We start from the raw sequence: 57,671 nt of genomic DNA, 5'->3' as shown, positions 1-57,671 counted from the left end.
ATAGTTCAGTTTCCGGGTTGTCAGGCTGGGTGCGCAGCGGCAAATGACATTCAAAACTAACGCCAGCTGAAGTGGTATGAAATTCCAGTTCACCACCATGGGCGCGGGCAATAGCACGGCACAGCGCCAGGCCGATTCCCGCACCACCTGCACCACCGGGCTTGTGTTGATCGCCGCGCTGAAAAACGTCAAATATCTGCTCGTAATCCGCCGCTGCAATGCCAGTTCCCTGATCGCGCACGGCTAATACCAGATAGGACTTGTCGAGATGAACCGACACAGTAATTGGCGATTCGGGCGGGCTGTATTTGAATGCGTTATCGATCAGGTTTTCCAGTAGTTGCGACAGCAACAGGGAATCTCCCCACAACAACGGTAAATCCGGCTCAAGCGTTACACACAACCGCTGCTGGGGATCATGGCTGCGCATCCGGCGCATAACGCTGCCGACAATTTCTTCCGCCGACTCCCAGTCCCCCTGAATTTTGCCAGCAATAGCATCGAGGCGCGCCAGCTGCAGAATATTGCTGGTCAGGCGGCGCAGGCGATCTGCCTCGTCCACTATGCTGCGTGCCAGTTGCTGACGCTGGCCATCAGACAATCGCTCGCCCTGCTGATCAAGAGAAGAAGCGGCCCCCATAATCGTCGCGAGCGGGGTGCGGTAATCGTGGGAGATAGCGGCAAGTAAGGTGCTACGCAAGGTTTGCGCCTGGGCTTGATCGCGCGCCTGCCGTTCCTGTTGCTGGATGTACTGGCGCTCCAGAGCAGCCCCCATTTGATCGCACAACGCCTGAGCTTGAATAAGTTCGGGAAACTCTTCGGCGCTGGTGATACCGGCAATCATCGCCGCACCCGAGGTTATACCGCGGCCGCGCAATGGTAGATAAATCGCGTCTAATTCCTGATAGCGGCCAGTACCAGGCCCCAACGCCTGACCGCTACGCAAACAATGCCAGAGCGCTTCTTCCTGTTCAGGATTAACACTGCCGATACAGCGCAAAAAAGCAGGGTTATTAGTGGATGGAAGCTGCCCTTCAAGCGCAGCCAGCACTACCGGCTGGTTGCTGGACAAGTGTTTCAAGGCTAACTGCAAATCGTTCAACAGCAGCTCCGGTTCGCTGGCATCGCGCAGCTTGTCACCCCAAACACGCAACTCTTCCGCCGCTTGGGCGTAAGCCCGGGCACGGCGCGACTGTTCACGCAAAAACACCATCAAACCCGCAATGATAATGTTCACCAGCATCATGGCTACCAGTAATACCGTGTGCTGGTGCAAATCAATTGCAAAGGTGCCGCGCGGTGGGACGAAGGTCCAATTGAACGCAAACAGCGCCGCCACGCTCGCGAGCAGAGTCACGCTCAGCGGCAGCCAAAGCGCAGCCAGTGCCGAGGTCAGCACCAGAATCAGACTGAGATTAACAGGATCAAAATGGGTATCGAAAAACAACAGCAGGCACCAGCCCAGCAACCAAATTGCCAGGCCGATGATGTATCGCAGAACTTGTTGTGAAGAGACAAATGCATTCATAGGCGAGAGCTTAGCAGCATCGCCATTAGGAACACGTAAGGATTACTGCGGTAAATAGTTACAAAACCGCCACGACCGCCTTGGCCACATAATCCATTTTTTCGGTGGTTAAACCGGCCACGCTGATGCGGCTGTTATCGGTCATGTAAATGCTGTAATCGTTTTTGAGTTTATGTACCTGCTCAACATTCAAACCCAAAAATGAAAACATGCCGCGCTCCTGGGCGATAAAACTGAAGTCACGGCTTTGTTGTAGCGCGTTAAGTGATTGCACCAAGTGCACACGCAAACCGGCGATACGCTCGCGCATTTGCGTGAGTTCGCTGTGCCAGAGCTGGGTGAGTTCGTCGCTGTGCAAAATAATATCCACGATGGTCGCGCCGTGCGCTGGCGGCATGGAGTAAATGGCGCGCGCCACGTTCAGAATTTGGCTAAAACCGGCATCGGCTTGTTGCGGGTTGGCAAACACCAAGCTCAGCGCCGCCGCACGCTCGCGGTACAAACCAAAATTTTTGGAGAAAGAAGTAGCCACAATCATTTCCGGTACACGGGTGGCGAGCATGCGCAGGCCGTAGGCGTCTTCTTCAAGGCCTTCACCGAAGCCTTGGTAGGCCATATCCACAAACGGAATAATGCCGCGCTCAACCAACACCTCGGCCACTTGATCCCACTGGGCGCGGGTTAAATCGGCGCCGCTAGGGTTGTGGCAACAGGCGTGCAGCAAGACCAAATCGCCGCGCGGAATTTGTTTGAGGGTGTCCAGCATCGCGCTGAAATTAATGCTGTGGTTGGCGTAATCGTAATAGGGATATTCGCGCAGCTTGAGGCCGGCACTGCCCAGCAGGGGTACATGGTTGGCCCAGGTTGGCGTACTTACCCAGAGGTTAGCGCCGGGTTTGGCGCGCTGGATTAACTCTGCCGCAACACGCAGTGCGCCACAGCCGCCGGGCGCCTGCACAGTGCGCACACGTCCTGCCTCTACCGCTGGGTGGCCACTGCCAAATACCAAACGGGTAGAGACTTCATTCGCGCCCGGCACACCCGCAGGTGGGGTATAGGCTTTGGTGGTGTCCCGCGCGATACGCAATTTTTCTGCCTCGGCCACGGCGCGCATAATCGGCGTTTGGCCTGCATCGTTTTTGTATACACCTACACCCAAATCTACCTTATTGGGGTTGGTGTCTTTGGCATAGGCGATGCTCAACCCCAAAATCGGGTCATTGGGTAGTAAAGGCAGGACTTCAAACATGGCAGGCTCCGGATTCGCAGGGTCACAGATAGACGGAATTTCGGGGCGCGATTATACGCCCGCACACCGCCCGCGCCAGTAAAATCCCCGCTGGTTTGTGGTAAGTTGCTCGCCCCGTATTAAAGAGACAGCATCATGGCATTGGCTTGGCAAATCGCCCCCCTCGACCACTCTGGCAGCGACGCCATTCAACACCGCATCGACCAAAAAACCAAACCCCTTGGCGCCCTGGGCCAGCTGGAAGCGCTGGCGCTGCAAATTGCGCTGGTGCAACAGCAGCCGCGTTTGAGTATTGAACGGCCATTGATGTTGGTATTTGCTGGCGATCACGGTATAGCCGATGAAGGCGTGAGCATTGCGCCCAGCAGTGTCACCCAACAGATGGTGCTGAATTTTTTAACCGGCGGCGCGGCGATTAATTGTTTTTGCCGCAGCAATCACTTGCCGCTTAAAGTCATAGATGCCGGTATTAAATACGAAATAAAACCCGCACCTTCCGCATTAATTGTGCAACGTATTGCGGCCGGCACGCGCAATTTTGCCCATGAACCCGCCATGACGCTGGCACAGGCTGAACAAGCTTTGTTACTAGGCCAACAACTGGCGCAACACGAAATTGCTGCCGGCTCCAATCTATTGGCCTTTGGTGAAATGGGCATAGGCAACAGCAGTTCAGCGTCCGCAATTTTAGCGGCCCTAAGCGGTGCCGAAGTGGCCCAGTGTGTGGGCAAGGGCACGGGCATAAGCGATGCACAGCTCGCCAAAAAAATCGCGCTGGTTAGCCAGGGTGTTGCGCGCCTTCAGGATAAATCGCCCTTAACCCTGCTCGCCGAATTGGGCGGCTTTGAAATTGCACAAATTTGCGGCGCCATGCTCGCCACTGCGCAAGCCAAAAAATTAATTCTGGTGGATGGTTTTATCGTGAGCGCCGCTGCCTTGCTCGCCACCCACTTTAACCCTAATGCACGCGACTACATGATTTTTGCGCACCAATCCGAAGAGGCGGGGCATCAATTATTGTTGCGATTATTAAACGCTAATCCCCTGCTGGATTTGGGTTTACGTTTAGGCGAAGGCACAGGCGCCGCGCTTGCCTTACCACTGATTCACGCTGCGGTGAGTTTTTACAACCAGATGGCAACCTTTGAAAGCGCGGGCGTGAAGGTTTAATTTTTTGCACCCAGCAGCTCAAATAACAATTCAATCTTCCCAGAGGATGAGCAGATTGCCCTGCAAGACTGTCGGAGACAGGGATGTCGACGACAAGCCTACATGGATGTATTCACAGCGTGTCTTGCAGGGCAATCTGCTCGTCCGACACACGATGTGTTTTTATGAAGCAACAACTCAATTTATTTTTTCTCGCGCTGGGCTTTTTCAGCCGCATTCCCATGCCTGCGTGGGTTGAATACTCGCCGGAATTGCTCAATCGCTCCAGCCGTTATTACACCTTGGTGGGCTGGCTCCTGGGTGCCTTGGTCGCTTTGGTTTTTTTAGCCGCAAGCTACTTTTTTTCTACCAACACCAGTATTTGGTTGGCGATGGTTTTTAGTTTGTTACTCACCGGCGCATTTCACGAAGACGGTTTAGCCGACACAGCCGATGGTTTTGGCGGCGCCTTTGCGCGCGAAAAAAAATTACAGATTATGAAAGACAGCCGCATAGGCAGTTACGGCGCAGCGGCATTAATCATGGCGCTACTGGGCAAATATGTTCTACTGGCAGACAGCAGCGCGATTGCGCTGAGTTTGTTAGTCGCCTACCCCCTCTCTCGCACCCTTGCTGCGAGTTTAATTTTTACCATGCCTTACGTGGCCGATGAGGACAGCAGCAAAAGCAAGCCGCTGGCCAACAACCAATCCAAAATGGATTTTTTTATCTTAATCCTCACCGCGCTGCCGGTTTTTTTACTCTTGCACTGGCAGGCGGCCATAATGCTGGCAGCGGCTTTAGTATTATTGCGTCAGCTGTTACAAGCTTATTTTTTGAAACAAATTGGTGGTTACACGGGCGATTGTTTAGGTGCGGCACAACAAATTGCTGAACTCAGTATTTATGCAGCACTGCTATTAATTGCCACCGCTATGCCGAATTACCTGCAAGGATTTTTATTGTGATCAGTTTGATTCTGGGCGGTGCGCGCTCGGGCAAATCCCGCTACGCCGAGCAACTCGCCAGCCGCTCACAACTGCCGGTACTTTACATTGCCACCGCCACCGCGCTGGATGCAGAAATGGCCGCGCGTATTGCACACCATCAACAGCAGCGCCCCAGTGAATGGCAGCTCTGTGAATGCCCCCTGCAACTAGCGGAAACCCTTGCGCAGGAAAGTAAAAAAAATCAGTGCATTTTGGTGGACTGCTTAACCCTGTGGCTCAACAACCAATTATTTGCGCAGCCCCAGCAGGATTTTGCGCAACTGTTTAATCAATTACTTGAGTCACTGCAAGGAGCAAGCGCCGAGATTATTTTTGTCGCTAATGAAGTGGGCTTGGGCGTTATTCCGCTGGGCGAGATTAGCCGCCAGTTTGTAGATGAAGCCGGCCGCTTGAACCAGCAATTGGCAAAAGTCGCCAACAGCGTGGTATTTATCGCCGCTGGCTTGCCACTTTATTTAAAAGGCGATACCAGAAGCTTAACGGGAGAGCAAACGTGAGCCATGCCACTACGCGGATAATCAGCTTGATTCGCCACGGCAAAGTCGCGGGAGCGCCGGCCCTATATGGCCGCACCGATATTGCACTGAGTACCCAAGGCGAGCAGGATTTAATGCGTACACTCAGCAAACTGCATGAGCACACTGCCATCACCCAAGTGATTAGCTCACCTAAAATTCGCTGCGCCAAAGTGGCGGGGGAATTTTCGCGCGAGCATAAAATCCCACTGGCGTTTGACGCTGGTCTACAGGAAATGGATTTTGGCATTTGGGATGGTGTGCCCTTTGATGCACTGGGCGATGAATGGAACAACATCGAACAATTTTGGCACAACCCGGCCAGCGCCCATGCGCCCCAGGGCGAAACCCTGCAGGATTTTGCCAGCCGCGTGATTCACAGCTGGGAAAATTTTTTGAACCATAAAAATACGCAGCACAACACCGGACACAGTGCGATTATTTGTCACGGTGGTGTTATTCGTATTCTTATCGCCCATGTGCTGCAGTTGGATTGGCGCAACCCGGCACTGTTTAAACAACTACAGATTGATTACGCCAGTTGCACACGTTTGAGCATCGCCAACTATGATCAAGCGCAGCCGCAAATCCACTCGATTGGTTTGCAACATTATTAAACCACAGCAGTTTTATACCGGGGTTTATTTCCCCATCCAGATGTAACGGATATTTTTGTGAACGCAACAGACGATCAAATTCAGCAACCTCTTCCCGATCACAACCAGAGTTTGGTTGCACGCACGCTGCACGAGTGGAAACAGCTGGCACTGATGGGAGCACCGATTTTAATTGCGCAGCTTGCGCAAATGGCCAACGGGGTGATTGATACCGTGATGGCCGGCCATGCCAGCGCGGAGGATTTAGCCGGCGTAGGTATAGGCACCAGTTTGTGGGTGCCCGTTCTGTTATTTTTTGCTGGTGTGTTGGGCGCTATGCAGCCAACCATTTCCGGGCACCGGGGCGCGCAGGAATTTGACAAGATCATGCCAGCGACCTGGCAGGGCATTTATATTTCCCTGGGTGCAATGGTGTTGATGATTGGGCTGCTGGTAAACATGCAACCCTTACTTAACATTCTGCAGTTAGATGAAAAAACCAACTATATTGCCGTGGGCTATTTGGAAAGTTTTGCCTGGGGTGTGCCTGCGCTGCTGTTGCTCACCGCGCTGCGCGGTTTAACCGATGGACTGGGGCACACCGGTGTGATTATGGCGTTTTCGCTACTGAGCACTCTGCTCAATTTACCGCTCAATTACATGTTTATTTACGGGGCAGATTTACACTTTATTCAAATTCCCGCGCTCGGGGGAATCGGCTGCGGCTGGGCGACCAGCATTGCTAACTGGTGTGCAACACTTGCGTTATTAATCTATTTAAATCGCAGTAAAACCTTTGCCGCGTTTCATTTATTAAGCGGTTGGGCCGCACCGCAAATCGCCATTATTAAACGCTTGTTAAAACTGGGGTTGCCCATTGGTTTTACCAGTTTTATCGAAGTGAGTATGTTTTGCATGATCGCCCTGTTTCTGGCGCCCTTGGGCGCAACTACTGTGGCGGCACATCAAATTGTTTTAAATTTGGTGTCGGTGTTTTTTATGCTGCCGCTCAGTTTGGGCATAGCCATTACCCTGCGAGTCAGTTTTTTGGTGGGCGCTAACGATCATAGCGAAGCGCGTTTATTGGCGCGCAGCGCGCTTCTATTAGCCTTGGGCGTCGGCTGTACCAACGCGAGTATTTTATTTTTGGGGCGCGATTGGTTTGCCAGTTTGTATACGTCTGACCTAGCGGTGCAAAAAATTGCGGCTGATTTATTTTTGTTGGGCGCGTTATTCCAAATTGCCGATGTAATCCAAGTCACCATGATTAATGTGCAGCGCGGCTACAAGGACACCAAAATTCCCATGCTGATTATGCTACTCGCCTTCTGGGGTATTTGTTTACCGCTGGGCTACGCACTGACGTTTAAGGATTGGTTAACCGCCGAGCCTATGGGCGCCAGCGGTTTTTGGACGGCGCTGATAGTAGGTTTGGTGTGCGCCGCCATTTTGCTCACGCGCCGCGTTTTTTATTTTGCACCGCGCCATGATTAATCCGGTAGCGACGCAATCATCGCGGCCAGCTGCGCGACCGAATCCACCAGCAAATCCGGCTTAATGCCGGATTGCGCAAAATAAGCCTCGCGGAACTTTCCCGTCTTTACCAAACAGCCCGCCATGCCTAATTGCTGCGCGCCACCAACATCAGTGTCAACATCGTCACCCACCATCAAGGTTTGAGTTGCGGGTATCGAGGCGGAATCCAGAATCAATTGAAAAAAATCGCGATTGGGTTTGCCCATAATCAGCGCTTGTTTATTACACACATATTCAAGGCCGGCGACGAAAAAACCTATATCGGCCTTGAGACCATCGCCGGTTTGCCAGAAACGGCCTTTGTGTAATGCGATTAACTCGGCGCCGCCATGAATCACCTTAAATAAACGATTGATCAGCGCCAAATCCCAACGCTCGCCGATATCCCCCAAGACCACATAATCCGGTTGGGTTTCATCTTGCTCAAAATCATTAAAGTCGGGCTTGATGGCATCGGCCACCAGCGGCCAAATGCGCAGCTTTTTTCCCGTTTGCTGCTGCAACTTTTGCAACGCCAGACGCGCCGCTACAGGCGCACTGATCAACTCGTCATCGCCCAGCGCAAAACCCATAACACGTAATTGATGAATCAATTGCTGTTGGGATTTGGTGGTAGTGTTAGTGAGAAAACGCAACTGCATACCCTGTGCGCGCAAGGCTGCAAGGCAATCGATGGCACCAAGAACAGGAGTATCATCCACATACAAAGTGCCATCCAGATCCAGCAAAATTAACCGGGGTTTAGTCAACATATAACGCACTCCTTGATGTTGAATAAACAAACTATAGCGCGATTTTCTGCGCTAAATATATCGCCGCCCGCCCTGCCTCAATGCAACTTTTTAAATACGGCCTGCAGTACTTCCTGTGACAGTTCGGGGTCATCCAGTGCGCGCGCAATCACTTGCGCGCCCACCAAGGCTGCGAGAGTGGCAAGTGCCTGCTCGCGTTTTGCGTTTTCACTGGCGATGGGCTCGCTTTTCGCCGGCAATATTTTGATGAGCGCTGCAAACAATCGATTAAAACTTTGGGTAAACGCACGTTTGATAACAGGCGATTGCCGCGCCGCATCGGCCCCCAATGCCGCCATCAAACAGCCGCGCCCGGGATTGTCGCGATGTTCGCGGGACAAATAGTTGGCGATGTAGCGCTGGTAGTCTGTGCTTGCGTTTTTCGCTGCACCTTTATTATCCGCTGCTTCATTCGCATCAAACCAAACACTATGTTGCGCGAGAAGCTCATCCACGGTTCGCTCGCAGGTCTGGGCGATTAGATCTTCCTTGGAAGAAAAATGGCCGTAAAAACCGCCGTGGGTTAAGCCCGCGCTTTTCATTAAATCGGCAATACCTATACCGTCGTAACCTTTCTCGCGAAATAAACGGGTGGCGGTCGCAAGAATTTTTTCGCGGTTTTCGGCAGCTTGTTCTCTGCTGACTCTCATATGGCTCCTCTCAGGCTTAAGCCAACTAGGTATTAATTCTGATTGACAGTATACATGACGACCATCATATAATTTATAAATGATAACCATAATGTAAATGAGATAGAGGATCCGCCATGAGCCAGTCAACCCGCATCGTCATTACCGGAATGGGTATAACCTCACCACTGGGCTGCGGGATTGAAACCGTATGGCAGCGGCTACTCGCAGGTAAATCCGGGATACGCCGCCTGCCAGATGAGCTGGTCGGCGACTTGCCCACCAAAGTGGGTGGTGTGGTTCCCGGTATTGATGAAGATACCGAGGCGGGTTTGAACCCGGATGCCGTTGTCAGCCCCAAAGACCAACGCAAAATGGATAGGTTTATTTTATTGGCCTTGGCCGCAACCGAAGAAGCCTTGCAACAGGCGCAGTGGCAACCGGCCACCAGCGAACAGCAAGCGCGCACTGCAACGATTATCGCCTCGGGTGTCGGTGGTTTTCCGGCAATTGCCGAGGCAGTGCGCACCGCCGATGCGCGCGGTACACGCAAATTGTCGCCTTTCACCATTCCCTCGTTTTTGGTCAACCTGGCTGCAGGGCATGTATCGATTAAATACGGATTCAAAGGGCCATTAGGCGCACCAGTGACTGCCTGCGCGGCCGGTGTGCAGGCAATTGGCGATGCCGCCCGTATGATCCGCGCAGGCGAAGCGGATGTGGCGATTTGTGGCGGTGCCGAAGCCTGTATTCACACAGTCAGCCTGGGCGGTTTTGCGGCCGCGCGGGCCTTATCGACCGGCTTTAATGATGAGCCGACCCGCGCATCGCGCCCGTTTGATCGCGACCGGGATGGTTTTGTGATGGGCGAAGGCGCAGGCATTTTAGTGATCGAATCACTTGAACACGCGCTGGCACGCGGAGCACAACCCATCGCTGAAATTGTGGGTTATGGCACCAGTGCCGATGCCTATCACCTGACCTCTGGGCCGGAGGATGGCGATGGCGCCAAACGCGCGATGGAAATGGCCATCCGGCAGGCGGGCATAACACCCGCACAAGTCCAGCACCTCAATGCGCACGCAACCTCAACACCCGTGGGCGACAAAGGCGAGCTAGCCGCCATCAAACGCGTATTTACACTGGCGACTGGTAGCACAGAAGGAATCGCGGTGACTTCCACCAAATCCGCCACCGGCCATTTACTGGGTGCCGCGGGCGGCATTGAAACCATTTTTACCGCGCTGGCTCTGCGCGACCAAATGATCCCGCCCACCTTGAATCTCGAATGTAAGGACGATGCCGCACAGGGTATAGATATAGTTCATGGCAGTGCCCGCGCCGCAGCACTTGATTACGCCATCTCCAACGGCTTTGGGTTTGGCGGCGTCAATGCCAGCATTTTGTTGAAACGCTGGCTGTGAGCCATAGGCACCAAGGCGTATACTGCCCGCTCTTTTTTACTGCAATTGTTGGGGAATCCGCATGTCGAAGTTTTGGAGTCGGGTGGTGCGCGAACTGGAGCCTTATGTGCCCGGTGAGCAGCCGCAAATAGATGGTCTGATCAAGTTGAACACTAACGAGAGCCCCTATCCGCCCTCACCGAAAGTGCTCGATGTGATCAACCACGACTCCATCGACCGTCTGCGGCTCTACCCCGACCCCAATTCCAAAAAATTAAAAAACACCATCGCCGGTTATTACGGTGTCAGTGCGGAACAGGTGTTTGTTGGCAACGGTTCGGATGAAGTTCTGGCACTGTTATTCATGGCTTTTTTCCAGCAAGACAAACCGCTGTTGTTCCCGGACATTAGCTACAGCTTCTACCCGGTCTACTGCCAGTTATTTGGTATTGATTACCACACCATCGCCCTGCGCGATGACTACACCATTAATTTTGCCGACTATGCCCAAGCCAACGGCGGCATTATTTTTCCTAACCCTAATGCACCTACCGCGATTGGCAAACCACTCGCGGAAATAGAGGCGCTGTTGCAGCAAAACACCGAATCGGTGGTAGTTGTGGACGAAGCCTATGTGGATTTTGGTGCGGAAACAGCAATCAAATTAGTCGATAAATATCCCAATTTATTGGTGGTGCAAACCCTGTCCAAATCCCGCTCACTGGCGGGTATGCGCGTAGGTTTGGCGGTGGGCCATAAGGATTTAATCGACGCACTGGATCGCGTGAAAAATTCATTTAACTCTTACCCGCTCGACCGCATCGCTGAAGCAGCGGCAGTGGTGGCATTTGAGGATGAAGATTACTTTGCACGTTGCCGCGACCAGATTATTGCCACGCGCGACTGGACAACCGCTGAATTGCAGAAGCTGGGTTTTAAGGTGCTGCCATCACAGGCTAATTTTGTGTTTGCTGAACCCCAGGGCAAAAACGCCGCAGAGCTGGCGCAGTATTTACGCGATCAGAAAATTTTAGTGCGCTACTTTAACAAGCCGCGCATCAATCAATTTCTGCGCATCACCATAGGCACCGATGAACAAATGCACGCCTTGATTACAGCCTTAAAAAACGCTTTATAAACGCAGCGAGTTTTTCTGGCGAACACAAAAACAAAGCCCGGCAATCGCCGGGCTTGTTGTTAAATAACGACTCGTCAGGATGGTTCGGAAATTTGCGTTTTCTTGATGACAAAATAGCGATCCATGCCAGTCCATTCGAGCAGCTGCGCAACTTCTTTGTTGCAGTTACACAAGCTGATGGCTTCGCGGCTGGAGCCTTTTCGCTCTTTGAATAGCAACAACATGCCCAGGCCCGTCAAACTCAGCGCCGGCGCATCACTTAAATTAAATTCGTATTCTTCGATATTGCTGTCTGCAATACCTTCCAATAATCGAGCCCACTCTTTGCGCAAATCATTGTCTATCGCGCCGTGAATATTCACCCGTACACCGCGACCGTTATTGATGGAAACCCAATCCAGACAGGCGCTGTCGGAAAAGGTAATCGCACTGGAACTGGGCTTTTTGGCAGGTGTTTTGGCAGCGAGCGGTTTGGATGTAAGGCCTTTGCTAACACCTCCCGACTTTATTGGCACCTGCGTGGTTTTAGGTGGCAGTGAAACAGAGGCACTGGCGGTGGGTTTGAGAGTTTTAGGAATTGAGCGATCTGCCCAGCCTTCGGGCACTACATCCTCCCAACTGCTGGGAGCGACCCCGTCACCAACCACATCATCGATTACTTTTCCGCTCAAACGCTTGGCGCGCGCCTGCTCATCTTCGGCGCGAACCACTTTACGCTCTCCAACGAAAGGAACTTGATGACGCATGGTGACTCCGGTTCAAGGGGGGAACCACCCCATTAGTGAATTATCAATAACCCAATTTTAGTCCAGCAAACGGCAAATGCGAGTTAAAGCGCCGCATGCGCACCGCCTTGGTCATGCACACAACCTTTAGTTAAAAGTGTTTTTGAGCAACTCTTATGAAAACACAGTATTGGCACATTTTTCATCAAATTAACAATAATAGGCGCCAGACCTGGGAAGATTTGAAACACTTTGACGTCAAAATAAACCTATGCATTTTTTATTTGCGCATATGCTTTACAGCTGAGGTTTATTTATCATAAAAAAGGATGTGTTTAGGCGCTTTTGTTGTAAAGTGCTGATTCAGGTTAAAAATTTGGGAAGTTCAGGCCCCGGAAGAGTGGCCAAAAAGTTAATTTTTAGTGATAGAGCGCCCGCCTTAAAAACGCGGCGAGATGTGAGAACACTAAATTGCGAAACGAAAGCCCAAATTGAGCGAATATGCCGAATAGCGAATCTACCCAGCAGAAATCCACTGCTGTCGAGTTGATTAAAAAGTTCCAGCAACTTTTTACCAACCTCAACCACAAACAAATTGCCGAGCGCCTGGTTAAATTGGTTATTGCCAAACACACCATCCAGCGCGTTGCCCTGCTTATTGTCCGCGACGGCCAGGTCTATGTAGAGGCTATTGCCAATCGCGCGGGCGGCCACACTTCTATCAATGTTATTGCCACCGCCCTGAGCCGGATCAAAAACCTGCCCTCCGCGTTTATCCAGCAAACCTTTGAGTCAGGCCAATCGCTCGCCATGAGCCGCAGTATGCTGAACGGCCTGCTGGGCAAAACCATTCCCGTAGACACTCACGCTTGTGTTCTGCAGCCCATCTGCGAAAACCAGAAAACCATCGCCGTGTTTTACATGGAATCACAGGGCGATTTGCAAGAGCTGCAAACCACGGTGCGCCAGTTGGATACCGTTTGGACGTTTAGCTCGCTGTTAGTACGCCAGATGATTGATATGTGGCAACACGAGGAACAAGCCGAACGTTTTCATTTGGCACAACAGGCACTCTGGGCGAGCGAGACTTATTTGAACGCCATCCTGAATCACTCACCGGCACTGATTTCGGTGAAGGATCTGGACGGTAATGTGGTGATGGCCAGCGAACACTACAAACAAATGGCCAACGTGGACGACAGCGGTTTTGTGGGTAAAAACGTGTTTGATGTTTACCCCAAGGACGTTGCCCAGTCCATGTGGGAAATCGACTTGGCGGCCAAAAAGACCCAGCAAACCTACGAGGTTGAGCTGGACTTGATGCACAAAGACGGCACCCAGCATACCTACCTGCTGGTAAAGTTTCCGCTGCGCGACAAAGAGCAAAAAGCCTTTGGGGTGTGCACCATCGGCACCGACATTTCCGAGCGTAAACTGGCCGAAACGGCGCTGCGCGAGCAGCAATCGCGCCTGAACTACATGGCGTTCCACGACTCATTAACTTCCCTGCCCAACCGCTCGCTGTTTTACGACCGCATTTACCACGGCCTTGCCCGCGCTCGCCGCGCCAACTCCCGCGTGGCACTCATGCTGTTGGATATCGACCGTTTCAAAAACATCAACGACAGCCTGGGCCACGATGCCGGCGATATTTTGCTCAAAGCCATAGCCACGCGCCTCAACGAAGGTGTGCGCGATATGGATACAGTCGCGCGCCTGGGCGGCGATGAATTTGTGGTGGTGCTGGAAGGCATTCACGATATAGACGATGTGGTGTTTGTGGCCAACAAGCTGCTGAGCACCCTGTCGCGCCCCATTGAGATAAGCGGCCACAGTATTTCCACGACGGTCAGTATCGGCGTCAGCATTTTCCCCGAAGATGGCGCAGACACCGACGAACTGCTCAAGCATGCCGATATCGCCATGTACAAGGCCAAAGAAGCTGGCAAAAACAATTGCCAGTTTTATACCAAAGGCATGAATGCCACAGCGGTCAACTATCTGTTACTGGAAAACGATTTGCGCCGCGCCGTTGAGCAACAACAGCTAACGCTCTATTACCAACCGCAAGTTGACCTTAAAACCGGCGAGATGACCGGCGTAGAAGCGCTGGTGCGCTGGCAGCACCCGGAGCGCGGAGTGGTATCGCCAGCACATTTTATCCCGCTGGCCGAAGAGACAGGTTTGATTGTGCCGATTGGCGAATGGGTGCTGCGCGAGGCCTGTCGCCAGCAGCGCATCTGGCTGGACGCCGGCAAATACGTGGGCAAAATGGCCGTGAACCTCTCACCGCGCCAGTTCCGGCAGAAGAACTTTCCCGGAAAAGTCGAGGCAATACTGAACGAAGTCGGGCTGGACGCCAAACACCTGGAATTGGAAATCACCGAAAGCTGCGCCATGGAACATGCGGGCGAAACCATTAACCAGCTGAACCAACTCAATAACATGGGCATGTACCTGGCGATTGATGACTTTGGCACCGGTTATTCTTCCCTTGCCTATCTACAGCGCTTCCCGGTGCAAAAACTGAAAATCGACCGCAGTTTCATTCATGACATTCACGAAGACGCTAACGATGCAGCCATCGCCAAATCCATTATTGGTTTGGCGCACAACATGCAGATGCGGGTAATTGCGGAGGGTGTGGAAAACGAGGGTCAGGCGGACTGGTTACGCACCCACGGCTGCGATCAGGCGCAGGGTTTTTTCTATGCCAAACCTATGACCGCCAAACAACTGGAAAGCCACTTCCGCAATGGCCGTTTTTATTTTGATGGCACAGTTGTGCGCCTGGAAAAACACCTGCGCGAACAGCATCTCAAAGTGGGCGCCTAAGCGCCCCTTCGCCTGCGTTATTAGCCTTTGCCGCGGGTTTTGTTGGCATTGGGGCGAGCATTTTCCTCTACAAAAGCGACTATAGCGTCGGCAATATCCTTACTGGTCGCACCTTCAATCCCCTCCAAACCGGGCGATGAATTCACCTCCATCACCAGAGGGCCGCGCGCCGAACGCAGTAAATCTACACCGGCCACCTGCAGGCCCATAGTCTGCGCTGCTTTGATGGCGGTGCGTCGCTCCGTGGGTGTGAGTTTGGCGAGCTTGGCTGAGCCGCCGCGATGCAGGTTGGAGCGGAACTCGCCCTCGGCCGCGGTGCGCTCCATGGCGGCAACCACTTTGTCGCCAATCACAAAACAGCGCAGGTCGCTGCCATTAGCTTCTTTGATAAATTCCTGCACCAAAAACTCGGCGCGCAATTCGCGGAAGGCTTCGATCACACTTTCGGCGGCTTTTTGGGTTTCTGCCAAAACTATGCCCCGGCCTTGGGTGCCTTCGCAGAGTTTCAATACCAGCGGTGTACCACCGACCAGTTTGATCAGCTCTTTGGCATCGTGCACGTTGTAGGCGAAACTGGTTTTGGGCAAGCCTATGCCCTTACGCGAGAGCAGCTGCAAGGCGCGCAACTTGTCGCGCGAGCGCCCCAGTGCGATGGATTCGGTCAGGCAGTAAACGCCCATCATTTCAAACTGGCGAATCACCGCCAGACCATAGTGGGTAACCGAGGCGCCAATGCGCGGGATCACTGCATCAAAATCCTCCAGCTGCTCGCCCATGTACCAAATGGCGGGGCTGTCAGAGGCGATGTCGATGTAGCATTTTAAAATGTCGATAACACGCACCTCATGGCCGCGTTTGGTGCAAGCTTCCACCAAGCGACGCGTTGAATAAAGGCGACGATTGCGCGACAAAATTGCGATTTTCATAGGAATCCTGAGGGATGTTTATCAATAAGAAAAAGGCACTCTGGCGAGTAGTGCCCTAGAGTGCCGGAGTCAGCGGCTGGTCTTTGCTGCCGCCGAGTAAAAAGGATTTGCTGCTATCCACCCAAAAACCCTGTTTGAGTGCACTGCGCCCCAGCAGCATGCGGAAGCGCATATTCTCCCGGTCGGTCAGCGTTACTTCGATGGGCAGCTCCAGGCCATTGATGCGCAGACAGGTTTCAATCACTACCCGCGCCTCGGTATGGCCACCCGAGTCAGTGACCGGGCGTACATCTTTTACTGGCGCCTCGCACTCAATGCAGGTGAGGCTGTCATGCTGCAAGGGGTGAAGGCCAAAGCGCACCCAGGGTTTGCCATCCTTCTCAAAAGGCGTCACATAATAGGCGTGTAAAGCGCTGGTACGTGCGCCGGTATCTACTTTGGCTTTGATCGCGGGAATACCTAAATCAGGCAGCCCCACCCACTCGCGCCAACCAATCACTTCCACTTGTTTTTTTGCCACGCCTGCAAACCCTCAACTCAAAAAGTTAGCGCTTGTTACGCCGGGAACCGGCGCGCTTTTTACCCCAGTTTGACCCCAAGGTAAAAAGAAAAATCTTTTTAGCGCGCCAAGATTTTTCTTTTGTTTTTTAATAGGCTATGGTAAATAGCGCGGGTCAAAATTCCCACGCCGGGAACGACGCTAAACCTTCTCTCTGTCAATGTTGGAGTAGTCTTATGTCAGTTGATGTAGAGTCACCGGATACCGATCTGATTAATGATGTTAGCATCGAAACCGATGATGAAGAGGCAACGCCAAAACTGACTGGCAAAGAAGCCAGCCAGCACACCTTGGAAATGCGCCGCAAAATTGAAGATCGCCTGGAGCGCCGTCGCATTAAGGATCAGCTCGGATACGACGATATTTCAGACCTGGATTTTTAAGCTATCCCTTATCCAGTCATACAACCGCCGATTTATCGGCGGTTTGTTTTTATAGCGCGCTTATTTATCACCAGCTGTTATCACTGCCCCTTATCACTGCGAGTGTTTTCCAAGCGAATATTGTCCAGGTAAACCACCGCTGGCTGCACCAGACCCGCCGCAAAAATTCCCAGGTTGCAAATAGCATCCATCGTCATGGTTCGCCCCTTTGGTCTATTGCTGATATCCGCAACCGGAAAGCGCAACTCATTCCAACCGGGTTGCAACACCAATGCCTGGTTAAAGCGATCATGGTAACTGTGGGTTCCGCGATCATGGATCATATCGGATAAACGCAGCACCAGACGCAGCGGTTCGGCGCTTGGGTTAAAGGCATCCAGGGCAAAATTCCCATAGGCCGACCAGTCGCCATAACAACTGCGGAGACGAATACCCGAGTATCCACCGGGCGCCAATTCCAGCCGCAGCGAATAAGCTCCCTGACTTACATTTTCACGCTGAAATTGCGCATCGACCCGCGCCGGATTAAAAAATAGTTGTTGTCGCTCGGCCCGGCTTTCAAAACTATTTATCTGCGGAAATGCGCGGCGCAAATCCAGCTCTGCCCAAGCCGCATCGACAATCAACCACAGCGCCGGGGCGATAAATAAAACGCTGAGCACTCGCCCGCCACGCACCAGACGCCGCGCTGCATCTGACGTGGGGTGCTGGCCCCAAAATAACCCCAACCACACACCGGCAAGGTTATTAACAATGTCACTCCAGCTTGCATGGCGCCCCACAAAATGTTGCACCACTTCAATCGCACCGCCCAGCAGCAGCGCCACTAAACTCACCAACAGCCAGTGATGCAAGCGCGGCAAGGGTACAAACCACTGCACCACAATTAACAGCAGCGCGTAGAACAATACATGGCCAAAATTCCACGCATTTTTTAACAGCTGCGATGACACCCAATCTGGCCCGCCAATAAAAAAAAGCGGCACCGCCATCAGCAACAACAGAACAAACACCACAACCAGCCATCGCGCTGTCGCCGGTGAAAAATAAACATGCAACATAGCGCGTTATATCAACCTGTTAAAAAAGAGAATGGCCCATACCATTAAATTGTTTGGCAAGGTTAGTCGCATAGTTATCGGTCATGCCGCTAATAAAATCGATCACCGACATCAATGCCAAATATTGATAGTTGCCGGATTTTCCACTGACATTCGGATGGAAATTATTTTCACCAATCAACGCCATGACGCGATTGTCTTTGTAAGTCATTTGCGTTGGATCGCCGAGTGATGCATAGACTGCAGAGCAAACCGTATTGAGCAGCGTACCAATTACGGCATAGGCACCAATCTCCAATTCCACCCGACGCGAGTGATTAAAAATTTTGCGTTTGGCTAAATCTTTGGCGGCTTGCACCGCATCGCGCACCTTGGGATCGCACAGGGAAATTAAATCGCCCTGCACTTCGCCGCGCAAAAATGCATCCTGGTGCTGAATAAATGCGGCGGTGCCGGCATTGATAAACGCATCAATCACCTTGCCGCGCACCAATGCCGGTTTGCGACCATCGTTCACTTTTTTCAGCAACCGCTCCAAATCACTTAACTGAGGCGAGTCGGCAATTACCGGGTGCAGCAACTCATAAATTTCTGCCCAGTTGAGAATGCCCATTTCCAAGCCGTCTTCCAGATCAATAATGCCGTAACAAAAATCGTCGGCGGCTTCCATTAAATACACCAGCGGATGACGGCAATACCAATCACTGCCCAATTCAATCAAACCGGTTTTTTGTGCGATCTCGTGAAAGTGCTCAAGCTCGGATTGAAAAATACCGTATTTGGCATCTTTCGGGCGCTGGCCCAGTACCGTTGGAGTGGAAGTCCAGGGGTATTTAATCGAGGAGGCAAGCGTTGCGTAGGTCAAGCGCATACCATCGTGGAATTGGTGATACTCCGATGTCGTTAATACACGCAAACCTTGGGCATTACCTTCAAATACGCGAATATCATCCTGCTCGGAAGGCGATAAATGTTTTAAAAATTCGGCGCCTTCTTTTTGAAACCAGTTGCGAATTGCATCCTCACCGGTGTGACCAAAGGGCGGGTTGCCAATATCGTGCGCAAGGCAAGTCGCTTGCACTATATCGCCAATATCAGTCGGCCAAATATGCGCAGGCAAATCACCCTTATCTTTTAACGCCTGCCCCACACGAATACCCAGTGTGCGCCCCACACAAGCCACTTCCAAACTGTGTGTCATGCGGTTGTGAATATGATCGTTAGTCGCCATAGGGTGCACTTGGGTTTTGCGCGCAAGGCGACGAAACGCACCGGAAAAAATAATTTTGTCATGATCCGAGTGAAACGGCGAACGCCCCTCCTCGTGTTTTGCTGCACGCTGGCCCAAACGGTCTGCGCACAACAATTGGTTCCAATTCATGGTCATACATAAATCCCTAACAATGTTTAAGACATCCAGTTTTTCTGGATGTCTTGTTTATCACGCAATGAATAAACCCACTCTTTGCCGTCTTTGTTTTTATCAAAAAGATTTAGCTCGACCAAACCATTTAAAACAGTGGCGGCGGTGTTATAAGAGCAGTGTAATTTTTCTTCTACATATCGTGCTGTAAAAATAGTATTCGGGCTGTTTTTGGCAACTTGAAAAACAATTCGCTGTTTTCCACTGAGCCTTCCATAAACACCGCTGTTAAATAACCATGTATCAAATGATTCAATATTTTCAACGGTTTTTTGGCAGTGACTTTTGAACGCAGCAACCGCACGCATAATCACCGAACATTGATAATCAATGAAATAGGTCATATCCATCTCATCCGTTTCGGTATACAAGTAGGATTTCCCATATTGGGTAGTCGCTTCTTTTAACAAATTACTAATCGATATGTAGCGAAAGGCACCATAATCTTTTTTAAACATAAACCAGTAAAATAACGCCCGCGCAACTCTGCCATTACCGTCATTAAACGGATGTTCGTATCCTATCGAAAAGTGAATGCAAATCGCTTTTACCAAGGAGTGAATATAGCTTTGGCTTTCAATATCATCGTGATCGGTATTCACCCAATTACACAAAGATTGTAAGCGCTCATCAAGCCCAGCAGCTGGTGGCGGTTGATGAACTATATTTCCATCCTTATCCTCGACCACCACATTATCCGTCAGGCGAAAAGTTCCCGGTGTGTATTTCTCATCATCTATACCACCAACACCAATGGCATGAAGCTCTTTTATTAAATCAGTCGTGAGCGGAAGCAGTCGTTTATCCCACACAAATTTCATCATTTTAAAATTGCCAATAATCATGCGTTCATCCATGCTGCGTGGCTCACGCTTACGCTTGATCATCTCCTTTGCAACCAAGGTTGTTGTAGCCGCACCTTCTAGCTGGCTACTACTGATCGCCTCGTCTTCAATTAAATCCTCTAACATGTAAGCGATATTCTGCCCTTCACCTACTTTTTTGTTAGCCCACTCTAATGCGGCGGTGGTAGTAGATTGATCGACTATCGTTTTGGTTTTTTGAATAAGGGAAGTCTCAACATACTTACTTATATTTTCTTCGCCAAAATTAATAAGAAACTGCTGCGCTGACTTACGCGCTTTTTTTGTTAAGGCCCATGCTAAATCTGGATTTATACCTTTGGGGATGCGATATCGGAATTCATCGTAATGGAGATACCTTCCTTTAACGTCTACAACTTGCCAAAAGCTCAGGTAATCGAGTATTTCGGCTTCAAAATGCTCACAAACGTATGCCCACAGCTCCTCAGGAAATTTACTGTTATCAGGCGGCCGCTTAATCATCTCAATACATCTCAAAAAATCAAAATATTGAGATGAAATATAGAGCAGATCACCTCATATCTCAATATTTTTGAATTTTGAGATGAAATGAGATGTGAAAATCAGCGCCAAACCGCACCAACTTGGCTCCCGCTTAAAATTTTTGCGCACAACTTCAGCGCATAAAACCCTTCTTCAAAATCGACCTGACGTGTGCCTGCTTCAAATTCTCCAGGTTATTTAACTCATTGAATTATATGAATTTTATCTTCACTCAAAGGAAGCATTCGGGGTGTGATTTTCAATTGGCATAGTTTCTGCTGAATACAAACTTGTATCCAAGATTGTATTTAAGATGTAACTGCGGGAACGATAATGATGCAAACAACAGGTTGGACAATTAGTGAATGGCTGAATGCCTACCGCAGCCAAAATATGGCCGCACCAACGGCACTTCAGGCATTGCGCGCGCAGCTTGATAAGGATGATGCTGCGTGGATTTACCTCGCCTCTGCCGCTGAAATTGACGCGCAGTTGGATGCCTTGGCTGCACAGAGTGACGCCATCAACCTCCCGCTTTACGGTGTGCCTTTTGCGGTGAAGGACAACATCGACGTCGCCGGCATGCCTACCACGGCGGCCTGCCCTGCTTTTAGTTACATCGCCACAACCGATGCCACCTGTGTAGCGCGCTTGAAAAAAGCGGGCGCGATTGTGCTGGGCAAAACCAATCTGGATCAATTCGCCACCGGCTTGGTAGGCACGCGCTCGCCCTACGGCGCAGTGCCTAATGCATTTAATGCGGATTATGTCTCCGGCGGTTCCAGTTCCGGTTCGGCCACTACGGTGGCACGCGGTTTGGTGCCGTTTAGTTTGGGAACCGACACCGCCGGTTCAGGCCGTGTGCCCGCCGGCTTTAACAATATTGTCGGATTAAAACCCACCAAAGGCCGTTTCAGCACCAGCGGTGTTGTGCCTGCGTGCCGCAGTTTGGATTGCGTTTCTATTTTTTCACTCACTGTCGATGATGCAGAAACCGTGGCCTCGGTGATGGAAGGTTTTGATAGCGCTGATGGTTACTCGCGCACCGCACCTGCGAGCGCGACTTATTTTTCTGCCACACCGCGCTTTGGTATTCCTGCATCTCCCAATTGGTTTGATGATGAACAAGCCAAAGCGGCGTGGGAAAACACACTGCAAAAAATACGCGCACTGAATGTGGAATTAATTGAAATAGATTTCACACCCATGTTTGCACTCGCACAACTTTTGTATGGCGGCCCTTGGGTTGCTGAGCGCCATGCCGCGATTGGCGATTTTATGCAACACCACGCGCAGGACATGAACGAAGTGGTGCGCAGTATTATTGAAAAAGCTAAGGGTTTTTCCGCAACCGATGTGTTTAAAGCCGAATACAGGCGCGCTGACCTTGCCCGTCTGATTCAAACCCAAATAAAAAATGTGGATGCGCTGTTAGTGCCCACATCACCACGTCACCCGAAAATGACCGAGGTCAATGCCGATCCGATTGGGGTTAACAGTCAACTCGGCACTTACACCAATTTTGTCAACCTCGCCGATCTTTCTGCGCTCGCTTTGCCTGCGGTGATGCGTGCTGATGGTTTGCCGTTTGGCATCACCTTAATTGCACCCGCATGGCAAGACGCTGCGCTCGCTGCGTTTGGAAAAAAATGGCACGCCGCCACTGAATTGCCCTTGGGCGCCATGAAAAAAATCCAGCCGCAATTTACTTCAGAAAAAAATATCCCCGCCGGTTATGTGCGTCTCGCCGTAGTGGGCGCGCACCTCACCGGTATGCCACTGAATGTGCAATTACAAGAACGCAATGCCCTGTTTGTTGAAAGCACATTCACTGCAAAAAATTATCGCTTGTTTGCTCTACCCAATACCACACCACCCAAGCCGGGGCTAATCCGTACCGACAGCGAAGGGGCCGAAATTATTGTGGAGCTGTGGGATGTACCGGTGCAGCACTTTGGCAGTTTTGTTGCGCTCATTCCTGCTCCACTCGGCATAGGCACACTCACGCTGAACGATGGCCGCGAAGTGAAAGGTTTTATTTGTGAAGGTGCTGCCGTGCAAGGCGCAACGGAAATCACCCACTTGGGTGGATGGCGGGCTTACATCAAGTCGTTACAAAAGTAGTCAAGTGAATATTGCGTAGGTTGGGGTGAGGAACGAACCCCAACATGACCATGCAAAATTGAACGGGAATAACTCGACGAAGTTTCAATACCAAATTTAAAAAGCTCATGTTGGGGTTCGCAAGCTCACCCCAACCTACAAAAGAGAATTACAGCCGGAGAAGAAACATGTTAAAGACCGTACTGATTGCTAACCGCGGAGAAATTGCGGTACGTATCGCCAAAACGCTGAAAAAAATGGGCATTGAATCGGTTGCTGTTTACTCCGATGCCGACCGCAATTCAGCACACGTCACTGCCTGTGATAAAGCCATTTGTTTAGGCGGCAATACCGCGGCAGAAAGTTATTTAAAAGCGGATTTAATTCTCGCGGCAGCAAAGGAAACAGGCGCCCAGGCGATTATTCCCGGTTACGGTTTTCTCTCTGAAAACGCAAAATTTTGTGAAGCCTGCGAAGCGGAAGGCATAGCCTTTTGCGGCCCTACACCTGCACAAATCCGCGAATTCGGTTTAAAACACACTTCGCGTGAACTCGCTGAAAAAGCCGGTGTACCACTCACGCCCGGCACCGGGTTGTTAGCGTCGGTAGAAGAAGCGACTGCGGCAGCAGCAAAATTAGGTTACCCGGTGATGTTAAAAAGCACCGCCGGTGGCGGTGGTATAGGCCTAACCCGCTGCAACAGCGAAGCAGAATTAATTTCCGCCTATGAAAGTGTAAAACGCTTGGGGCAAAACTTTTTTAGCGATAGTGGTGTATTCCTTGAACGTTTTGTGGATAACGCCCGTCACGTAGAAGTACAAATTTTTGGTGATGGCAAGGGCAATGTATTGGCACTGGGCGAACGCGATTGTTCACTGCAGCGCCGCAACCAAAAAGTAGTAGAAGAAACCCCCGCACCTAATTTACCCGCAGCAACACGCGAAAAATTATTAGCCGCCTCTGTCAGCCTTGGCAAAATGGTGAACTACCGCTCCGCCGGCACCATTGAATATATTTACGACGCCGCGCGCGACGAATTTTATTTTCTGGAAGTAAATACCCGCTTGCAGGTGGAACACCCGATTACCGAAGCCTGCACCGGTGTGGATTTAGTGGAGTGGATGATTCTCACCGCTGCGGGCACTCCACCGGCGTTGGATATTGAAATAAATCCGCAAGGTGCGGCGATTGAAGTGCGTTTGTACGCTGAAGATCCGGTGCGCGATTTCCAACCATCGCCCGGTGTGTTGACAGATGTGCATTTCTCGCCCAATGCACGCATCGATACCTGGGTTTCTACCGGCACTGAAGTATCGCCCTACTACGATCCAATGATCGCCAAGATTATTGTGTACGGCAAAAATCGCGCGGATGCGATTGCCAAAATGATCGACGCACTGAATGAAACTCGCATAGCCGGCATAGCGACTAATCTGGATTATTTGCGCCAAATTATTGCAACGGATTTTTTTGGCAGCGGCGATGTCGCCACCAATAAACTGGCGAGCTTTACTTACAGCGCGCCCGTAGTAGAAGTGTTGCAACCCGGCACCTATACCAGCGTGCAGGATTACCCCGGTCGTGTGGGTTTGTGGAGCATAGGCGTGCCGCCCTCAGGGCCAATGGATGATTATTCATTTCGCCTGGCGAACCGCATTGTGGGCAACCATGACAGTGCGGCTGCACTTGAGTACACCATCATCGGGCCAAAATTAAAATTTCATCGCGATGCAATTATCGCCCTCACCGGCGCAAAATCACCGGCAAAAATCGATGGTGAATTAATTCCCTTCTGGCAACCTGTCGCTATTAAAGCCGGACAAATTTTGGAAATCGGAAAAGCCGAATTGGGCTGTCGTGGTTACCTTGCAGTGCGCAATGGTTTTGATGTGCCCGTTTATTTAGGCAGCCGCTCTACGTTTGCGCTGGGGCAATTTGGCGGTCACGCCGGCCGCACCCTGCGCGCAACCGACATGCTCCCAATCAGCAACCCCGCTATTGCCGCGTGCACTACACCCGCACCGGTTTTTACACCCGCTGCTGCACCCGCGGAATTAATTCCCACCTGTTTTTCCAGCGCGTCCACTGAATGGGAAATTGGTGTGCTTTACGGGCCACACGGCGCACCGGATTTTTTCAAGCCCGAAGCGATTGAGATGTTTTTCTCCACCGCGTGGGAAGTGCATTACAACTCCAACCGTTTGGGTATTCGTTTAAACGGCCCCAAACCCAGCTGGACACGCAGCGATGGTGGCGAAGCGGGTCTGCACCCCTCCAATATTCACGATACAGAATACGCTGTCGGCTCCATTAATTTCACCGGCGACATGCCGGTCATTCTCACCAAAGACGGCCCCAGCCTGGGCGGTTTTGTTTGCCCGGTGACGATTGTAAAAGCAGAACTCTGGAAAGTGGGTCAAGTAAAACCCGGCGATAAAATCCGTTTTGTGCGCATGAGTTTTGATGATGCCTTGAATTTGGAAAAAGCGCAGGACAGCGCGATTCAAGCGCTCGCACCGCTAACCGACTTTGCTAAAACCGCCATCACTGCGCCTGCTGACACTATTTCTGAATGTATTGTTGCTGCACTGCCCCCACAAGGTAGTCGCCCACTGGTGAGTTATCGCCAGGCCGGTGACAAATATATTTTGTTGGAGTACGGCGACAATATTCTGGAATTGAGTTTGCGTTTGCGCGTGCACGCGCTGATGGAAGCGCTGAAGCAATCACCCATTGCAGGCGTGATTGAATTATCGCCCGGTGTGCGCTCACTGCAAATTAATTACGACAGCCGCGTGATTCACCAACGCGATTTAATTGCCAAACTCTTGGTTATTGAAGAAACCCTTGGCGATGCACGCGACATTAAAGTACCGAGCCGTATCGTTCACTTGCCCATGGCGTTTGAAGATTCAGCAACGCTGGATGCGGTAGCGCGTTACAGACAATCTGTGCGCGACACAGCGCCCTGGCTGCCAAGCAACACCGAATTTATTCGCCGCATTAACGGTTTGGATTCCATCGACCAGGTTAAACAAATTATTTTTGATACCAGCTATATGGTATTGGGTTTGGGCGATGTTTACCTCGGCGCGCCCTGCGCTGTACCCGTTGACCCGCGCCACCGTTTGCTCACCTCCAAATACAACCCGGCGCGCACTTACACCGCTGAAGGTACAGTCGGTATTGGCGGCGTTTACATGTGTATTTACGGCATGGATTCCCCCGGCGGTTATCAACTGGTGGGCCGCACTTTACCAATCTGGAATAAATTCCTGAAAAACCCCGTGTTTGAAAATGGCGAACCCTGGTTGCTGAAATTCTTTGACCGCGTGCGCTATTACGAAGTAAGCGAAGAAGAATTAACCGCACAGCGCGAAGCCTTCCGCGAAGGCCGCATGAGTTTAAAAATTGAAGAGGCTTATTTCAGTCTCGCTGAACACGAACAATTCCTGCAAGAAAATGCAGCCAGCATCGCCGAGTTCAAAACCAAACAACAAGCCGCCTTCACCAAAGAAGTTGCACTCTGGCAAGCGGATGAAGAAAAAAATGTAGATGCTGCACTGCAAGTCAAAATCAATACAAACCCCATTGAAGTCGATGGCCACGCCGTCACTGCCGATATTAGCGGCAACATTTGGAAATTATTGGTGGAGCCAGGCCAACTGGTAGAACCAGACCAGCCGCTGTTGATCGTTGAAGCCATGAAAATGGAATTCTCCGTCTACGCCGACCGCGCTGCAAAAATCAGCGCGATCCATGTAGAGCCGGGCAAACAAGTGAATGCGGGTGATTTGTTGTTGGTGCTTGAAACGGATTAATCATGATTCTCAACCCCCTCCCAACCTCCCCCTTGTCAGGGGGAGGAGCTGAAGGTGGCACTGTTCAAGTCCCTCCCCCTGGCAAGGGGGAGGTTAGGAGGGGGTAAAGGTACACCGTATGAAACTAATCAAACCCGAAAAAACCAAAAAGAAAACCGATGAACCGCGCACCAATTTAACGGAGCGTATTTATCAGATTATCAAGGACGATATTTTTTCATTCCGCTTGGTGCCGGGTGATCGCTTCAGTGAAAACGAAATTGCCGAACGTGTTGCTGCCAGCCGCACACCGGTGCGTGAAGCGCTGGCGCGTTTACAGCGTGAAGGTTATGTGGATGTTTCCTTCCGCAGCGGCTGGAAGGTCAACCCTTTCGATTTTAAAAAATTTGAACAGCTTTATGACGTGCGCATTATTTTGGAATTGGCAGCCATTAAAAAACTGTGCGAGATGGAAGCTGCACCGGATTTGGAAGATGTAAAACGCATCTGGCTGGTAAAACCGGAAGAGCGTTTAAAAGACGGGCCAACGGTGTGTGCACTGGATGAACGTTTCCATGAACAGTTAATTGAAGCGACCGGCAATATGGAAATGGCGCGCATTCACCATGAAATTACCGAGCGCTTACGCATTATTCGCCGCATTGATTTCACCCAGCGCAACCGGATTGAAGCCACCTATGAAGAGCATGCCAAAATTCTGCGCACCATTATTGAACGGCGCGCAGAAGACGCAAAAAGTTATTTAAAAACTCACATAGAAGCCAGCAAAGCGGAAGTGCGCAAAATTACCTTGCATATGCTCTATGAAGCACAGCAGCAACACCCGGATACGAGTGATTAAAAAATTTCCACCTTAGAGCGACAACCGGTGAATGCTTGAAGCACATTCACTGGATCACGGAAGAAAAACTGTCGCCAACAATTAGCGTTATGTAAAACGGCGTTACCGGAAAAAGCATTCAGTTAGTTAACCCTTACAGAATGCAACAAAAACCACTGAGTCATTAAACCATCTAGGAGCTAGACCCATGAAGCTGAAGAAAATAGCAAAACATGTCGGGGCACTCGGTATCGCCTGCGGCTTAACCATCGCCTCTTTTAGTGCAGCAGCGGCAGACACTATTAAAGTTGGTATTCTCCATTCACTCTCCGGCACTATGGCGATTTCAGAAACCACACTGAAAGACACCATGCTGATGTTGATTGAAGAACAAAACAAAAAAGGTGGTTTGCTCGGTAAAAAACTGGAGCCAGTTGTGGTTGACCCCGCATCTAACTGGCCACTGTTTGCAGAAAAAACCCGCGAGTTATTAACCAAAGATAAAGTGGCCGCCATTTTTGGTTGCTGGACATCGGTATCGCGCAAGTCAGTATTGCCCGTCATTGAAGAATTAAACGGCGTGCTGTTTTACCCGGTGCAATACGAAGGTGAAGAATCATCGCGCAACGTGTTTTACACCGGTGCCGCACCAAACCAACAAGCAATTCCCGCCGTTGATTACCTGATGAAAGACATGAAGGTTAAACGTTGGGTGTTAGCGGGTACTGATTACGTTTACCCACGTACCACCAATAAAATTCTGGAAGCTTATTTGATGTCCAAGGGCGTTGCCAAAGAAGACATCATGATCAACTACACGCCTTTCGGTCACTCGGATTGGCAAAACATTGTTGCCGACATTAAGCGTTTTGGTTCTGCCGGCAAAAAAACCGCTGTAGTTTCTACCATTAACGGCGATGCCAACGTGCCTTTCTACCGCGAACTGGGCAACCAAAAAGTGACTGCAGAAGACATTCCGGTTGTTGCCTTCTCGGTGGGTGAAGAAGAACTTTCCGGTATAGACACCAAACCACTGGTTGGCCATTTGGCCGCGTGGAACTACTTCATGAGCGTAGAAAATCCTGCGAACGAAGCCTTTATTAAACAGTGGAAAGCCTTTATCAAAAATGACAAGCGCGTAACCAACGACCCAATGGAAGCTCACTACATCGGTTTCAATATGTGGGTGAAAGCGGTTGAGAAAGCCGGCAGCACTGACACCGATAAAGTGGTTGATGCCATTGTGGGTGTGGAAGTGCCCAACTTGACCGGTGGCATCAGCAAAATGTTACCTAACCATCACATCACCAAACCCGTACTCATCGGTGAAATTCAGGAAGATGGCCAATTCCTCACTGTGTGGGAAACCGAAGGTTTAGTCGCTGGCGATGCCTGGTCTGATTTCCTGGAAGGTTCTAAAGATTTGGAATCTGATTGGGTCAGTTTGAAGTGCGGCAACTACAACACCAAAACCAAAAAATGTTTGGGTGCAGCTGCAGCTCAGTAGTTCATCAATAAATATTTCTTCCCGGGTTTGGCCCGGGAAGAAATAACAAAAAATATTTACAACCGTTTTTATTTGCTTCCATCGAGACAAGACTATGCGAAACCTACTCAAGCCATGGGGAAGATGGCCGCTGCCGTTGGTATTATTGTTTTCCCTTTATTTTTCAACCAGCGTGTTTTCGCAAGAGCCTGAATCCTCACCGGCGGTGATTGAATCCGCCGCGACTAACACCGATCAGAATAGTAATACCGATCAAAAAATAGTTGCTCCCAGTGAATTTGACCAACTGGTGAAAGCACTCACCCAAGGTAGCTTGCCTAAACGCGCACAGACTGCCAAAAAATTAGCCCAAGTGGATGATGCCCGTGTTGCACAGGTTATTGCTGCGCTGCAACAGGGAACACTCTATGCCACTAAATCGGCAGACCCTCTTGTTGCTATTGCCGATAAATCCGGCAACTACACCAATGTGATCAGCGGTGAAAATATAACAGCTAATACTGACGCGCTAAAACGTGTACCGATCAACAACACCATGCGCAGCCAATTGCGCAGTTTATTGGCCGCCCTGAATTTGAATGATAAAAATCCTGCGGTGCGATTGGATGCGGTAAATCGCATGATTGCCGATGGCGTCGATGAGGATATTATTGATTTGCTGGTCGAGCGTTTAACAACCGAACCCGATGATGATGTACGTCAGGCAATCGCCACTGCCATGGCCCTGAAAAACCTGCAGAGCAGCGAACAACAAATCCGTTTGGATGCCATACAAATCCTGCGCGGTAGTTTGCAGCAGGAAGTGCGCACCGCATTAACCCATATTGCCGCTAACGACAGCGATGAAAAAGTTAAACAACAAGCACAATTTGCGCTGGATTCCATTGAAGACCGCATAGCTGCTTTTCGTCTTGCGGAAAATATATTTTTTGGTTTAAGCCTTGGCTCGGTACTTTTACTCTCTGCCATCGGCCTTGCCATTACCTTTGGGGTGATGGGCGTTATTAATATGGCGCACGGCGAACTCATGATGATTGGCGCCTACGTCACCTGGGTAGTGCAACAACTTTTTCCCAACCAAATTGCGTACAGTTTGATGATTGCTATTCCGGCAGCGTTCATTGTCGCGGGCTTGGTGGGCATTGCCATTGAGCGCGGCGTAATTCGCTTTTTATACGGCCGCCCGCTGGAAACTTTGCTGGCGACCTTTGGTATCAGTTTGATTTTGCAGCAAGCGGCACGCAGTATTTTTTCTCCGCTCAACCGCGCGGTGGAATTACCGGAATGGATGAGCGGCTCGCTGGTCATTAACCCGGTGCTCTCCATTACCTACAACCGTTTATATATTTTTATTTTCGGCCTGATCGTGTTTTTTGCGCTGCTGGCCATCCTTAAAAAAACCTCGCTGGGTTTAAAAGTTCGCGCGGTCTCGCAAAACCGTGCCATGGCGCGCGCTGTTGGCGTGCGCGCCAGTTGGGTGGATGCAATGACTTTTGGTTTAGGCTCAGGCATTGCGGGCATTGCCGGTGTTGCACTGTCGCAATTAACCAACGTTGGGCCAAACCTTGGTCAAGCCTACATCATCGATTCATTTATGGTGGTGGTATTTGGCGGCGTGGGCAATTTGTGGGGCACCTTGGTAGGCGCTATGGGCCTGGGCATTATCAATAAATTTATGGAGCCTTACGCGGGCGCGGTGCTCGCCAAAGTATTGGTATTGGTGCTGTTGATTTTGTTCATTCAAAAACGCCCCAAGGGAATTTTCCCGCAGAAAGGCAGAGCCGCGGCGGATTGATTTGTGGTTCGCTGTAGGTTGGAAGAGCGCAGCGACTTCCGACTTATTGGCCCAATGCGTTTATTTATCTGATGTCGGAAGTCGCTGCGCTCTTCCAACCTACGCAACCAATGATTAAGAGAATTATTTGATGTTAACCCAACGTTTATTACTCAGTGATCGCGGCGGCATGATTGTGCTGGGCTTGGTATTGCTCGCCATGGTGCTAGTGCCTATCTGCAATTTACTAGTGCCTGAAACCTCTGCACTGCATGTCTCCACCTTTACCGTGACGCTGCTGGGAAAATTTTTGTGTTATGCCCTGCTTGCTCTGGCGGTGGATTTAATTTGGGGTTACTGCGGTATTTTATCGCTGGGCCACGGTGCTTTTTTTGCACTGGGTGGTTACGCCATGGGCATGTATTTAATGCGTCAAATAGGCCCGCGTGGGCAATACGGTGACCCAGTGCTGCCGGATTTTATGGTGTTTTTAAACTGGCAAGAACTGCCCTGGTATTGGCAGGGTTTTGATATGTTTTGGTTCGCCATGTTAATGGTGTTATTGGTGCCCGGCGTATTGGCTTTTGTGTTTGGTTGGCTGGCCTTTCGCTCGCGTGTAACCGGCGTTTATTTTTCCATTATCACCCAGGCATTAACCTACGCCTTGATGCTGGCTTTTTTCCGCAACGAAATGGGTTTTGGTGGTAACAACGGCCTCACCGATTTTAAAGATATTCTGGGCTTTCCCATCGCCGCCAACGGCACCCGCATTTCTCTCTTTTTAGCCTCAGGTTTTAGTTTGATTCTCGCTTACCTCGCCTGCCGTTACATAGTGACCTCGCGCATGGGGAAAATCGTAGTGTCGATTCGCGATGCCGAAAGCCGCACACGTTTCTGCGGTTATAAAGTGGAATCCTACAAGCTCTGGCTATTTGTATTTTCCGCCATGCTCGCCGGTGTTGCTGGTGCACTTTATGTACCGCAAGTAGGCATTATTAACCCCGGCGAATTTTCCCCACTCAATTCCATTGAATTAGTGGTGTGGGTGGCAACCGGTGGGCGCGGAACTTTATTTGGTGCAATCGTGGGAGCATTTACTGTGAATTACGGTAAAACGATTTTCACTTCCTACTCGCCCGAAACCTGGCTGTTTGCACTGGGTGCGCTGTTTGTCATTGTTACCTTGGTTTTACCGAAAGGTTTGGTGGGTTTGTTTAATCGCTTTAAAAAAGCACCCGCCTCACCCGCCGCAGAAACGAATGACAAAAATCTGGATAGCCGTGCATCCAAGGAGGCTGTGTAATGAATATTTTCTCCCACGCGCGCCGCAGCCTTGGGCAAAACGATCCGAATTTTGGCGCACCGCTGGATACCACCCACGGCACTATTTTGTACGTGGAAGGTGTCACGGTAAGTTTTGATGGTTTTCGCGCGCTGAACAATTTGAACCTTTACATTGATGAAGGTGAATTGCGCTGCATTATCGGCCCCAATGGTGCAGGCAAAACCACCATGATGGATGTGATCACCGGCAAAACCAAACCCGATGCCGGCAGTGTGTATTTTGGTCAGCAAATTAATTTGCTGGAACTTTCCGAACACCAAATCGCACGCGGCGGTATAGGCCGTAAATTCCAAAAGCCCACCATTTTTGAAGCACTGAGTGTTTATGAAAATCTGGAGCTTGCGACTGCTGCTGACAAACGCGTCTGGTGGACACTCACCCAACAATTAAATTCCGCGCAGAAATTTCGCATTGATGAAGTGTTGGTGCAAATAGGTTTACAGGAACATCGCTATAAAAATGCCGGCGCCCTTTCCCACGGCCAAAAACAGTGGTTGGAAATTGGTATGTTGTTGATGCAAAGCCCGCGCGTTTTATTAGTGGATGAACCCGTCGCTGGCATGACCGGTGAAGAGACCGAAAAAACTGCCGAATTATTATTGTCACTCGCCGGCAAACACTCGGTGATTGTGGTGGAGCACGATATGAAATTTGTACGCTCCATCGCCCGCAAAGTCACCGTATTGCATCAGGGTTCAGTACTGACGGAAGGCACTATGGATCAGGTACAAAATGATCCTAAAGTGATTGAAGTCTATCTTGGCGAATAACATCGGATTAAAAAGATCATGCTCGACATTAAAAACATTAATCAATACTACGGCCAAAGCCATATTCTGTGGGATTTGTCGCTCAACCTGAAACAGGGAACCTGCGGCTGTTTGATTGGCCGCAACGGTGTGGGCAAAACCACCCTGCTCAAATGCATTACCGGTTTATTGCCGATCCGCGATGGCGCCATCACCCTGAACGGTTACGACATTAATAAACTCTCCACCGAAAACCGCGCGCGCGGCGGCATTGGTTTTGTACCCCAAGGCCGCGAGATTTTCCCCCTGCTCACCGTGGAAGAAAATTTAAAAATTTCGCTGGGCGCACGCAAAGATAAAGCGCGTTTTATCCCCGGTTTGATTTATGAATTGTTTCCGGTGCTTAAAGAAATGAAACACCGCCGGGGTGGCGATTTATCCGGTGGCCAACAACAACAGCTGGCGATTGGCCGCGCACTGGTGCTCGACCCCAAACTATTAATTCTGGACGAACCCACCGAAGGCATCCAACCCAACGTGGTGCGCGATATTGGCGAGGTCATCCGCAAGCTCAACCGCGAATTGGGTTTGACGGTATTGTTGGTGGAACAAAAACTGCCCTTCGCCCGCCGTGTTGCCGATGATTTTTTTATTATGGAAAAAGGCAGCGTAGTGGCCACCGGGCCAATCGCCAATTTGAATGATGATTTGGTGCAGAGGTATTTGAGTGTTTAATGAAAAAAACTATTTCCAACATCTGAATAGCAAAAGGCCGCGCAATTGCGCGGCCTTTTTGTTTATCAAGGTATTGCAGGTACATCAAAAATTCGCAGTAACAACTTGGTAGAGTCGCTATAACTTAATGCGCTTACGCGTCGGTTGTCGCCCGAGAGAGCCACACCACGATCTAATAAAGAGCGATAGCTATTTTCGGTAGACGAACTGTAATTACCCAGGTTCTGCCCGGTCACCGTGTTGTATACAAAAATATCCTGCGCGTTGTAATAAGCACCGGCGCCGCCCACCAAAATACCATTCCAACCACAGACTATAGAATTAGGGTAGGCAGTACCCGGCAAAGTTTGCTCCAGGGTTTGGCTCACAATACCCACACCCGAGAACTCGTAGGGCGCACCACTTGCGGTATATACACGTGTTCCTGCTGCATCCACACAAGCTTGTCCCGCGCGCCCTTGGGCATAGGAGACAGACGATTTGACGGTGCCCGTTAACTTGCCATTACCGCCACCCAAGGCCGAATAAAAATATTCAATCAACGAGCCGTCATGCCCTGCAACCCAATTCGGGTTTTGGTTGGTGGAAGTGCTGTAGAAATAAGAGTCGTAACCACCTTCTACGGTCACTTGCTCCCCAGTGGTCAAATCGAAAATGCGCGTGCCGCTCATAAACAACAGCGGGCGACCATTAGGGCGGAAATAGCCCGGCATCAGGCTGACGTGGGACGAGGACCACTCAGAGGCAACCACATTAAAGCGATTCAGCACTCCACCAGTCTCCGCATACAACTCAACCACTTTTAAATTGACCGGATCGTGCACATAGAGCTTGGTGCCGTCCTGGCTGATCGCCATGCTGGCGACTGATCCCACTGCCGGCACAAAGCTGCGCACCAGTGCGCCGCTAAATTGGTTGTACACGCTGATTTGATTGCCCAAGCCAACATACACCCAGGGTTCGACCGGGCTGGCAACAATCCCAAAACGACCGGTGCCGGCAAGGGCATCTGTGAGGGTCAGTGCAGAAACCAGATTGATATTCACATCTGTCGGATCGACATCCAGCACCGTCAAACCTACTCGAATCACTTCCTGGTTTTGTACGTTGGTATCGCTGGAACTTACCCTGACTTCGGCGATATGGGTTCCCACCGGCAAGGCACCTTTATTCGCCGTTAAAACCAATTGACCACCGGTAAGACCTGAACTGGTTACGCTCAACCAACTTTGGTTGGAAACGGCGCTCCAGGGGATATCGTTGCGGCCGATAGAACTGTTGATTTTGAGTTTGCGGGTTAATAGCGAGCGGGAAGGCGCGGCCGTAAAAGCGACCCCAAGATTACTCGCCACCAAACGACTTGCCTCTTTATTCAGGGTAACGGCGACACTGCGCGTTAACACCTGATCGCCAACTTCGACCCGCAGGGCCAGATTGGCCCTGTGAGTTCCGGCGGCAAGGGAAGCGAGTGGCGCTAAATTAAGGTTCACCCCCGCGCCGGTCACTATACCGCTGTTGTTAGCTGTGCCCGGGCCGGAACCAGTCGCGATGGTCAGCCAATCGCCATTCGCCTCGGTTTGTGCAGCCACTGAATAATCGTAACCGTTGACGCCGGTGTCGATCGCAAAGCCCAAGGTCGCTTGGGGAGACGCCAAACCATCGCTGCCGCCCAGCAATAGATTTTCGCTGGTCACCGTCAGGGTTGGTGGCGCCACCACCAATGTCAGGTTGAGACTGACCTGGTTTTGGGGGTTGAGGTAATCCTCCAGACGCAACTCGGCAGGGTAGGTTCCGATGGGCAAACCCGCGGCATTGATCTGCAGTTGCAAGGTGCCGGAACCAGTTCCCACCACATTGCTGGTGGACAGCCAATGTGCATTGCTGATGGATGTCCACTGGGCGTGGTCGCCAGCGGTAAACGGCAGCTCCAGTGTGCGCTGCATGCTATCCGAACCATAAACTATGGGGTTGGCCTGCAATTCCTGCGCGCGCGTTTTGGCCAATTCTGAAAACTGGATGGGCGCCTCCACGGTGATTTTCATATTGTGGTGGGCAATGTTCGCGAAGTCGTTTTTATCGACGAGGCTAATCCGGCCGGTGTAAGTCCCTTCCGACAACCAGGAGGGGTTGAGGCGATATTCGATACTGCCGCTACCACTACCCTCTGCGTTATAAATCGAGGCTCCGGGAAGGTCCGTAGACGCAATCCAATTGGTCTGGGCATCACCGGTGAATGGCACCTGCGCGCGATATTCCGACCCTGAAAGTCCGGCCACAAAGACCAGCTCCCCCGGTGCATTCCCAAAAGCCAGTGGCGCGACCACGGTGAGGTTGTACTGCAAGCTCGCGCTATTGGCTGGGTTGCCGTTTTCAGCCAGTTGAATTGTGCCGGTGTAGTTGCCGGGGCTCAGGTTGCTGGTATCCACCCCGAGTTTTAACTCACCCGAGCCAACGCCTGTGGGGTTATTGATCACCAGCCAGGGAGCCGATGCTGTTGCCGTCCATGCGGCGTTGTTTTTCCCGGCAAACCACACGCCTGCAAACTGGTTGCCCACTGGTTTACCAGTAACGGCGTAGCGGTTGATTGCTATCTCTGCAAAGCCAAAGTTCTCGGATACCGACAAACTCACCGTAACCACACGCTTCTGCAGCGGTTTTTCGTTTTTGTCGGCAGTTGCGATAGTAAAACTGGCCGAGTAATTACCCGCTGCCATACCCGAAGACTGGGCAACTACCTCAAGGCTGTATTGGCTGCCGCTCCCGGTAAGGTACAGGGACAACCAGGGCACTTGCGTCTGCCCCTGATCAAACCCCGCCACCACATAGGTCACATCACTGCCGGTAATGTTGATTTGAATCGCCTGATTGGATTGTTCGCCTGCGCGCTGGGTGATAGCGAGGCTGGATTTATCCAGCGAGAAGCTGCCTTTAGCCGTACCGCCGCTGCCGCCTCCACTCCCACTACCGCCGCCACCGCCACCGCCACCGCATGCGGTAAGCATTACTGCTGTCAAAAACAGTATCAATAACCTGATTGTCGCCATTGCATCTACCTGATGTTTTGTATGTGTTTATTGTTAAAGTCCCTAAACCTTCCCTACCCCGCCAACAGCAGCTGTGCAGCCAGCCAGATCATTTGAGGTTGTTTTGACAATTTGCTTGTTAAAACGCGCGCATCATAAAGAGGTGGCGCGTAAAAAATCCACAAACAGAGAGCCGCCCAATAACTATATTTGACGCCAACCCCGCAAACTTTTGGCAGCCTGGGGTTAAACCCAGGAGCATTTTTATGGATGATTTTATTCCCCAGACACCCTTATGAACTCATTGACTATAAGACTCATTTAGGGGATGCTATGGCGACAAGTACACAAGTTTTTACATCACCAATAACAAGATGAGATCACCATGACTCAAGCGATTACCCAAAGCGCACCAGCCGCCGCTGGCCATAAACTTTCCGTGATTGAAAAGGTTGGCTACAGCCTTGGCGACCTGGCTGCCAACCTGATTTTCCAGACGCTGGTGACCTTTCTCGCCTTCTTCTATACCGATGTTTACGGCATATCGCCCGGCAAAGCGGCGATGATCATGGCGGCCGGCGGCGTATTTGGCGCCTTTTTTACCCCGGTGATGGGCATAATCGCGGATCGCACCAATACCCGCTGGGGCAAGTTCCGCCCCTGGCTGCTCTGGACGGCGATCCCCTTTGGCGCCCTGGCGCTATTGGCCTTTAGCACGCCGGACTTCGATGAAAACGGCAAGGTCATCTATGCCTTTGCCACTTACATACTGCTGCTGGTGATCTACGCTGCCAACAACCTGCCCTACTCAGCGCTGAGCGGTGTGCTCACCGGCAATATGGCCGAGCGCAACAGCTTGTCGGCCTATCGTTTTGTCGCGGTGATGGTGGCGCAATTTATTATTCAAGTACTGCTGTTACCGCTGGTGCTGATTTTGGGTGATGGCGATAAAGCCGTTGGCTTCCACAACACCATGCTGGTGTTTTCCATCACCGGTACGATTTTCTTTTTGATTGCCTTTATCACCACCAAAGAGCGCATTCTGCCGGTAGTGGAAGCGCGCAACAGCATCGCGCAGGACTTGTCTGACCTGTTCAAAAACCTGCCCTGGATCATCATGCTGCTGGTGACCATTTTGGTATTTGTCACCCTCGCCTTGAAAGGCGGCATGTACATTTATTATTTTGAAAATTATTTGAACGAAGCACAGCTCGCCCAATTTTTGGATGACATAGGTTTTAACGCGTTTATCGCCAACCTCAACATACTGCTCACCAGCATGGGGTTATCGGAATTCCAATGGCCGAAGGATGCTCCAACCTCTACCTTCAGCTTATTTAATGGCTGCGGCATCATCATGATGATCATCGGCATTGGCTTCTCCAAAAACCTTGCCGATAAATTTGGCAAACGCAACGTCTTTGCCAGCGCATTATTTTTATCAACCTTGTTTGTATTTGCGTTTAATTTTTATTCCCCCGAAAGCATCGGCATTGTGTTTGTTTCGCAAATCCTGCACGGCTTTTTTTACGGTGTAACCATTCCCCTACTATGGGCGATGATTGCTGACGTAGCCGATTATTCCGAGTGGAAAAACAATCGCCGCGCAACCGCTATGGTGTTCTCCGCGATGATTCTCGGCCTCAAACTTGGCCTTACCATTGGCGGCTCACTGGTGGCCGGCCTGCTCGCCTACTACGGCTACGATGCCAGCCTCGCGCAACAAAATGCGCAGACAGTGGAAGGTATTAAAACCGGTGTAAGCGTGTTTGCATCGCTGCCATTTTTTGCCGCCGTGGGCTGTATGTTCTTCTACGCGATTAATAAATCGCTGGAGTCGCAAATCGAAGCGGATTTAAACAGCCGTCGCGAGGCCGCAAAAAAATAAGCGGCATCGACTGCATAAAAAACCGTTACAAATCCTGAATAGTGCAACACAGAGAGAATCTTATGGCCGAAGAATTATTAGCCCCCGAAATAGTCGCCGATTACAAAGCGCGCGCCATTTCCCAACCGCTGGTTGAGCACATTTACACCGCCGATCCATCGGCACATGTGTTTAATGGCAAAATTTATATTTATCCATCACACGACATAGAAGCCGGCATTCCGTTTAACGACAACGGCGATCATTTCGGCATGGAGGATTACCACGTAATCTCACTCGACTCGCCCGACAGCCCCGCAGTGGACAATGGCGTTGCCTTGCATGTAAGAGATGTCGCTTGGGCAAAACGCCAAATGTGGGCGCCCGATGCCGCCCATAAAAACGGCAAATATTATTTGTATTTTCCAGCCAAACGCTCAGACGATATTTTTCAGATCGGCGTAGCCGTAAGCGACTCCCCCACCGGCCCCTTCACTGCCGAGCCAGAAGCCATTAAAGGCAGCTACTCCATCGACCCGGCCGTATTTGAGGACGAGGACGGCCAGTACTACATGTACTTTGGCGGCATTTGGGGTGGTCAGCTACAGAATTATCGCAACAACCAATATGACGCCCAGCGCGGAGAACCGGCAGACCATGAGCCCGCACTCGGCCCTATTGTTGCGCGCCTGACTGATGACATGAAAGAGTTCGCCGAAACACCGCGCGAAATCAAAATCCTCGATGAAAACGGCCAACCGCTGCTCGCGGGCGACCACGACCGCCGCTTCTTTGAAGCCTCCTGGGTGCACAAACACAACGGCCAGTATTACTTCTCCTACTCCACCGGCAACACCCACTTTTTGTGTTATGCCACCGGCGACAACCCCTATGGTCCCTTCACCTATCGCGGCCAAATACTCACCCCGGTAGTCGGCTGGACTACCCACCACTCCATATGCAAGTACAACGAGCAGTGGTACCTTTTTTATCACGACTCGGTCTTATCACAGGGAATTACCCACTTGAGATCCATCAAGATGGCCCCACTTACTCATAAGGCGGATGGCAGTATTGAAACAATTGATCCCTACCGTTAAGCGGGGATTAGGAGTAGAATGCCGCCACTCGCTGCTTGACGTGGGACGTTCGCAAGAACAACCCTTCAGGTTAAGCGATTGGGGTCGATTTGGATTCGACGCTGGTAACAAAGCCCAAGGTGCATGTCGTGATGACAGCCAATCACGTTAATCCAAAGCTGTACTTGAATAGTCGCAAACGACGATTCTTACGCTTTAGCAGCTTAATCGCTGCTAACGGTCTGTAACAAGGTGCCAGTACCGCGTTAGAGCCCGTCATACAGAACTGGATCGCAGCAAAGCTTGCCTGGGGTGGCGCTGCTAAAACTCTACAGGATCGCGCTTTTCGTCCTGCCTGTTGGGCTGATAAGCGTTAAATCAATAAACGGATCTAAACATGTAGAGCCGCGGATGGAGTGCTGGCGGACGGGGGTTCAAATCCCCCCGGCTCCACCAAACACCCAAATAAAAAACCCGATCAGAAATGATCGGGTTTTTTATTTTCCGTCCTGTCCAATGGCCGGGGGAATCTGAACCCTCGTCCAAGTTATCCCCGGTAATGGCATCAAACTCCTTGAGCGTCTATAGTCCGCTTTTTGCATTTTGCGATAGCGACAATAAGGACGCCCAATGGCCAACCAATCCGATCAAGAATTTCTCAACGAGCTGGACAAAAAGCTCTGGAACGCCGCCGATAAACTCCGCTCCACCCTGGATGCCGCACAATACAAACACACCGTATTGGGTTTGATCTTTTTAAAATACGTGTCCGATGCCTTTGACTTGCGCCGCGAAGAACTCAAAGCTCAATTTGCCGATGCAAACCACGGCTACTTCCTCGACCCTGCTGACTTTGGCGGAGTAGACAGCGAGGAATACCAAGCCGAAGTGAACGCCGAATTGGAAGTGCGCGATTACTATCTAGAAACAAATACCTTCTGGGTTCCGCCTGCCGCGCGCTGGGAATTTTTGCAAAACCAAAACAAAGTAGTGATTGCGGGCGAATTAGAGGTAGATGGCAAAAAAATTCGCAGCGTCGGTCAACTCATCGACAACGCACTGGACAGCATCGAGCAGGACAACCCCAAGCTCAAAGGTGTACTCAACAAACGCTATACCCAATTGCAAATCGACCAAGCCAAACTCGGTGAATTGATCGACTTGATCGCCACAGTGCCCTTCAAACACGCAAGCCTCAACAGCAAAGATATTCTCGGCCATGTGTACGAATACATGCTCGGGCAATTCGCCTTGGCCGAAGGTAAAAAAGGCGGCCAGTTCTATACGCCCAAATCCATCGTTAGTTTGATTGTGCAAATGCTGGAACCCTTTAAAGGCCGTGTGTATGACCCGGCGATGGGTTCCGGTGGATTTTTTGTGCAGTCCGAACATTTTATTCGCGAGCACCAAGGCAAGATTGGTGAGGTGAGTATTTACGGGCAGGAATACAACCACACTACGTGGCAACTCGCCGCCATGAATATGGCGATTCGCGGTATTGATTTTAATTTTGGTAAAGAACCCGCGAATACCTACACCAACGACCAACACCCCGACCTGCGCGCCGATTTTGTAATGGCCAACCCGCCGTTCAATATGAAGGAGTGGGATGTAGGCGTAAGCGATGACGACCCACGCTGGAACATTAATGGCCAACAGTGCCGCCCACCTTCAGGCAACGCCAACTTTGCGTGGCTGTTGCATATGCTGTTTCACCTTGCGCCCAACGGCAGCTTGGGTTTGTTGCTCGCCAACGGCTCCATGAGTTCCAACACCAATAACGAAGGTGAAATTCGCCGCAAGCTGATTGAAAACGATTTGGTGGAGTGCATGGTCGCCCTGCCCGGCCAGTTATTTACTAACACCCAAATTCCCGCGTGTATTTGGTTCCTTACCAAAAACAAAGGCGAGCGCGTTTCTGCCGCCGGTAAAAAATTGCGCAACCGCAAAGGTGAGGTCTTGTTCATTGATGCGCGCAATCTGGGTTACATGAAAGACCGCGTACTACGCGATTTCAACCAAGAAGATTTGGAAAAAGTCACCAGCACTTACCATAACTGGCAGACCGGCAATGCTTATGAAAATGTCGCGGGCTTTTGTTTTTCTGCCGAATTAAAAGATTTAGAGAAACACGATTTTGTACTAACCCCCGGCCGCTACGTCGGCGCCGCCGAAGAGGAAGACGACGGCGAACCCTTTGCAGAAAAAATGCAGCGATTAACCGCGCAGTTAAAAGATCAATTTGAAGAAAGCGCGCGTTTGGAAGCGGAGATTAAAAAGAATTTGATGGGGTTGGGGTATGAGTGCTGATTTACGTGCTTTGTGGCGAGCAGCTGGTGGTAACGTACCCGATCATTGGACATTTCAAACAATTGAGGAATTGTTAGAAAGTCAAAAATCTATATCAGTTGGAGTGATGTATCCCGGCAGTAATGTGCTAGGCGGAACACCTTTAATAAGGGTGTCAGATGTCAAGAATGGCGCAATTGCGAAAAAACCTGATTTTTGCATCAGCTCCGAAGTGGATCAAGAATATAGAAGAACAAAGCTGTTTGGATCGGAGCTATTAATCACTCTTGTCGGAAATCCCGGTGACTGCGTAATTGTCACCGAAGAAATGATTGGATGGAATGCAGCAAGAGCGCTTGCAGTATTGAAGCTAAAAGACCCCGACTTGCGACGGTGGCTCCGATACGTACTACTAAGCAAACCAGCAAAACATTTAATTGATGCTCGATTAAATACTACAGTTCAAAAAACATTAAATTTAAAAGATATTCGAGAATTAGGAATTCCAATTCCTCCTAAAGAAGAACGCTATAAAATTACAAATGTGATTGATGCAATAGAAAACAAAATGCTACTCAACACCCAAACCAACCAAACCCTTGAATCCATCGCCCAAGCGATTTTCAAAAGCTGGTTTGTGGATTTTGAACCCGTAAAAGCAAAAATGGCGGTGTTGGAATCTGGCGGCAGCGGCGAACAAGCGGAGCTGGCGGCTATGAGTGTTATATCGGGCAAAAGCGAAGCCGAACTCGCCCAACTCCAACAACAAAACCCCGAACACTACCAACAACTCACCGAAACCGCCACGTTGTTTCCCAGTGCGATGGTGGAGAGTGAGTTGGGGGAAATACCGGAGGGGTGGGAGGTTCAAAACTATTCAAATCTGTGCAAGAAAATAGAAAGTGGTGGCACTCCAAAACGTAATGAAGATTCGTATTGGAACGGAGAAGTGAGCTGGCTTTCTTCTGGCGAAGTAAGAGACAAAGTTGTTATCAATACCAAAGAAAAAATTACTATTGAGGGACTTAAAAATAGTTCAGCGAAACTTTGGCCTAAAAATACAACCGTTATTGCAATGTATGGAGCCACAGCTGGTGAGGCTTGCTTACTTGCAGAAGAAATGTGCGCAAATCAAGCTTGTTGTGGATTAATACCAAAAACAGAATTCGCGTCTTTTGTTTACCTTTCAGCAATACGCTCATCGCAATTGCTAGCTGAAAAAGCTTCAGGATCAGCGCAGCAAAATTTAAACAAAGGGATCATTGAAAATCACAGCTTAATTGCGCCTCCGTCCAATTTAGCAAAACAATTTGAATGGACAATTCAAAATATGATTTTGAAGCTGATTGAAAATTACAGGGAAAATATAAATCTAGCCCAACTCCGCGACTCCCTACTCCCCAAACTCCTCTCCGGTGAAATTGACCTTACCCATTTGCAGAGCGAGGTAGCCTGATGTTTACCATCAACCCACATACAAACCGTATCGCGCCGCTGGAGGTTAAACGCTTTAGCAAGCAGGTGCTGTTGGTATACGGGTTGAAAGGCAATGTTGTAAACCGTTTTAACTCAAGGAAGAAAACCCCATGACCCAACAAATCGAAATTTTTACCACCCAAGATGGCCAGGCCCAGCTGCGGGTAGCGCTGGATAAAGACACGGTATGGCTGACGCAGGCGCAGATGGCCATGCTCTTTGACACCTCTACAGACAATATTGGCCTGCACTTAAAGAACATCTTCCAACAGGAAGAACTTGAAGAAAACGCAACTACCGAGGAATTCTCGGTAGTTCGGGAGGAAGGAAAGCGGAAGGTTCAGCGGCAGCTCAAGCACTACAATTTGGATGCCATAATCTCGGTTGGTTACAGAGTAAGTTCTAAACGCGCTACCCAGTTCCGCCAATGGGCGACTAAAACGCTCAAACAACACTTGGTGCAAGGCTACACCCTTAACCAAAAACGCTTACAGGAGCGCGGTATAGAGTTTGAACAGGTCGTTAGCCTGTTATCCCAAACACTCGCCAATCAATCTTTAGTAAACCCTGAAGGCGCTGCTGTACTAGGCGTTATTCACGACTACGCCCGCAGTTGGAGCCTCCTGCAAGGTTACGACGAGCAATCCCTAGGCAATAACACCGCCGCACAACGGGGTATGGCAGCATTGGATTTAGACATGGCGTTACAAGCCATTGGCGAATTGAAACAAGAGCTTATCGCCAAAGGCGAAGCCACTGCACTATTCGGTCAATTGCGTGGCAATGGCTTAGCCTCTGCCATCGCCACCATTGAGCAAGGCTTTGGTGATGAACTGTTTTACCCCAATGTGGCTAGTCGTGCGGCGCATTTGCTTTATTTTGTGATTAAGAACCACCCGTTGGCCGATGGCAATAAACGCAGTGGTTCGTTTTTATTTTTGTGGTATTTACGCCTAAACCAAGGCTTTTTGGCAAAGCCTGTCGAGCAGCTAATTAACGACAACACCTTGGTTGCTTTAGCGTTATTGGTTGCCGAAAGCAAACCCGAACAAAAAGAATTAATGATTCGCTTGGTTGAGCATTTTATTTTGTTAAAAGAAACACCGGATGGAGAAGCCTAGCCAAATGCTAACCATCAATTCACTCGACGACATTAAATCCCTACGCGAAAGCCAAGAGCTGGAGTGCAAACTGGCGAATGGTCGCGATGGCAAAGGTGCGTTACCCAATGATATTTGGGAAACCTACAGCGCCTTCGCCAATACGGAAGGCGGCGATATTTTGTTGGGGTTAAAGGAACATAAGAATGGTTCGTTTGAATTGTATGGTGTTGCCAACACGCAAAAAGTATTGGATGAACTGTGGAACGGATTAAATAACCCACAAAAAATATCGCATAACTTATTGCGCGACCACTGGGTAAAAATAATTCGTCTTGATAACAAAGACCTAATCCAAATTCATGTTCCGCGTAGCCCGCGCAAGTATCGGCCGATTTATCTCAACAGCAATCCGCTAAAGGGCACTTACCGCCGTTTTGGCAGCGCCGATGTATTGCAAAGCGAAGAGGTTGTACGCCGTTTGTTAGCAGAACAAATGGAAGAAGGCCGCGATGAAAAAATCCTGAAAGGGTTTGGCTTGGATGATTTGGATAGAGAGAGTTTGCAAAGCTACCGCAATTTATTATCTGCCCATAAAACCAATCACCCTTGGATTGCCTTAAACGAACAGGAATTTTTAACCCGCATAGGCGGTTGGCGCAAAGACCGCGAAACCGGTGAAGAGGGTTTAACGCTCGCCGGTTTATTAATGTTTGGGCAATATCGCCCGATTATGGATGCCCTGCCCAATTATTTTTTGGATTATCAGGAATTACCGGAAGATACGCGCGAAACTCGCTGGCTCGACCGAGTAGTGCCCGACGGTACCTGGTCTGGCAACTTACTGGATTTTTACCGCCGTGTTATTCGCAAACTGGAAGCGGATTTAAAAGTACCTTTTGCGATTAAAGACCATATTCGGCAAGACGATACGCTGTTACATCAGGCGCTGCGTGAGGCCTTTATCAATTGCTTGGTACATGCTGATTATTCGGATCGCGCCTCGGTAAAAGTCACTAAATCACCCAAGGGGTTCAGCTTCCGCAACCCCGGCGTGATGCGCGTACCCGCTGAAATTGCATTGGAGGGCGGTGAGAGCGATTGCCGCAACCGTTTGCTACATGAAATGTTTTTACTGATTGGCTTAGGCGAACGCGCAGGTTCCGGCTTGCCTAAAATCCAACAGGGTTGGACGGATCAGGGGCATAGCCTGACCATTCATGACTCGCTTAAACCTTATGACCAAACCATTGCCGAGTTAACTTGGGGAACGCTGGAGAAAACTACCCCAATAACTACCCCAATAACTACCCCAATAACTACCCCAATAACTACCCCAATAACTACCCAAAAGTTAACAGCGAAACAGCAAGCAATTTTAGATTATTTGCGAATAGATCCTCATGCCAGCAGGCAATTGTTGGCAGAGAAGATCGCCGATATTACGGCGGATGGAATCAAATACAACCTCAAAGCGCTTCAAGAAAAGGGGCTAATTAAACGAATCGGCCCCGCCAAGGGCGGCCACTGGGAGATTATTGAATGATCACCGAAGATCAACTGGAACAACTTTGTCTGAGCTGGTTTAAAGAGATCGGCTATGACTATGTGTGCGGTTACGATATAGCGCCAGACGCAAACACGCCCGAGCGCAGCGATTTTCGTCAGCTGATATTAACGGGCCGTTTGCTCACGCAACTGCAAAAAATAAACCCACATATTCCAGTGGCAACACTTGAGCAAGTCATACTGCAAATCGCCAAACCAGAAACGCCGGTGCTGATTAAAAACAACAAACAGTTTCACCAGTATTTACAGGAAGGCGTGAAGGTTGATTTTAAGGTAAACGGTGAAGACAAAACTGATTACGTTCAGCTGATTGATTTTGGCAACACACACAACAACCAATTTCTGGTGGTTAACCAATTTTCTATTCTGGGTAGCAAAAGCCACCGCCGCCCGGACATTATTGTGTTTATTAACGGCCTGCCCTTAGCGGTGATTGAATTAAAAAACCCGGCCGACTATAACGCCGACATTTGGCAAGCCTTCCAGCAGTTGCAAACCTACAAAGACGAAATCCCTGATTTATTTATGTTCAACCAGGCGCTGGTAGTGAGCGATGGTTTGGATGCGCGCGTGGGTTCACTCACTTCCGATAAAGAACGGTTTTTACCTTGGAAGGTGGTAAAAAACGAAAACGACAAACCCTTGTTTGAATTCCGTTTAGAAACCTTGGTGAAGGGATTTTTTGAACCGGAATTACTACTGGATTACATTCACCACTTTATTTTGTTTGAAACCGATGGCGATAAACTGATTAAAAAAATCGCCGGCTACCACCAATTTCACGCTGTGCGCGAAGCGGTGCGTGCGACAGTGATTGCGGCATCGCGCCCGCAAGCAAACGCAATCAATGAACCTCGTGCAAACTACGGCAGCAAAGTGGTAGCGGGTTCCGGTAAAGCCGGTGTGGTTTGGCACACTCAAGGTTCGGGCAAATCCATTTCTATGGTGTGTTACGCGGGCAAGTTACTGGCACAACCGGAAATGAATAACCCCACGCTGGTGATTGTTACCGACCGCAATGATTTGGACGGCCAGTTATACAACACCTTTAAAATGGCCGCCGACATACTTAAACAAACCCCCATTCAAGCCAGCGACCGCGATGACCTGCGCGAGATTTTGGCGGCGCGCCAAGCGGGCGGTATTATTTTTACGACGGTGCAAAAATTTGCCCTGTTAAATGATGAAACCAGCCACCCGATATTAAGCACGCGCCACAACATTGTGGTGGTGAGCGATGAAGCCCACCGCAGCCAATATGGCGACAAAGCCAAGCTCAATACCAAAACCGGCCAATACACCTTCGGCTATTCAAAACACATGCGCGATGCGCTGCCCGAAGCATCCTTTATTGGTTTTACCGGCACACCTATCGACACTACCGATAAAGATACCCGCGCGGTATTCGGCGATTATGTCTCCATCTACGATATTCAAGATGCGAAAGACGACGGCGCAACGGTTCCTATTTTTTATGAAAGCCGTTTGGCAAAACTGGACATTAAACAAAACGAAATTGAAGCGCTTAATGAGGATATAGACGAGGTTATCGAAGACGAAGAAGACATTAGCGAGCGCGAAAAAACCAAATCCCAATGGGCGGCGCTGGAAAAATTAGTCGGCAGCGAGCCACGCATTGAACAGGTCGCGCGGGATTTAGTCGCGCACTTTGAAAAACGCACCAGCACCATGCCCGGCAAAGCCATGATTGTGTGCATGAGCCGCGAAATTTGCGTGGATATGTACGATGCAATTATCCAACTCAAACCCGAATGGCATGAAGCAGATACCAGCAAAGGCGCGATTAAAATTGTCATGACGGGTTCGGCATCGGATAAATCCAAATTGCAGCCGCATATCTACAACAAAGAGACCAAAAAATTATTTGAAAAACGTTTTAAGGATGTGAACGACCCACTGCAATTGGTGATTGTGCGCGATATGTGGTTAACAGGGTTTGATGCCCCCAATTGCCACACCATGTACATCGACAAACCCATGAAAGGCCATAACCTGATGCAGGCTATTGCACGGGTAAACCGCGTATTCAAAGACAAACCCGGCGGCTTGGTGGTGGATTACATCGGCATTGCCAACGAATTAAAAGAAGCGCTAAAAACCTACACCAACTCCCAAGGCAAGGGTAAACCCACCATTGATACCCGCGAAGCCTTCGCACTGTTTTTAGAGCACATGGATAAGCTGCACGCGCTAATGCACGGCTGCGATTACAGCGAATTCACCACCAAGGCGCTGCTGCTATTACCCAAAGTCATGAACCATATATTGGGCCTTCCCAACCCAGCCAATGGCGAGTTGGATGGCAAAAAACGCTTTCTGGATATTATGGCCGCATTGCGCGCTGCCTATACACTGTGCGCCACGCTTGACGAAGCTAAAACATACAGCACCGAAATCGCATTTTTTGATGCAGTAAAAGCGGCACTCACAAAGTTTACAACCATCGACAAGCGCCGCACCGATGAAGAAAAAAATTCCGCACTTAAGCAAATTATCGACAACGCCATAGTCGCCGAAGGTGTGGATGATATTTTCTCACTGGTGGGTTTGGATAAACCCAATATAGGTTTGCTCTCGCCCGACTTTCTGGATGACCTCGCCCATATCAAAGAAAAAAACCTCGCCGTGGATTTGCTTGAACGCTTGCTGCGCGACGAAATTAAAGCGCGTTTAAAAACCGATGTAGTGTCAGAAAAGAAATATTCCGACCGCATTTTGGAAACCCTGCGCAAATATCACAACCGCGCCATTGAAACCGCCCAAGTCATCGAAGAGATGATTCAAATGGCCAAAGACATGGCCAAGGATGCAGAGCTGGCGGAGCAATCTGGCTTGAGCGCCGATGAAATTGCGTTTTACCACGCACTGATTCAAAACGAATCTGCCGTGCGTGAATTAGGCGATAACAATTTGCGCGAACTCGCCAAATACGTAACCCAACAGTTGCGTGAATCCACCACGGTGGATTGGCAAGTGCGCGACAGTGTGCGTGCAAAACTACGCAATTTGATCCGCCGCGCACTGCGCAAGTGGAAATATCCGCCGGACAAATCGGACGAAGCGATTGAGTTGTGTTTACAACAAGCCGAAGTGTTGAGTGGAAGCTGGGTGTATTAATTATAAACACTGAATCAATAATCCAAGGACCCTACTATTCACACCTCACGCCTCACACCCTAGCCAAGTAAATGACAGGTGAACTTTGCCAGTCATTTACTTTGCGCGTAAAATCCCGCGTCCCCAATGGTGGGGATATAAAACAAATCAGGATTGATTGATATGAAAAAAACAGCAATTGCACTTTGCTTATTGGCCGTACCTTCACTTGCTATGGCACAGGATGACCGAGGTGCTTATCTTGGTTTTAGCAAGGTGGCGACAGTTAATGACGACTGCAGCGACTGCGATACTTCGGGCACTGGTTTTGAAGCCGGCTTTTATTTCAACAAAATTGTTGGTATTGAAGCGAAATTTGCCGATACCGAATTTGATGATGATTCAAGTGTTGACGCTGAATTTAAATATTTTGGTGCAAATATTGGTCACACATTCAATACCTCCTGGGTGCGTTTTTACGGCAAGGCAGGTGCGGTTAGTGTGAAGATGAAAGACAGCTACTGGAATGAAAGTGAAACGGATGAATCACTGGCGCTTGGTGTAGGTGTTACATTCACGCCGTTTGCGCATCAAAGCGGTGTTTATTTCAAAATCGAGTCACTCGCTGCCGAAGTGTTTGATGACAGTATTGGTTACAGCCAAATCACTATTGGCTATCAGTTTTAATTTTTAAAACACCATGTCCACCTACACCATTCTCTGCGCGGCGGTTGAGTTCACCACGGAAGAAAAAAACAGTGAGTTTTTAACGTTTTTGCATCCCGTCACCACACGCGAGGAGGCGATGGCGCAGGTGGATTTTTATCGCAAGCAATACCCGGATGCGGCGCATGTGTGTTGGGCTTATGTCATTGGCAATACACGCCAGCCGCAAACCCAGGCCTTTAGTGATGACGGCGAACCTTCGGGCACGGCGGGTAAACCGATGTTGCATGTGCTCACCGAGCGCGAAGTGGGCAATTCGCTGGCGGTGGTAGTGCGTTATTTTGGTGGCATAAAGTTGGGCGCTGGTGGTTTGGTGCGCGCCTATTCGGCAGCGGTATCGGGCGCGGTAGGTATTGCGGAATTAACACTAATCACCCCCAGTGTGACACTGAAGGTCGCGGTGGATTTTGCCAGGGAAACTAAAATTCGCCACCTTGCCAATCAGTTTGAGGGCAAAATCCTTCAGGTGGATTATGCAAACAAGGTGACGCTGGACATTAGTTTGCCGGAGGCGAATGTTGGGCTTTTTAGCCAGCAGGTGATTAATGAAACCTCGGGCGAGGCCAGTGTGATTATTGCGGAGTAACCTCGCCGCCGTGTGACGATTCGCCCGGATAAACACCACTAATCAAGCGCAACCGGTAAATAATCCAGCGCGCCCCACTCGGCCCATGAGCCATCGTACACGCGCAGTTTTTGATAGCCGCACAAATGCGCAGCTACAAAACCAATACAGGCAGTAACGCCCGAACCGCAAGAAAAAATAAGTTCCTGATCTTGAGTACAACCCGCCGCACGAAATAATTCCTGTAATTCCGCAACCGGTTTGAAGCGACCATCGCGAATAAAATTGGCGTAGGGGATATTGGCGGAGCCGGGAATATGGCCGCTGCGTACACCGGCGCGCGGCTCTGGCACTTGACCATAAAAACGCGCTGCACCGCGCACATCAATAATGCGCATGCCGGGCTTATTAATTGCGGCGAGCACATAATCTTTATCGGCAAGCAGTTGGGAATTTTCCTGCGCGCAAAAATTGCCAGTGGCCGACACCGGGGCAAAATCCTGTGCACAGCGGTAACCCGCGGCGCGCCATGCAGGAATACCGCCATTGAGAATCTGCACCTTGTTTGCACCCATCAACCAAAAGTTAAACCACACTCGCGGCGCCGAATAAATACCAATGTTGTCGCTCACCACTATGCTTGAATGCGTGTTGATGCCCAATTGCCGCGCCTTGCGTTCAAAATCGCTGGCACTTAATAGCGTGTGCGGAAAAGGCGCATCCGTTTGGGAAAATTGGTCTATATCGAATTGTTGCGCAGCGGGAATAAAGTCCACCTCATTGACCGATTCAGCGCTGGCGCCCACTGGCCGCAACAAGCTGCACAGCACAATGGGCTGCTGTGTATCGGTAGCTGGCTTGTTTAATAATTCCTGTAATTGTGTGGCTTCGATCAACATAAAGGCTCCTTGGCATAGGTTCTCAGCGCTGCGTGATGATACGCGATAAAAAATTTTTCGGCGTTTGTCGATTTACACAAACCGCCATCGACTAGTAGGTAGCAATTCTGCTGAGTCACAAACTTAAATAAATCCCCAGGTTAGATAAATCTGTAAACAGAAGGAGTAGCAGTATGAAAGTCATGGTTATGGTGAAAGCCTCCCCCGGTTCGGAAGCGGGAAAAATGCCGAGCGAGGCATTAATGACAGCAATGACAAATTTTAACGAGGCGCTGATGAAGGCCGGCATTATGGAATCTGGCGATGGTTTAAAACCCAGCAGCCAGGGTGTGCGTGTGCGTTTTAGCGGCGACCAGCGCGTGGTAACAACCGGGCCTTTTACCGAAACCAGCGAATTGGTGGCGGGTTACTGGGTGTGGAATGTGAACTCCATGGAGGAGGCGATTGAGTGGGTCAAAAAATGCCCCAACCCTATGGAAGAGGAAGATTCCGACATTGAAATTCGCACCTTTTATGAAATGGATGATTTTGCTGAAGCCGACCCGGACGGCAGCGTGCGTGCCAAAGAAGATGCCATGCGCCAGACACTGGCCATGAAAAACGTAGAGGTGAATAATTATTTATTTTTCTCCGGCCGCTGCGATGAAGCCCTCGCCTTTTATCAGCAACACCTGAGCGCTCAGGTTAATTTTCTAATGCGTTTTAATGAAAGCCCGGATGCTATGCCGGAAGGCGTGCTGCAACCGGGTTTTGAGAATAAGGTGATGCACGCCGAATTGAGTTTGGGCAATGTGCGCATCATGGCCTCTGACGGCTGTAACGATGCGGAAAAATTCAGCGGCTTTCGCCTGACGCTGAATGTGCGCAGCGAAGCGGAAGCGCGACGTATTTTTGCGGCACTGGCCAGCGAAGGCGGCAAGGTGGATATGCCGTTAATGCAAACCTTCTGGTCACCACTTTATGGGCAAGTCACCGATAAGTTTGGGGTGGGCTGGATGGTGATGCTGCCGGGCGCCGAGACGGTAAATTAAACAGCACCAAGTCGCTGTCAAGTCACCGTCAAGTCAATGAGACCCGGGCAACCCCAGTTGCACCAGTTCAACCATCGCCTGCAGTTCAGCCGTGAGGTTCTGGCAGAGCACATCCAGATCGGCCTGAACCGCTGCTGCCGGTTCGCGCAGTTGCTGCTCCAGTTGCTGCGCGAGCTGTTCCAGTTGATTCATACCCAAACTGCCCGCGAGGGATTTCAGCGAGTGCACCTGATTGAGCGCATCCGCCGGGTCCTGCGCGATAAGCGCTGACAAGTCCGCCACCAAGCCGGCGCGCTCGCGTGCAAAACGCTCCAGCAAACGGCGATAAAGCGCCTCGTTGTGCATCAGGTTGTGCAGCGCCCGCTCAGTATCCATACCACCGCGCTGCAGGATTTCAAACGGCCCTGCGGCCGCCACCAAAGGCACCACTTGATGTTGCGCCTGCCCCCAGCGGTGCAGCAGGTTTTGCAGTTGTGCCGGGTCAATCGGTTTGGAGAGGTAATCGTCCATACCCGCGGCCAGATAAGCTTCGCGATCCCCCGGCAGGGCGTTGGCGGTAACGGCGATAATGGGAATATGGGTGCCGCTGGCCAGCTGCCGGATGCGCGCAGCGGCCTCGATACCATCCATACCCGGCAATTGGATATCCATCAAAATCAGCGCAAATTGCTGGTGTTCCACTGCCGCTATGGCCTCTGGCCCCGAGCCGACACAGCTGACCTGCGCGCCCATGCCCGTCAGCAGCGATTGAATAATTTCCTGGTTGAGCGGGTTGTCCTCCACCACCAGCACCTGGCAGTGCAGCGGCAGATGTTGCGCTGTTGTTGGATGCGACGCTTCCGCGGCCAGCGCCGGATGCGCGGGTTTATCCAGAGTGAGGCGCAGGCGGAAACAGCTGCCCTGCCCCGGCGTACTTTTCACATCGATTTGCCCCTGCATGAGTTCTGCCAGGTTTTTGCAAATGGATAACCCCAACCCCGTACCTTCAAACCGGCGCGCACTGGAGCTGTCCACCTGCTCAAAAGGTTGGAATAAGCGCGGCAACTGCTCCGGCGCTATACCTATGCCGGTGTCCTCCACATCAAACAACAGCTCCACCCGCTCCGGCCAATCGCGCACTTTGGTCACACGCAGGGTCACGCTGCCCTGGTCGGTAAACTTCACGGCATTGGCGCAGAAGTTAATCAGTATTTGGCCCAGGCGCAGCTCGTCGCCCAGCAGGTTTTTGGGGATGGTGGGGTCTATGTCGGCGCGCAGGGCCAAGCCTTTGGAAGCGGCTTTTTCAAACACCAGATCCAGGGTTTTATCCACTAGCTGCTCTACCGCAAAGGGGCTGTGATCGAGTGTGAGTTTGCCCGCCTCCATGCGTGAAAAATTCAGAATATCGTTAATGATTTGCAGCAAATGCTCACCCGAACCGCGCATTTTTTCCAAATAGATACGCTGGCGTATATCCGGCCCACTGGCGAGTGCAACATGGGCAAGGCCGATAATGGCATTGAGCGGGGTGCGGATTTCATGGCTCATATTGGCGAGGAATTCCGCCTTGGATTGGGAGGCGGCCAGCGCTTCATCCTTAGCGACCATCAATTCGCGGGTGCGCTCACTGACCAGTTGCTCCAGGTTCTGGTTGATCTGCGCCAGCTGCTGGTTGGCAACCACCCGCTCGGTGGAATCTACCCAAATACAGGCAATGGCCTGGGGCGATTGACCGCGCTGGTAAACCACCGGGAAGCGCACTATGCGGTAGTAGCGCGGCTTGCCCTCTTCATCGATCACCTCACTGATAAAGTCCTTGCGGTAGGAGTCCTCATCCAGCTCGCGCTCGGCATCCACCAAGGGGCGCAGCCAAGTGGGGATGGGCAGTTGGTCTATATCGCGCCCGAGCAAATCCCCCTTGCCCAAGCCGACTAACTGGCAAAAGGAGGGATTGACCACAATGATCTTGTGGTTGAGGGAAGTCATATGGATGGGCGGCGGCAGGTTGTCCAGCAGCGAGCGGAAACGGCCTTCGCGCACTAACAGGCGGCGCCGGTTGATAATGGCGGCGCCGGTAAGCAGCACAATCAGCAGATTGGCGCCCACGCTGAGCGCCACAATAATGCGGCGCGAGGCAAAATAAGTGGCCATGGCCTCTGCCATATCCCGCTCCACCACTATGCCCAGCTCCATGTCATCCAGCCAACGGCCAGCGCCGGCAACCATTACCCCGCGATAATCCGCGTAACCCAGCTCATTAAAACCACCCTGGCGATGGATCAGGGAATCAATCATTTTGGAAAGCTGGGCCGGTGGCGGTGCGGGTTTATAGCTGCTGCGTTCACTCCACCCCGAGGGGCTACCGTCGGCCAAAAACCGCGGCGGCGTGACAAAGCGGCCATGCCTATCTACCGCGTAAATCTCCCCCGAGCGGCCGATACGGGCCTTGGCAAAAAAGGGGAAAAAGCGCGATTGGGCATTAATACGTACACAAAAAAAGCCGTGTTCCATGGCCGTGGGTTCAATCAGGGTACAGATGTGCTGCATCAGCGTACCCGCCGGCTGGATACCATTGGGGCCATGCAGATCCTGGGCAACCACAATCGGCCGGGATATGGCAACTTTGCCCAGCAACGCCTTATCCAGCACCTCCAGGGTTTCTGGTGCACGCGCCGGTTTATGAAGATAGGCGGGAGTGGTGCCAGCCACCAGAATGCGCTGGGAGTTAACTATCGCAAAACCATCAAACCCCATGACCTGCATTATGGGGTAAAGCCACTGGCGCAGGGCTTGGTGGGTTTCGGGGTTATTGCCCTCCTCGGCCAACACCTTGGCAAACAACTCGCGCGCCTGATCGGTTTCAGCAAGCAGCCTCACCGCACCGGTATTTTGCGTTTGCCACATGCCCAGCAATTCGGTGAAGGAATTCAGCGAGGACTGCAGCTGCTCGCGCACAATCCGCTCCTGGGTTTGGTGGATGTGGCGCAGTGCAAAGAGGGTAGAAAAAATCAGCAGGGCTATGGCTAGCACTGCTGATAAAAGTGTTGGATTGGCCAACAAGAGAAAAGGAAAACGTCGCGTCAGTGGCGAGAAGGTTTCAGCGATCCAGCGAAACAGGTTTGGCATAGGAAATGTGATCTTGCGCCGCGTGTTCAATCCAGCCCAGCAACTCGCGCCCGGGGATTGGTCGCGCCAGCAGGAACCCTTGTGCCTGATTGCAACCCAGGCTCTGCAGCAAGTGTAGCTCGGCTTCTGTCTCTACACCTTCGGCCACGGTTTTTATGCCCAACCGAATGCCGGTATCTATGGCCGATTTGAGGATATTGCGCAGGTATTGATGATCGGGCGCGCCGTGCACAAAAGAGCGATCAATTTTCAACTCGGAAAACGGGAAGCGCGACAACTGCTGCATGGACGAAAAACCCGTGCCGTAGTCATCGATGGAAATACCAAAACCTTTCAAACGCAGGCGGCTGATGGTGGCCAGCGCCGAGGGCAAATCCACCACCAGTGCACTCTCGGTAATTTCAAAGGTAATAAAGTGCGCCGGAATACCCTGGCGAATCACGCGCTGGATAATCTCGTTCGCCAAATTAAATTCCGCGAGGGATTTGGCCGACAGGTTAATCGCCACTGGAATGTAATGGCCCTGCTCCCACCAGCCATTCATGTCCTGCAGTATCTGGTCGAGCAGCGAAAGGGTCAGCTCGCCGATCAGGCCGTGCTCTTCCGCGAGGGGGATAAATAAACTCGGAGGAATCCAATCGCCCTGGGCATTTTTCCAGCGCGCCAGCGCCTCTACGCCCGCCACTTTCATGCTGCTCAAGTCCAGCTTGGGCTGGTAAAACACCTGGATACTGGCGCGCTGAAGGGCTTGCTCCAACTGTGCCAGGTCAGGTTTCAGCAGGTTTTGTTTGTCGGCCTCCGGGGCAGTTGTCACGGCCCGGTAGTTACTCAAGGCATTGGCCAGGTCAGCCGGGTTGATGGGTTTGCGAAAGGCCCCCAACAGGCGAATCCCCAGCGCCTCCGCCATAGTTGCCACGGCGCTAATCAGCACCTCGTCGGAACTACTGGCGAGAATCACCGCCGGCTTTTGCGGCAGTTCAGCAATATGTTGCAAGACTTCAATGCCATCCATGACCGGCATTTCCAAATCCAGCATCATTACCGCTGGCTGTTGCGCCTGACTGGACAACTGATCCACCGCGATTTTACCGTTGGCCGCCTCGCTCACGCGGGGAATACCAAAAGCGCCCAAGCAGAGCTGGGCGCTGTAGCGATGCATGCTGCTGTCATCCACCACCAGCACCCCGCGCTGCAGCAAATCTGCGTGCAGGTCAGCAACGGCGCTGAGATTGATGGAAGAATGCAAAGAAATCATAAAAATTCTCTCGTGAGTAAAACCCTAACTCGCTATACGGTTAAACGCCTGGCTTGCCATTGCACGGCTGCCGACTGATTCATTCACCAGAAGGCTGCGCGCTAAATCGCCCTGACCAAACCGGTTGCCCTGGGCCAGCGGCTTGCGATAAATAGACGGGCGCAGGGTATCCACCGGCACCTGCAAACCTTGCAGGCTCTCGCAGTGCCCAAGAATCAGCCAACCACCGGGGCGCAGCGCTTGCAACACATGGTTCAGCACCTGCTGTTTGGTGGGGGTATCAAAATAAATCAGCACATTGCGCAGAAAAACCACATCAAACTTTTCCTGCTCGGGGCGCGGGTGCAACAAGTTATGTAATTCAAATTGCAGTTGCGCACGCAGCGACGGCACCACCGCCAACATACCCTCAAAATCGCCAATGCCCCGGCGACAAAAACGTTTTAAATAATCCGCCGGCATATGGTTGATGCGCTCCGCACGATACACACCGGTACGGGCATGATCCAGCACTTTACGCGATATATCTGTCGCCAAAACACTCCAATTGGTGGCGCCTAAACAATCCGCCAATACCATCGCAATACTGTAAGGCTCCTCACCGGTCGAGGCCGCCGCACACCACACACGCAGCGGCGCCGTGCCTTGGCGGGGGATAATCTCGTCGCGCAGAAAATCAAAATGCGCCGGCTCACGGAAAAAATAAGTCTCGTTGGTGGTTAGCAAATCCAACATGATGTCGCGCTCATCCACCCCCTCGGGGCGAGACACATAAGCCACATAAGCGTCGTAATTGCTGCAGCCACAAATCGCCAAACGGCGCCACAAACGACCGGTCACCAGCGCGGTTTTCTCCGCACTAATCACAATACCGGTCAAGCGATAAACCAGGT

The 57,671-nt window shown here is 50.9% G+C and carries 43 protein-coding genes and 1 other RNA gene (3 of these 44 only partly in view); 28 read left to right on the top strand and 16 right to left on the bottom strand.

Annotation, left to right across the window (positions count from 1 at the left end; translation table 11 throughout):
- Positions 1-2: a 2-nt sliver of a response regulator gene (locus ACFODX_RS01270; RefSeq protein ID WP_378115260.1), read on the bottom strand. The gene continues 715 nt to the left of window position 1, outside the view; just 2 of its 717 coding nucleotides fall inside the window; its start codon straddles the left edge of the window (only 2 of its three bases are visible, at positions 1-2); its stop codon lies beyond the left edge, outside the window.
- Positions 1-1,528, bottom strand: the 5' portion of a protein-coding gene (locus ACFODX_RS01265) for a sensor histidine kinase (RefSeq protein WP_378115258.1). Its footprint begins 2 nt before the window's first position; the window shows 1,528 of its 1,530 coding nt (coding positions 1-1,528); the start codon lies at positions 1,526-1,528; only part of the stop codon is in view: it crosses the left edge, with 1 base visible at position 1. Before ACFODX_RS01265 ends, ACFODX_RS01270 begins: the two co-directional genes overlap by 4 nt.
- 58 nt (positions 1,529-1,586) lie before the next feature.
- Entirely contained in the window at positions 1,587-2,777 is a 1,191-nt protein-coding gene (locus tag ACFODX_RS01260) for an amino acid aminotransferase (protein ID WP_378115256.1), read from the bottom strand.
- A 135-nt stretch (positions 2,778-2,912) separates the two neighbouring features.
- On the opposite strand from ACFODX_RS01260, the gene cobT reads away from it, so the two are divergent.
- From cobT to ACFODX_RS01235, 5 genes are all read left to right on the top strand, one after another.
- Positions 2,913-3,947, top strand: coding sequence for a nicotinate-nucleotide--dimethylbenzimidazole phosphoribosyltransferase (gene cobT, locus ACFODX_RS01255; protein ID WP_378115254.1), 1,035 nt, complete (start codon positions 2,913-2,915; stop codon positions 3,945-3,947).
- 164 nt (positions 3,948-4,111) lie between these two features.
- Complete coding sequence (locus ACFODX_RS01250) at positions 4,112-4,894, top strand: adenosylcobinamide-GDP ribazoletransferase (protein ID WP_378115252.1); 783 nt, start codon at positions 4,112-4,114, stop codon at positions 4,892-4,894.
- Entirely contained in the window at positions 4,891-5,433 is a 543-nt protein-coding gene (gene cobU / locus ACFODX_RS01245) for a bifunctional adenosylcobinamide kinase/adenosylcobinamide-phosphate guanylyltransferase (RefSeq protein ID WP_378115250.1), read from the top strand. The genes ACFODX_RS01250 and cobU overlap by 4 nt, the downstream gene beginning before the upstream one ends.
- The gene (locus tag ACFODX_RS01240) at positions 5,430-6,068 is read left to right on the top strand and encodes a histidine phosphatase family protein (protein ID WP_378115248.1); all 639 of its coding nucleotides are present in this window, start codon (positions 5,430-5,432) and stop codon (positions 6,066-6,068) included. Before cobU ends, ACFODX_RS01240 begins: the two co-directional genes overlap by 4 nt.
- 57 nt (positions 6,069-6,125) lie before the next feature.
- The gene (locus ACFODX_RS01235) at positions 6,126-7,541 is read left to right on the top strand and encodes an MATE family efflux transporter (protein ID WP_378115246.1); all 1,416 of its coding nucleotides are present in this window, start codon (positions 6,126-6,128) and stop codon (positions 7,539-7,541) included.
- Here ACFODX_RS01235 and ACFODX_RS01230 read toward each other — a convergent pair.
- Entirely contained in the window at positions 7,538-8,335 is a 798-nt protein-coding gene (locus tag ACFODX_RS01230) for a TIGR01458 family HAD-type hydrolase (protein ID WP_378115244.1), read from the bottom strand. The two genes, ACFODX_RS01235 and ACFODX_RS01230, sit on opposite strands and share 4 nt — an antisense overlap.
- 77 nt (positions 8,336-8,412) lie before the next feature.
- Positions 8,413-9,024, bottom strand: coding sequence for a TetR/AcrR family transcriptional regulator (locus ACFODX_RS01225; RefSeq protein WP_378115242.1), 612 nt, complete (start codon positions 9,022-9,024; stop codon positions 8,413-8,415).
- 116 nt (positions 9,025-9,140) lie between these two features.
- On the opposite strand from ACFODX_RS01225, the gene fabF reads away from it, so the two are divergent.
- Positions 9,141-10,427, top strand: a complete 1,287-nt coding sequence (fabF, locus tag ACFODX_RS01220) for a beta-ketoacyl-ACP synthase II (protein ID WP_378115240.1) — start codon at positions 9,141-9,143, stop codon at positions 10,425-10,427.
- Between the two features lie 61 nt (positions 10,428-10,488).
- Positions 10,489-11,544: a histidinol-phosphate transaminase gene (gene hisC / locus ACFODX_RS01215; protein WP_378115238.1), complete on the top strand. Its 1,056-nt coding sequence runs from the start codon at positions 10,489-10,491 to the stop codon at positions 11,542-11,544.
- Positions 11,545-11,618: 74 nt separating this feature from the next.
- Here hisC and ACFODX_RS01210 read toward each other — a convergent pair whose 3' ends face one another.
- Positions 11,619-12,290 (bottom strand): STAS domain-containing protein, encoded by a 672-nt coding sequence (locus ACFODX_RS01210; protein WP_378115236.1) that lies wholly within the window; start codon positions 12,288-12,290, stop codon positions 11,619-11,621.
- A gap of 480 nt (positions 12,291-12,770) precedes the next feature.
- Here ACFODX_RS01210 and ACFODX_RS01205 point away from each other — a divergent pair, with 480 nt between their 5' ends.
- On the top strand, positions 12,771-15,104 hold the full coding sequence (locus ACFODX_RS01205) for a sensor domain-containing protein (protein ID WP_378115234.1): 2,334 nt from the start codon (positions 12,771-12,773) through the stop codon (positions 15,102-15,104).
- A 20-nt stretch (positions 15,105-15,124) separates the two neighbouring features.
- Here the strand turns inward: ACFODX_RS01205 and rimK are convergent, their stop codons facing one another.
- Positions 15,125-16,030, bottom strand: a complete 906-nt coding sequence (gene rimK, locus ACFODX_RS01200; RefSeq protein WP_378115232.1) for a 30S ribosomal protein S6--L-glutamate ligase — start codon at positions 16,028-16,030, stop codon at positions 15,125-15,127.
- Between the two features lie 55 nt (positions 16,031-16,085).
- Complete coding sequence (locus tag ACFODX_RS01195) at positions 16,086-16,550, bottom strand: ATP-dependent zinc protease family protein (protein ID WP_378115230.1); 465 nt, start codon at positions 16,548-16,550, stop codon at positions 16,086-16,088.
- Positions 16,551-16,765: 215 nt separating this feature from the next.
- Here ACFODX_RS01195 and ACFODX_RS01190 point away from each other — a divergent pair, with 215 nt between their 5' ends.
- Positions 16,766-16,972, top strand: coding sequence for a PA3496 family putative envelope integrity protein (locus ACFODX_RS01190; protein WP_378115228.1), 207 nt, complete (start codon positions 16,766-16,768; stop codon positions 16,970-16,972).
- Positions 16,973-17,052: 80 nt separating this feature from the next.
- Here ACFODX_RS01190 and ACFODX_RS01185 read toward each other — a convergent pair whose 3' ends face one another.
- From ACFODX_RS01185 to ACFODX_RS01175, 3 genes are read right to left on the bottom strand one after another with little or no spacing between them, the layout of a single operon-like run.
- On the bottom strand, positions 17,053-18,033 hold the full coding sequence (locus ACFODX_RS01185) for a hypothetical protein (protein ID WP_378115226.1): 981 nt from the start codon (positions 18,031-18,033) through the stop codon (positions 17,053-17,055).
- Positions 18,034-18,052: 19 nt separating this feature from the next.
- A complete protein-coding gene (locus tag ACFODX_RS01180; protein WP_378115224.1) occupies positions 18,053-19,420 on the bottom strand; it encodes a deoxyguanosinetriphosphate triphosphohydrolase in 1,368 nt (455 codons plus the stop codon).
- A 20-nt stretch (positions 19,421-19,440) separates the two neighbouring features.
- Complete coding sequence (locus tag ACFODX_RS01175; protein ID WP_378115222.1) at positions 19,441-20,802, bottom strand: Fic family protein; 1,362 nt, start codon at positions 20,800-20,802, stop codon at positions 19,441-19,443.
- A 354-nt stretch (positions 20,803-21,156) separates the two neighbouring features.
- Here ACFODX_RS01175 and atzF point away from each other — a divergent pair, with 354 nt between their 5' ends.
- The 8 genes from atzF (at position 21,157) to urtE (ending at position 33,677) form a co-directional block, all read left to right on the top strand.
- Positions 21,157-22,947, top strand: a complete 1,791-nt coding sequence (atzF, locus tag ACFODX_RS01170) for an allophanate hydrolase (RefSeq protein ID WP_378115219.1) — start codon at positions 21,157-21,159, stop codon at positions 22,945-22,947.
- 167 nt (positions 22,948-23,114) lie between these two features.
- On the top strand, positions 23,115-26,747 hold the full coding sequence (gene uca, locus ACFODX_RS01165) for an urea carboxylase (RefSeq protein WP_378115217.1): 3,633 nt from the start codon (positions 23,115-23,117) through the stop codon (positions 26,745-26,747).
- A 118-nt stretch (positions 26,748-26,865) separates the two neighbouring features.
- Entirely contained in the window at positions 26,866-27,588 is a 723-nt protein-coding gene (locus ACFODX_RS01160) for a GntR family transcriptional regulator (protein WP_378115215.1), read from the top strand.
- Positions 27,589-27,775: 187 nt separating this feature from the next.
- Complete coding sequence (gene urtA / locus ACFODX_RS01155) at positions 27,776-29,074, top strand: urea ABC transporter substrate-binding protein (RefSeq protein WP_378115213.1); 1,299 nt, start codon at positions 27,776-27,778, stop codon at positions 29,072-29,074.
- A 94-nt stretch (positions 29,075-29,168) separates the two neighbouring features.
- Positions 29,169-30,869, top strand: coding sequence for an urea ABC transporter permease subunit UrtB (urtB, locus tag ACFODX_RS01150; RefSeq protein ID WP_378115211.1), 1,701 nt, complete (start codon positions 29,169-29,171; stop codon positions 30,867-30,869).
- Between the two features lie 130 nt (positions 30,870-30,999).
- Entirely contained in the window at positions 31,000-32,151 is a 1,152-nt protein-coding gene (gene urtC / locus ACFODX_RS01145) for an urea ABC transporter permease subunit UrtC (protein WP_378115209.1), read from the top strand.
- Entirely contained in the window at positions 32,151-32,963 is an 813-nt protein-coding gene (gene urtD, locus ACFODX_RS01140; RefSeq protein WP_378115207.1) for an urea ABC transporter ATP-binding protein UrtD, read from the top strand. Before urtC ends, urtD begins: the two co-directional genes overlap by 1 nt.
- Before the next feature lie 18 nt (positions 32,964-32,981).
- Positions 32,982-33,677, top strand: a complete 696-nt coding sequence (gene urtE / locus ACFODX_RS01135; protein WP_378115205.1) for an urea ABC transporter ATP-binding subunit UrtE — start codon at positions 32,982-32,984, stop codon at positions 33,675-33,677.
- A gap of 65 nt (positions 33,678-33,742) precedes the next feature.
- Here the strand turns inward: urtE and ACFODX_RS01130 are convergent, their stop codons facing one another.
- Entirely contained in the window at positions 33,743-36,679 is a 2,937-nt protein-coding gene (locus tag ACFODX_RS01130) for a BACON domain-containing protein (protein WP_378115203.1), read from the bottom strand.
- Positions 36,680-37,085: 406 nt separating this feature from the next.
- Between ACFODX_RS01130 and ACFODX_RS01125 the strand changes: the two genes are divergently transcribed.
- The 10 genes from ACFODX_RS01125 (at position 37,086) to ACFODX_RS01080 (ending at position 50,509) form a co-directional block, all read left to right on the top strand.
- The gene (locus tag ACFODX_RS01125) at positions 37,086-38,588 is read left to right on the top strand and encodes an MFS transporter (RefSeq protein WP_378115201.1); all 1,503 of its coding nucleotides are present in this window, start codon (positions 37,086-37,088) and stop codon (positions 38,586-38,588) included.
- A 62-nt stretch (positions 38,589-38,650) separates the two neighbouring features.
- Positions 38,651-39,667, top strand: coding sequence for a glycoside hydrolase family 43 protein (locus ACFODX_RS01120; RefSeq protein ID WP_378115199.1), 1,017 nt, complete (start codon positions 38,651-38,653; stop codon positions 39,665-39,667).
- Positions 39,668-39,747: 80 nt separating this feature from the next.
- Positions 39,748-40,102: a transfer-messenger RNA gene (gene ssrA / locus ACFODX_RS01115) on the top strand.
- A 174-nt stretch (positions 40,103-40,276) separates the two neighbouring features.
- On the top strand, positions 40,277-41,956 hold the full coding sequence (locus ACFODX_RS01110; protein ID WP_378115197.1) for a class I SAM-dependent DNA methyltransferase: 1,680 nt from the start codon (positions 40,277-40,279) through the stop codon (positions 41,954-41,956).
- The gene (locus tag ACFODX_RS01105; RefSeq protein ID WP_378115195.1) at positions 41,946-43,391 is read left to right on the top strand and encodes a restriction endonuclease subunit S; all 1,446 of its coding nucleotides are present in this window, start codon (positions 41,946-41,948) and stop codon (positions 43,389-43,391) included. Before ACFODX_RS01110 ends, ACFODX_RS01105 begins: the two co-directional genes overlap by 11 nt.
- A 130-nt stretch (positions 43,392-43,521) precedes the next feature.
- Positions 43,522-44,532, top strand: coding sequence for a RhuM family protein (gene rhuM, locus ACFODX_RS01100; RefSeq protein WP_378115193.1), 1,011 nt, complete (start codon positions 43,522-43,524; stop codon positions 44,530-44,532).
- Positions 44,519-46,057: an RNA-binding domain-containing protein gene (locus tag ACFODX_RS01095; RefSeq protein WP_378115192.1), complete on the top strand. Its 1,539-nt coding sequence runs from the start codon at positions 44,519-44,521 to the stop codon at positions 46,055-46,057. The genes rhuM and ACFODX_RS01095 overlap by 14 nt, the downstream gene beginning before the upstream one ends.
- Complete coding sequence (locus ACFODX_RS01090) at positions 46,054-49,218, top strand: type I restriction endonuclease subunit R (RefSeq protein WP_378115190.1); 3,165 nt, start codon at positions 46,054-46,056, stop codon at positions 49,216-49,218. Before ACFODX_RS01095 ends, ACFODX_RS01090 begins: the two co-directional genes overlap by 4 nt.
- Positions 49,219-49,380: 162 nt before the next feature.
- Entirely contained in the window at positions 49,381-49,884 is a 504-nt protein-coding gene (locus ACFODX_RS01085; RefSeq protein WP_378115188.1) for a porin family protein, read from the top strand.
- Between the two features lie 13 nt (positions 49,885-49,897).
- A complete protein-coding gene (locus tag ACFODX_RS01080) occupies positions 49,898-50,509 on the top strand; it encodes a YigZ family protein (RefSeq protein WP_378115186.1) in 612 nt (203 codons plus the stop codon).
- 38 nt (positions 50,510-50,547) lie between these two features.
- Here the strand turns inward: ACFODX_RS01080 and ACFODX_RS01075 are convergent, their stop codons facing one another.
- Entirely contained in the window at positions 50,548-51,387 is an 840-nt protein-coding gene (locus ACFODX_RS01075; protein ID WP_378115185.1) for a sulfurtransferase, read from the bottom strand.
- A gap of 173 nt (positions 51,388-51,560) precedes the next feature.
- On the opposite strand from ACFODX_RS01075, the gene ACFODX_RS01070 reads away from it, so the two are divergent.
- The gene (locus ACFODX_RS01070; protein ID WP_378115183.1) at positions 51,561-52,418 is read left to right on the top strand and encodes a YciI family protein; all 858 of its coding nucleotides are present in this window, start codon (positions 51,561-51,563) and stop codon (positions 52,416-52,418) included.
- 33 nt (positions 52,419-52,451) lie between these two features.
- Here ACFODX_RS01070 and ACFODX_RS01065 read toward each other — a convergent pair whose 3' ends face one another.
- The 3 genes in view from ACFODX_RS01065 to ACFODX_RS01055 are tightly spaced (at most 24 nt apart) and all read right to left on the bottom strand, a layout consistent with a single transcriptional unit that may run on beyond the window.
- Positions 52,452-55,523 carry an ATP-binding protein gene (locus tag ACFODX_RS01065; RefSeq protein ID WP_378115180.1) on the bottom strand — a complete coding sequence of 1,024 codons (3,072 nt, stop codon included), beginning with the start codon at positions 55,521-55,523 and terminating at the stop codon, positions 52,452-52,454.
- On the bottom strand, positions 55,495-56,778 hold the full coding sequence (locus ACFODX_RS01060) for an EAL domain-containing response regulator (protein WP_378115178.1): 1,284 nt from the start codon (positions 56,776-56,778) through the stop codon (positions 55,495-55,497). The genes ACFODX_RS01065 and ACFODX_RS01060 overlap by 29 nt, the downstream gene beginning before the upstream one ends.
- Positions 56,779-56,802: 24 nt before the next feature.
- A protein-coding gene (locus tag ACFODX_RS01055) for a CheR family methyltransferase (RefSeq protein WP_378115176.1) crosses the window boundary here: on the bottom strand, positions 56,803-57,671 show its 3' portion. It continues 49 nt past the right edge of the window; only the last 869 of its 918 coding nucleotides appear in the window; the start codon falls outside the window, past its right edge; its stop codon occupies positions 56,803-56,805.

The organism is Cellvibrio fontiphilus, from assembly GCF_042646205.1.
Lineage (GTDB): Bacteria > Pseudomonadota > Gammaproteobacteria > Pseudomonadales > Cellvibrionaceae > Cellvibrio > Cellvibrio fontiphilus_A.
Note: the sequence above shows the minus strand (reverse complement) of the source record. Positions and strands in the feature narration are given on the sequence as shown.

Excerpts from the sequence above, each read along its gene's own strand:
- ACFODX_RS01260 (WP_378115256.1), bottom strand. The coding sequence starts at position 2,777 with ATGTTTGAAGTCCTGCCTTTACTACCCAATGACCCGATTTTGGGGTTG.
- cobT (WP_378115254.1), top strand. The coding sequence starts at position 2,913 with ATGGCATTGGCTTGGCAAATCGCCCCCCTCGACCACTCTGGCAGCGAC.
- ACFODX_RS01250 (WP_378115252.1), top strand. The coding sequence starts at position 4,112 with ATGAAGCAACAACTCAATTTATTTTTTCTCGCGCTGGGCTTTTTCAGC.
- ACFODX_RS01230 (WP_378115244.1), bottom strand. The coding sequence starts at position 8,335 with ATGTTGACTAAACCCCGGTTAATTTTGCTGGATCTGGATGGCACTTTG.
- ACFODX_RS01225 (WP_378115242.1), bottom strand. The coding sequence starts at position 9,024 with ATGAGAGTCAGCAGAGAACAAGCTGCCGAAAACCGCGAAAAAATTCTT.
- fabF (WP_378115240.1), top strand. The coding sequence starts at position 9,141 with ATGAGCCAGTCAACCCGCATCGTCATTACCGGAATGGGTATAACCTCA.
- hisC (WP_378115238.1), top strand. The coding sequence starts at position 10,489 with ATGTCGAAGTTTTGGAGTCGGGTGGTGCGCGAACTGGAGCCTTATGTG.
- ACFODX_RS01210 (WP_378115236.1), bottom strand. The coding sequence starts at position 12,290 with ATGCGTCATCAAGTTCCTTTCGTTGGAGAGCGTAAAGTGGTTCGCGCC.
- ACFODX_RS01205 (WP_378115234.1), top strand. The coding sequence starts at position 12,771 with ATGCCGAATAGCGAATCTACCCAGCAGAAATCCACTGCTGTCGAGTTG.
- rimK (WP_378115232.1), bottom strand. The coding sequence starts at position 16,030 with ATGAAAATCGCAATTTTGTCGCGCAATCGTCGCCTTTATTCAACGCGT.
- ACFODX_RS01190 (WP_378115228.1), top strand. The coding sequence starts at position 16,766 with ATGTCAGTTGATGTAGAGTCACCGGATACCGATCTGATTAATGATGTT.
- ACFODX_RS01185 (WP_378115226.1), bottom strand. The coding sequence starts at position 18,033 with ATGTTGCATGTTTATTTTTCACCGGCGACAGCGCGATGGCTGGTTGTG.
- ACFODX_RS01180 (WP_378115224.1), bottom strand. The coding sequence starts at position 19,420 with ATGACCATGAATTGGAACCAATTGTTGTGCGCAGACCGTTTGGGCCAG.
- ACFODX_RS01175 (WP_378115222.1), bottom strand. The coding sequence starts at position 20,802 with ATGATTAAGCGGCCGCCTGATAACAGTAAATTTCCTGAGGAGCTGTGG.
- atzF (WP_378115219.1), top strand. The coding sequence starts at position 21,157 with ATGATGCAAACAACAGGTTGGACAATTAGTGAATGGCTGAATGCCTAC.
- uca (WP_378115217.1), top strand. The coding sequence starts at position 23,115 with ATGTTAAAGACCGTACTGATTGCTAACCGCGGAGAAATTGCGGTACGT.
- ACFODX_RS01160 (WP_378115215.1), top strand. The coding sequence starts at position 26,866 with ATGAAACTAATCAAACCCGAAAAAACCAAAAAGAAAACCGATGAACCG.
- urtA (WP_378115213.1), top strand. The coding sequence starts at position 27,776 with ATGAAGCTGAAGAAAATAGCAAAACATGTCGGGGCACTCGGTATCGCC.
- urtB (WP_378115211.1), top strand. The coding sequence starts at position 29,169 with ATGCGAAACCTACTCAAGCCATGGGGAAGATGGCCGCTGCCGTTGGTA.
- urtC (WP_378115209.1), top strand. The coding sequence starts at position 31,000 with ATGTTAACCCAACGTTTATTACTCAGTGATCGCGGCGGCATGATTGTG.
- urtD (WP_378115207.1), top strand. The coding sequence starts at position 32,151 with ATGAATATTTTCTCCCACGCGCGCCGCAGCCTTGGGCAAAACGATCCG.
- urtE (WP_378115205.1), top strand. The coding sequence starts at position 32,982 with ATGCTCGACATTAAAAACATTAATCAATACTACGGCCAAAGCCATATT.
- ACFODX_RS01130 (WP_378115203.1), bottom strand. The coding sequence starts at position 36,679 with ATGCTTACCGCATGCGGTGGCGGTGGCGGTGGCGGCGGTAGTGGGAGT.
- ACFODX_RS01125 (WP_378115201.1), top strand. The coding sequence starts at position 37,086 with ATGACTCAAGCGATTACCCAAAGCGCACCAGCCGCCGCTGGCCATAAA.
- ACFODX_RS01120 (WP_378115199.1), top strand. The coding sequence starts at position 38,651 with ATGGCCGAAGAATTATTAGCCCCCGAAATAGTCGCCGATTACAAAGCG.
- ACFODX_RS01110 (WP_378115197.1), top strand. The coding sequence starts at position 40,277 with ATGGCCAACCAATCCGATCAAGAATTTCTCAACGAGCTGGACAAAAAG.
- ACFODX_RS01105 (WP_378115195.1), top strand. The coding sequence starts at position 41,946 with ATGAGTGCTGATTTACGTGCTTTGTGGCGAGCAGCTGGTGGTAACGTA.
- rhuM (WP_378115193.1), top strand. The coding sequence starts at position 43,522 with ATGACCCAACAAATCGAAATTTTTACCACCCAAGATGGCCAGGCCCAG.
- ACFODX_RS01095 (WP_378115192.1), top strand. The coding sequence starts at position 44,519 with ATGGAGAAGCCTAGCCAAATGCTAACCATCAATTCACTCGACGACATT.
- ACFODX_RS01090 (WP_378115190.1), top strand. The coding sequence starts at position 46,054 with ATGATCACCGAAGATCAACTGGAACAACTTTGTCTGAGCTGGTTTAAA.
- ACFODX_RS01085 (WP_378115188.1), top strand. The coding sequence starts at position 49,381 with ATGAAAAAAACAGCAATTGCACTTTGCTTATTGGCCGTACCTTCACTT.
- ACFODX_RS01080 (WP_378115186.1), top strand. The coding sequence starts at position 49,898 with ATGTCCACCTACACCATTCTCTGCGCGGCGGTTGAGTTCACCACGGAA.
- ACFODX_RS01075 (WP_378115185.1), bottom strand. The coding sequence starts at position 51,387 with ATGTTGATCGAAGCCACACAATTACAGGAATTATTAAACAAGCCAGCT.
- ACFODX_RS01070 (WP_378115183.1), top strand. The coding sequence starts at position 51,561 with ATGAAAGTCATGGTTATGGTGAAAGCCTCCCCCGGTTCGGAAGCGGGA.
- ACFODX_RS01065 (WP_378115180.1), bottom strand. The coding sequence starts at position 55,523 with ATGCCAAACCTGTTTCGCTGGATCGCTGAAACCTTCTCGCCACTGACG.
- ACFODX_RS01060 (WP_378115178.1), bottom strand. The coding sequence starts at position 56,778 with ATGATTTCTTTGCATTCTTCCATCAATCTCAGCGCCGTTGCTGACCTG.